The organism is Frankia sp. AiPa1, from assembly GCF_023243075.1.
Taxonomy (GTDB): Bacteria; Actinomycetota; Actinomycetes; order Frankiales; family Frankiaceae; genus Frankia.
Genome location: NZ_JALKFZ020000175.1, coordinates 1 through 57671, shown reverse-complemented (window position 1 = coordinate 57671; position 57671 = coordinate 1). Strand labels below are relative to the sequence as shown.

The following is a 57671-nucleotide window of genomic DNA, read 5'->3' as shown; positions in this document are numbered from 1 at the left end:
CGCCAGCTGAAGGGGCGATGGCTGATGTGGTGTCGGCCGGGGACGACGCGTCCGCAGCGATGCTCTCCGCAGCAGCGGCATTTTCCGGTGCGGATAATGAGCCGGCCTTTTCGAGGGTCGTGACAGCCGAATCCGGTTCGGTGGATTCCAGGTCGGCAGCAGGTCTCGCTTTGGGAATATCGGTGGCCGTGACGTCGGACACGAGAGCTGCTTTCCGGCGGGGCGCGTGTGGGCGACGCCCCTTGGACGTGGTCATTTCGGTTCTCTCGGTAAGTCGCCACCGGGATGGGGCGGTCAGGTGCCGCTGGCGGAGTGGCAGCCCGCCGTGGCGAAGCGTGAGCCTACGCGAGCTTCGAATGCACGCACATGGCAACTTCCGGAACGCGCCAACGCAGGCGGGCTGAAGAGAACCAGGACTTTCGCCCGTGGGATGTGGTAGGGCCACACCAGGTATCCGGTGCGCATTCGGATTCGCGCAGCCGGCGGACCGGGGGATTCTTGCGGATCAGCCCATCGGATTCGTCGGGCCGCCCGGCTCGGACTGCTCGGCGAGGAAACGCTCGAGGGCCTCGCCGAGTTCGTCCGCGGTTGGCAGCTTCTGCTCACCGTCGACGGTGGGGAGGCTGGGCCCGCGCCGCCCCCGCTGGTAGGCGTCGTACTGCTCCTCCAGCGCACGCACGAGTGCTGAGGCCTCGCCGCCCTCGGCGATCTGGCTGTTGACCTCGTCGTTCACCGCGACCGCCGCCGAACGCAGCCCATCCAGGGGCAGCATCAGACCGGTAGCCTTCGACACGGACGTGAGCAATACCTCGGTGGCCGCCGGATAGGTCGACTGCGCCAGATAGTGCGGAACGTGGACGGCGAACCCCATCGCATCCCGCCCATCCCGGCCGAGCTCGTATTCGAGCAGGTGGCCCGCGCTACCTGGAATCTGCAACCGACGCAGCCAGGGCTCATTACCGGCGATGAGCTCGGTACGGCTCGCGTGTGCCGTCACGGAGGCCGGGCGGGTGTGCGGCACGGCCATCGGCACCGCGTTCAGCCCGACGCTCAGCCGGACCCCGAGCTGCTCGATGATCTGACGGACGGCGGCGATGAAACGCTTCCACTGCAGGTCCGGTTCGGGCCCGGTGAGCAGGAGGAACGGCACGTCTGACTCGTCGCGCAGCTGGTAGATCGCCAGCACGGGGTCGGCATAGCTCTCCCAGTGATCCTCGGAGAAGATCATGGAGGGGCGCCGCGAGCGGTAGTCGAGGAGCTGGTCGATGTCGAAGGTGGCGACAATCCTGTGCTCCAGCGCCGTCAGCAGGTGTTCCCCGGCCAGACTGACCGCGTTCCCGGCGTCGACAACGCCGGTCATCGCCTCGAGCAGGATCGGCCGGTGCGGTTCGCCGGCCTGCTCCTCGGACCCGTCCTCGGTGAGACTGTAGAGCTCTCGCGGATCAAGCACGATCGACGTCCTCCTCTACACCACCGCTCGCTTCCGTCACCTGGAAAGAAGCGCGACCGGCCCCGGTGGCATTCCGCCGGCCCGGATCTGCCCGGACCGAGCGGCGCCCGCCATGGCCGCGGATCGGCAGGCGCCCTTCGCCTCCCGTCCGATTTTACCGGCTTGCAAGCGTCAGGCGTGGCTGCGTGCCGTGGTGAGCGCGCCGCGTGGCCCGTTCTCGTCGCCTTCCAGGGCCGGTGTGTGCTGTTTCTCGTTGGCTCCAGTGCATCCGGGATCGCGCAATCCCCTCGATCCCGGCAACTCGCCAGTTCAGGCCGGCGTGATCGCGCGCGAAGAGGTCGGCTGGGAGCCGACCTCGCTCGAGAGGGGCTTCGGTGCACCCTCGCGGCGCCTTCCAGCGCCGGATTCGGTTCCTGATCTGTTCTCCAGGACGAGCCTGGTATCGGTACTCCAGCTGGCTTGGTCCCGTGCTCCGTCCGGAGCCGCGCACCGAGCCAAATGATCGATTGGGAAATTCCCAACCGGCGGGTATGATGGCCTCATGCGCAGCATCGGTGAGCGTGTGCTGGAGCAGATCAGGCAGGCTCGCCCGGCCGAGCATCGGCAGGACATCGCGCGCGAGATCGGGATGACACCCGACGCGTTCTCGCGGGCGCTGAACGGCCGGCGGGCCTTCTCCTCGATCGAGCTGGCCCACCTCGCCGACCTCCTCGACGCCGACCTGCACTGGATGATCACTGGTCGCCCCGATCCCTACCGGCTGGTGGTGGCGGCCCGTCACACGTTCGACCACGCGACCGGTCGTCGCGAGGTGCCGGCGCGGGATGCCGACCAGGCGGTTCTCGAGGACATCGCGCTCGCCTACCGGCAGGCCTTCCCCGAGCGGCGGCGTCTGGGCACGGCCGCGTCCGCCTCGTCGCCGCTGCCGTCGAATCCCGGGGAGGTCCGTGCGGCCCTGGGGGCCGATTTCGTTCGGCCCTTTGCGGAGCGGCTCGAGGCCCGGCTTGGCGTGGGCGTCGTTCGTTTCCCGGGTCTGTCCACCGCGTACTCGCTCGCCATCGGCGGGCATCGCGTGATCGTGCTTCCCGGCACCGGTAACTGGTTCCGGGAGAACTGGTCGCTGGCGCACGAGCTCGGCCACCTTGCCCTGCGTCATCATGAGGACGGCGTCACCGAGGCCGAGCGGAATCGGCGTGAGGCCGCCGCGAATGCCTTCGCGGCCGATCTGCTACTGCCGCACGACGAGCTTGCCGCGGTCGAGTGGGCCAGCGTGGATGCCGCCGGGCTTGCCGCTCTGGTCTGGCGGTGGGGGGTGTCCACCGACGCCCTGGCCCGTCGGCTGAGCGCGATCCACGAGGGACCTCCGCCACCGCTGGTGGTCGAATGGGCCGGTCAGAAAACGCAGCGCCTGTTGCGGCGGCACTGGCGATCCCGCACGGGCGAGGACGAGATCACGCCGCGGATGCAGGCAGCCGCCCGACGCCGCTTCCCCCTCGAACTGACCGAGGCACATCTGGCGGGAATCGCCTCCGGTGCGCTCGGCAAGGAGACACTTGCCTGGATGCTGGGCGTCAACCCGGACGCGGTGGAAGTCGACATGCCCTCGGTGCCCGACGTGAGCATCGACGATCTGGCCGGGGTGCTGGGTATCTGAACCGTGACCGTCCTGCTGTTTCCCGACAACACGGTGCTCGTCAACTTCGCGATCATCGATCGAATGGACCTGCTTGAACGGCTGGTGAACGGAAACGGCTGCTGGTGCGCGTCCGTGGAGGCGGAGTGTCGACGCTCCGCGCGGCAACCCGGTCTCGAGGTGCTCTCCGCCGCCTGGCGCATCTTCGGCTCGGCCTGGCTACCCGACCCCGCCGAGCTGCAGGATGCGATGATTCTCCGAGATGGGCTCACCGGTCCCGGCGACCGACGTCATCAGCACCTCGGCGAAGCCGAGACTCTCGCGATCATGATCCGGCGCGGCGTGAAAGGCCTCTTCGTGACCGACGACCGGGGCGCTATCCGGCTCGCTGCCCGAAGTGGGATCACCGCCATCACGACCTGGCATCTACTCAAGGCTGCCGTACGCGCCAGCATGATCAAGGCCGATGTCCTCTGGGGCCACACCCAGGCCCTGCGCGACTATCCGCGGGCGATCCCTCCCGGCGTGGCCGACGACCGGTCCTCGTTCGACACCTGGCTGTCCGCCTGAGCGCTTCCCGATCGGTCGGGTACGGCGCAGGGTGGGGGAGGGCTGTCGGTCCGGACTGGGTGGGTGCCGTCCAGTGGTCACGGCACTTCTGTGAGTGCGCATTTCCCCAGGTCATCGCGGTCGTTGTCACAAAGTGCGGGCTGGCTCCGCGTCTCGCCGATGATTCTGCCTATCGTGGTAGACCTATCGGGCTAATCGGCGTCATCGGGTGGAAGAGGCGACAGGTGAACCAGATCGTCCCGCCTCGCCGGCCTCGCCGTGCCGTTTTTAGGTCGATATGTCCGATCCCTAGGCCTGGGCGGTGAGTCCGGAACATCCGGGCGCGCCGGGGGGGCCGCGCGGGTCGGCCACCGGCCGTGAGCCGGCGGCCCGCCCGAAGCCGACTGCCCCGCACGAGTCGGCCACACCGGGCGCCGAGGACCGGCAGGTACCACCAGGCCCGGCCACGGCGGTCAGCCCGGAACCCGGGAGCGGACGGGATGCCACGGACTCGGCGGGCATCGCGGGCCCTACGGCGTCACCTGATGCCACAGGTTCTGCGCAGGGCGCGAGCACCGCTCGTGCCGTGGACGCCGCTGGCAGCGATGAGGCTGGTAGCGATGCGGCTGGTACTCGCGCCGCCGGCACCGACACCACGCTCATCCGTCGGCGGACGGCCCAGAGGGCAGCGCACGCAGGATCCGGGAGCGCACCGACCTCGACGAGCTCCGTGGCCGCGAGGACGCCGGGGACCTCGGCGGTCCCAACGACCACGGGCTCAGAGCCGACCAGGCAGTCCTCGTCACCGTCCGCGGCGAGGACCGAGCTGCCAACGATGGAGTTGCCGACGCGGTCGACGGTGCCGCAGGCGCCAGGGGCGTTGCCCGCGGACGCGCTGCCCGCGGGCGGTCTGTCCGTCGTGGCGATGACGAAGGCCGGTCAGGCGGCGGCCGCCCAGTCCGGATCTGTCCACCCGGGATCCGGTCCGGTGGCCTGCGTGCGGACGTCGGCTGGTACCTCGGGGGTCGCGACGGCGGAGGCTGGCAGGACGGCGGTGAGCCCGGTGGGTGCGCCGCCGGACGTGGCTGATCCCGATGTGCCGGATCCGGACGTTCCTCCGCCGCCGCGCCGTCGCGGACTGCGCGCGCGGTTCCTGCTGGGCCTGGCCGGGCTGCTGAGCTTCGCGGTCCTCGTCACCTCGGTGGGTGGCTGGGTGGTCCTCACGGCCTATGACCACCGGATCGACCGGGCCGACATCGCGTTGCCGCACGCGGACGTCACCCGCCCGCCGGCTGTTCCCGTGGGCACGGAGAACTGGCTGCTCGTCGGGTCGGACGTGCGGACGGGCAGCGACGCCGCGAAAGTGGGCGGCGCCCGTTCGGACACGATGATGATCGCGCACCTGGACTCGGACGGCACCACCTCGATCGTGTCCATCCCCCGGGACCTGTACGTGCCTATCCCGTCGTACACCGACGCCGAGGGCAAGCGGCACCGCGCCCGCCACGACCGGGTGAACAGCGCGTTCAACAGTGGTGGTCCGGCACTGTTGGTCGCCACGCTCGAGCAGCTCACCGGCATCCGCATCGACCACTATGCCGAGATCGACTTCGGCGGCTTCCAGAAGATGACGACCGCGATCGGCGGCGTGGACGTCTGCCTGGTCGCCTCGACCTACGTCGAGCCCTTGACGCTCGACAACGGCCGGCGTGTCCACGCGACGAACCTGAACGACCCGAGCTCCGGCTTCGTCGGCCACCCCGGGACCAACCATATCGAGGGCGCGCAGGCGCTCGCCTTCGTCCGCCAGCGCCACGGCTTCCAGGATGGCGACCTTTCCCGTATTCACCGCCAGCAGGCATTCCTCGCGGCTGTCTTCCGCACGGTGTCCTCGTCCGGTGTGCTGCTGAACCCAGGAAAGCTGGCCTCCTTCCTGGGCGCACTCACCGACTCGACCCTCCTCGACGACGGCACCAACTTCTCCGACCTGCGCCTGCTCGCCGAGCGGATGCGGGGCATGACCACCGGATCGGTCACCTTCGCCACGGTCCCGACCACCGGCCAGGTCGCCTCCCCCGCCTTCTACTTCTATTACGACCCGACCGCGGTCCGCGCGTTCTTCGCCGAGAAGATGGGCAGCGGCGACCAGGCCACCGCCACCCCGAACCCGACGCTCGAGCCCGATCCCACGGCCACCTCGAGCCCGGACGCATCCGGGACGACCGGCCCCACGTCCGCGTCGTCCTTGTCCGTCAACGGTTCGAGGTCGGCCTCGGACCCCTCGGGCGCGGCGACCGCATCCGACACCGCCCCGGTCGTCGCCCCGGTCGTCGCCGCAGGCACCGCCCTCCCCGGCGCCGCCCAGTCCAGCCAGTTCACCTCCGTGACTCCCGCGGCCGCCGGTTCGGTTGGGCGGCCCACTGGCGTCACTGGTTCGGAACCGGCCACCTCGGCCGCGGTCCCGGCTGCCACCGCGGCCGCCTCCTGCATCAACTGAGGTTTTTCCCGCGGATCATGATGGTCCATCACAGCAGACCGGCCGATTCCCGCCCGATCCCCGGTCGGGCTCGGACCACCTCCGACGTCCTCGGCGGCACGCGCACCGTCCGGCGTACCGCGCGGCCGATGGCCGATGGCCGATGGCCGATGGTGCACGGTGCCCCTGCCGTCACGGTCAGCTCCGGTCGTCACCGTCAGCGAGCCCTCTCCCCACCGCCGACCCGCCACCGCCCTGCTCGCCGCTGCGCGTGACGACGGATCGGCCCCGGAAAACCTTCCGTGTCGCTTCTACCGGGCTACAAAGGTACAAATCGAACAAGTTACCCGGTAGACGTGACACCCCCGCCCATCAGCACCGCCACCGCCCTCATCACGGACAGTGAGATTCGCCAGGTGAACCTGGCCGCGAGCCGGAGATCCACGAGAGGCAACCTGGGCGAGTGGACCGGCCGAGGACCAGCCGGGCAGCAGACGGCGAATCCCCTGGGGAGCCGTCAGAACCCGGTGGTTGGTGGATACGGGGTGTCCTCGTCGGGATTCACCACCGTCGGCCAGAAAGAGCAACCGTCAGCCGCGCAGGAGCTGGCGAGACATGACGACGCGCTGGATCTGGTTGGTGCCCTCGTAGATCTGGGTGATCTTGGCGTCGCGCATCATGCGCTCGACCGGGAAGTCGCGGGTGTAGCCGGCGCCGCCGAACAGCTGGACGGCGTCGGTGGTGACCGCCATCGCGACGTCGGAGGCGAAGCACTTGGCAGCGGCGGAGACGAAACCGAGACCCTGCTCGCCACGCTCGGCGCGCGCCGCCGAGACGTACACCAGATGCCGGGCGGCCTCGATCTTCATGCCCATGTCGGCAAGCATGAACTGCACGCCCTGGTTGTCGGCGATGACCCGGCCGAACTGGCGGCGTTCGCGCACGTAGGCGAGTGCGGCGTCGAGCGCACCCTGGGCGATGCCGACGGCCTGGGCGCCGATCGTCGGGCGGGTGTGGTCAAGGGTGGCGAGTGCCGTGCGCAGGCCGGTCCCGGGCTCGCCGATGATCCGATTCGCCGGGATCGTGCAGCTGTTGAAGTGGATCTCGGCGGTGGGGGAGCCCTTGATGCCGAGCTTGCGCTCCTTGGTTCCCACCTCGAATCCCGGATCGTCCCGGTGCACGACGAACGCCGAGATGCCGTCGACCCGGCGCGTGGCGTTCGGATCCGTCACGGCCATGACCGTGTACCAGGTCGACTCACCGGCGCCGGTGATCCATGCCTTGGTCCCGTCGAGGATCCATTCGTCGCCGCTGAGGCGGGCCCGGGCACGCATCGAGGCGGTGTCCGAACCGGCCTCCCGCTCGGACAGCGCGTAGGAGATCATCGCCTCGCCGCTGGCCACGGACGGCAGCACCAGCTGCTTGAGCTCCTCGGACCCGGAGAGGATGACCGGCATGCTGCCGAGCTTGTTCACCGCCGGGATCAGCGAGCTCGCCGCGCAGGCCCGGGCGACCTCCTCGATGACGATGCAGGTGGCCACCGAGTCCGCGCCCTGCCCGCCGTACTGCTCGGGGATGTGCACGGCGGCGAAGCCGGAGCGGGTGAGTGCCTCACGCGCCTCGACGGTGAAACGCTCGCGCTCGTCGGCGTCCGCGGCGTGGGGAGCGATTTCCTTCTCGGCGAGCGCCCGTACCGCCTCCCGCAGTGCGTGGTGTTCCTCGGGTAGCTGGTAAAGATCGAAGCCTGGATTCACGGCGCGCCTCCGTTCAGCCCTGGACTATGCCGCGCAGTGGGTTACTTCGCGTAGTCGTGGAAGCCGCGACCGCTCTTACGGCCGAGCAGGCCGGCATCGACCATCCGCAGCAGCAGCGGCGGTGCGGCGTACGTCGGCTCCTTGAACTCGGCGTACATCGAGTCGGCCACGCCCTTGATCGTATCCAGCCCGATCAGGTCGCACAGCCGCAATGGGCCCATCGGATGCGCGCAGCCCAGCACCAGGCCGTTGTCGATGTCGTCCGCGGAGGCGAAGCCCGACTCGAACATCCGGATCGCGGCGAGCAGAAACGGCACGAGCAGCGCGTTGACGACGAAGCCCGCGCGGTCGGTCGCGCGGATCGTCTGCTTGCCGAGCGCCCGCGCGGCGAATCCCTCGGCGACGGTGATCGTCTGCTCCGACGTCAACAGGGACGGGACGATCTCGACGAGCTTCTGGACCGGCACCGGGTTGAAGAAGTGAATGCCGACGACCTGCTCGGGCCGGGCCGTCGCCACGCCCAGCCTGATGATCGGAATCGACGAGGTGTTGGACGCGAAGATCGCGTCCGGCCGGGTGACGACCTTGTCCAGGGTGGCGAAGATCTCGCTCTTGAGCTGCTCGTTCTCCGCGATGGCCTCGACGACGACGTCCCGGTCGGCCAACGCCTCCAGCTCGGTGGTGAACGTCAGGCGACCGAGCGCCGCGTCCCGGTCCGCCTCGCTGAGCTTGCCGCGGCGCACGGCGTGGTCGAACGAGGAGGTCAGCCGCTTGCGGCCCGCATCGAGCGCACCATCGTTGATCTCGCGGACGGCCACGTCCAGACCGGCGCGGGCCGCCACCTCGGCGATTCCCGACCCCATCAGGCCGCATCCGATGACGCCCAGGCGGGCATAGCTCGCCGCATCGGTCGTCGTGGCCGCGGTCGCACCGTCCGCCAGCGCCACTGTCTGCACCGCACTCACCGCACACTCCACTTCGCTCGGACGTCGGCTATCGGACGTCGGCTATCGGACGTCGGCTATCGGATGTCGGCGCCCAGGAACCGGGTACGCCGACGACGCCGACATCAGGCGTTCGCCGACGATCGTCCTGTCATCCACCCTAGACGGTGGACCTGTCCGGCTCATCAGATTCGTCCGGCCACGATCATCAGAGGATGAGGGTCCACAACGGGAGGGTGAGCAGGCTCAGCGGGACTCCCACCCCTACCAGCAGGCTGGGCAGCGGGGTGGCCAGATCGTGCCGGGCGGCGAGGAGAGCGCCGGTGACCATCGGTGGCATCGCGGTCTCGAACAGCGCAATCGTCACGCTGTGATCGCCGAGCCCACCGGCGAGCGCGTACAGGCCGACGACCAGCGCCGGGGCGACCACGAGCTTCACGGCAAGGCCCAGGCCGAGCTCCCGCCAGTACCGCCGGGCCGCCGGAACCTCCAGTTGCATGCCGATCGAGAACAGCGCCAGTGGTGTGAGCGTGCCACCGAGCGAGACGAGCGCGTCGTCCAACCACTGCGGAAAGGTCACCGGCCGCAGCACGAGTGCACTCACGAGGGCCAGCAGCGCCGGTGCGGTCAGGACCCGGCGGGCGAGCTCGGCCCGCGGCAGGGCCGCCCCGGCGACGACGGTCACCATCATGAGCACCACCGTGTTCACCAGCAGGAATGACCCGAGCTGGTCGACGAGAACGGCGGTGGGTACGTCGTCAGCGCCATAGAAGGCGGTGACCATCGGAAAGCCGACGAAGCTGGTGTTCGCCACGGCGGTCGCGGCGATCAGCGCCCCGACCGTCTGCCGGGGCAGGTGCATCACCCGCGCCGCGAGTAGATAGAGCGCACTGGAGACCGCGAACAGCAGGTAGGGCGCGGCCACGACGAGGGCGAGATGATCCGGAAAGTGGATCCCGTGCACCGCGTGCAGCACCAGAGCGGGCAGCGCGATGTCCAGCAGCCAGGTGTTCACCACCGCCGTGGCCGCGGGTGGCGGGTGGATCCGGCGACGCACCACGATGCCGGCGGCCAGGCCCACCAGCAGGACGACCAGCGCGGACATCCGGCCATCGTGGCAGGTCGTCCCGTCGGAGTGGCCCCACCGTGGCATGTCCCACTACGGCGGACTTCCCGTGCCTGCGGGCGCTTGCCGGCGACGGCGCGGCGCGGCTCAGCGGGGACGAGCGGCCCGGCGGCGCAGCGCTCGGCGGATGCGGCGGACGCGGCGCAGCAGGCGGGGCAGCAGGATGTTCAGGGCGAACAGTGCCCCGGCGAGCACATAGTTGCCGTCGCCGAGGCGTTCCTGGCCAGGCAGCGGCACCAGCGTGTAGGTGATCAGGGTCAGCATGGGCAGGAACAGGGTGGCGGCCATCACCGCGCCGATCCATGGCGGCGAATCGGTCATGGACCGCGAACGGCGCCGCGTGGCCGGCCCGCCGCCGCCTCCTTCGAGTGACACCCGGGTGCCATGTGGGGGAGCTCCTGTTGTCGTCACCCGGGCCGGGCTGGCAGATTGACCGATCGGTTCCGGCGTCGTGTCGGAAGCCAGTTCCCGCGGCCGAATCGGCGCGATCGGCGTCTCGCCGCCCTGCCCGGTGAGCTCGCCTGTGCGCCCGGTGAATCGGAGGTCCCGATGGCCGCCCCCGTGATCGTCGTCCCCGGCCATCCCGCCTGGCGCGACGGCAAGCGTTACATGTGGCTCACCGCCACTGTCGTCCCCCTGACGGCCATCGTCGGGTACGGGCTGTGGCACCGCACCGGTGTCGGACTGCACTGGTGGATCACCCCGCTCTTCGTCTTCGTCCTTGTTCCGCTGCTCGATCTCACCTCGCCGCCAGACCCGGTCAACCCGCCGGAGCAGGCCCGGGCTGCCCTCGAGGCGGACCGGTACTACCGCCACTGCACCTATCTCTACCTGCCGCTGGCCGGCATCGCCCTGGTGCTTGGCACCATCGCCTGGGCCGGCGGGAACCTGTCGGTCCTCGCCCGCCTCGGTGCGGTGATCTCCGTGGGGACTGCCACCGGCGTGGGCATCACCACCGCCCACGAGCTCGGCCACCGGCGGGGACGGCTCGAACGCGGCCTGGCCCGGCTGATGCTGGCCGCCAGCGGCTACGGTCACTTTCTCGTCGAGCACAACCGTGGCCATCATGTCCGAGTCGCGACCCCCGAGGATCCGGCCAGCGCCCGGCTCGGGGAAGGCTTCTGGCGATTCTGGCCGCGGACGGTGTTCGGCGGCCTGCGCTCGGCCTGGGCCCTGGAGGCGGGACGGCTGCGCCGGCACGGTCGGCGGGTCGTCTCGGCGCGCAACGAGGTGCTGCGGGGCTGGCTGCTCACCGCCGCGCTGTTCGGGACGCTCGCCGGGGTGCTCGGCGTCGGTGTGCTGGTCTTTCTGGCCGCCCAGGCCCTGGTGGGCGTGACCCTGCTCGAGGGCGTCAACTACATCGAGCACTACGGGCTCGCCCGCGCCCGCACCCCGACCGGACGTTACGAGCCGGTCACCCCGGCGCACAGCTGGAACAGCGACGCGGTGATCAGCAATCTGGCGCTCTACCAGTTGCAGCGGCACAGCGACCATCACGCCCATCCCACTCGGCGCTATCAGACGCTGCGCTCGTTCGCCGAGTCGCCGCAGCTTCCCGGCGGCTACGCCACCCTGCTGATCGTCGCGTTCCTGCCGCCGTGGTGGTTCCGCCTGATGGACGGCCGGGTGCTCGCCCACTACGGCGGCGACCTCGCGCGGGCACATGGCGATCCGGCACGGACGCGGAAGCTGACCGACCGCTACCGAGCCTGACCGGCCCGGTGGCCCTCGCCGGTGATTCCCCGCGAGGCAGGGCCCGCGAGGCGGTCGAACAGCTCGCGGAAGTGGACGAACGCCCGGCGCAGGTCCTCGGTGTCGACTCGCTCATTCCCGCCGGTGCCGCCATTCCTGCCGCCGGGACCGCTCTTGCCGTCGGCGTTGCCGGGGCCGGTGGCGGACCGGGCGCTGATATGCGCCTGGCGATAGGCCACGGCAAGCTCCGGATGGTCCACCGACAGCAGTTCGGCACGCTGGCGGACGTCGCCGTCTGGATAGCCACGGGCGGACATCACCTCGCCTACCAGCGTGCCCGCCTTACGGGTCGCGTCGAGCGGGTCGTCCACGAACCGGCTCTGCACGGCCTGCCAGCGTCGGGCGAAGGCCGTGCGGTCCGCCTCGGTGAGCGGCGCGAGCGTGAGCGCGTCGCGCCGTTCGGCGACGGCCAGCAGATGCCGATGCGCCGCGCCACGACTGCCGAACTCGGCGACGGCGCGGTCGTACTCCGGACCGAACCTACGGCGAAGCGCAGGCCCCCCACCTCCCCGGCGGTCGACGAGCGCGGCGGTGACGATCAGCACCGCGGCGGCGATCGCCAGCAGAGTCCAGCCCGCGACGGACACCCCCGACCACCTCCACCAGTCCACCGTGTAAGGCGATCAACGTGGCGGACGATACTCCCGCGGACCGCCGTCGCACGGACCGTCCGGCACCAGTGGGGGAGCTGATGAGGGGAGCCGAGCGAAGGCCTTCAGCGGGCGTCGTCGTCGGCCGGCCCGCTCGGCGCGGGCGGGGCCGACCCGCCGAGGTGGGCGGGCTGCCACCAGTCGGGCGCATCGGGGGCAGGCCGCGGGTAGCGTCGCTGGGCGGTGTCGAGCAGATCGACCATGACCTTGTGGAGTACGTCCGTCCCGGCCTGCCAGTCGGCAAGATCCGCGGGTGGCACCGGTGCACCCACGGTGATCGTGATGGGGGTGCCGATCGCTTCCCGCAGGCGTAGCGGGTGCCCCTTGGTCAGGACCCGCTGGCTACCCCAGATGATCAGCGGAATCACCGGCACCTTCGTGCCCGTCGCCATCCGCGCCGCGCCGGATTTGAACGGGGCGAGGCAGTAGCTCGGACTGATCGTCGCTTCCGGGAAGATGCCTACCAGTTCCCCGGCGCGCAGTGCCGTCAACGCCTCCCGCAGCGAGGCGGCACCCGCCTTGCGGTCCACCGGGATGTGGTGCATCCCGCGCATCAGGGGGCCGCCGACGCGGTGGCTGAACACCTCCTTCTTCGCCAGGAAGCGCACCGGCCGGCGCCCGGCCTGCCAGAACGGCAATCCGGCAAGCGCGAAGTCGAGGTAGGACACGTGATTGATCAGGACGATCGCGCCGCCGGATCTCGGCACGTGCTCGATCCCCTGGATGTCGATGCGCAGCCGCAGGCCCGCGAAAAGTCCCTTTGCCACGCCGACAACCGGCTGGTAGACGTAGTCCGCCACGGACAGGTCACTCCTCGGATAGTCCCTGTCAGGTATCGCCCCCCGGGCGTCGATGGCCCAGCTGTGACCCTACCGCCGGGTCCGGCCACGGCCGCTCGGTCGCGTCCACGTCGCGACCCGGTCGCCGTACTGCCGCCGAGTCACCGTCGCGTTTGGTCCGGGTCGGGTCTTGACGCATGCGTGTCGCCTCCTTCGAGGCGGTGGCCGCGTCGCCTGCGGCAGGGCCCCCGGCACACACCGGTCGATCCACCAGCGATGATGGCCAGGTCGGGGTCGATCGGGCGCAACGGTGTCGGGCCGGACCGCGCCTCGTCACACGTGGTTCCGAGAAACGAGCTCCCGGCGAACATCATTTCATTGTGTGAGTCGGAGGGGGCGGGCCAGATGGACATCCTGCGGCGCAGCCTGGAAGCGCAGCCCGATCCACCGAGCTGGGTGCTGATTCTTGCCGCCGTGCTCGCGGCCGTGACGGTGCTCAGCGACCAGGTGTGGCCGGTGGCGCGGCATGTGATCACCATTGCGCACGAGGGCGGACATGCGCTGATCGCGGTACTCAGCGGACGGCGTCTCGCCGGCGTCCGGCTGCATTCCGACACTTCAGGGGTGACGGTCTCCTCGGGCCGGCCGACCGGGCCCGGCGTGGTCGCCACGGTTGCTGCCGGCTATCCCGCGCCGTCCCTGCTGGGTCTGGGCGCGACCGGGCTGCTGGCGACCGGACGCTCCAGCCTGCTGCTCCAGCTGTGCGTGGCGCTGTTGCTGGCGATGCTCGTGGTGATCCGGAACGGATTCGGCGTGCTGTCGCTGGCTGTCAGCATGGGCGTGATTCTGGTGATCTCGTGGTTCGCGCCCCCGACCGCGCGGGCCGGCTTCGCCGCCTATATCGCCTGCTTCCTGCTGCTCGGCGCGTTGCGTCCGGTCGTCGAGGTGCAACGCCAGCGCAGGCGTCGGCGGGCACGCGACTCCGACCCCGACCAACTGGCCCGGTTGACCAGGGTGCCTGGGGCCTTCTGGGTGGGGGCGTTCGGCCTGTGCGGGCTGGGATGCGTCGCCGGCGGAGCGGACCTGCTGTTCGGCTGGCCCTCCTGAGGGGTGCGTCGGCCGGGTTGGCCGGGTTGGCCGTTGGAATGGGTGCCGGCTGTGATGCGGGAACTGTCGGATCCGGGTGGGAGACTCGGATGGCATGTGCGGTCGTTACACGCAGAAGCTGAAGTCCGATGACCTGGTCGCGGCGATGTCCGCGCGGGACGACACCGGCGGCGCGGTCCGGGAGAACTACAACGTCGCCCCCACCTCGACCATGCCGATCGTGGTAGCCGAGCCGCCGGCAGGCGGTTCGGCCGGCGGCCCCGACGGAGCCAGCACCACAGACGGAGCCGGCGGGCGGGGCGGGGTCGCCTCGCCTGGTGGCAGGGTGTTGCGACTGGCTACCTGGGGGCTGGTTCCGTCCTGGGCCAAGGACCGTGCCATCGGTTCTCGGATGATTAACGCCCGCTCGGAGACGGTCGCCTCGAAACCGGCATTTCGCTCGGCCTATGCGTCGCGGCGCTGCCTCGTGCCCGCCACCGGGTTCTACGAGTGGTTCCGCCCCGGGGCAGGTGCGCGCCGCGGCCAGCCGTTCTACCTGTATCCGGCCGGGCATCCGGCGACCGGTGGCATTCTTGCGTTCGCCGGGCTGTACGAGTTCTGGCGCAAGGGCGATGCCCCCCTGGTCACGTTCACGATCCTCACCACCACCGCCGCAGACGGGCTGGCGTTCCTGCACGACCGCTCCCCGGTGATCCTTCCGGTCGCGGCCTGGGACCGCTGGATCGATCCCGCCACCAACCCGGCCGATCTCACCGCGCTGCTGCGCCCCGCGCCCGCCGGGGTGCTCGCGGCCCATCCAGTGGACGCCGCCGTCGGGAACGTCCGCAACAAGGGATCGGAGCTCACGGACCCGGTCGATCTGGACGCCGGGGTGGCCGAGGTGATCGAGCAGACTGGCGGCCCGGCCGCCACGGCCTTGGCGGCCGCAGCCGGCCACTGAGATCGCTGACGCTCCCGGAGCGCCGGCCCACACTCTCACTGATGCTGTTACGTGGGAGACCGTGTGGCATCTGTGCGGCCCACGGCCTGAGGGCCGTATCCGCCGGGCTCATCCGGACGGATACGGCTCCGCGTCATGCCGCAGGCGTACCAACCTGCCGAGGATCAGCTCTCACTGATGCTGATGGCCTCGGTCGGGCAGCATTCGACCGCCTCCTGAAGGTCATCCAGCCGGGACTCGTCTGGCTCCTCGTTCAGCAGGTAGAGGTAGCCGTCGTCGCGGATCTCGAAGATGTCGGGAACGAGCCGGACACACGTGCCACTGCTCGCACAGCGGTCGAAATCGACGTTCACCTTCATCGGCGAACCTCCCGGTATTGCTTCCAGAATGTCGTGGTCGTGTGGACCTTACCGCCGAGGTTCGCCAGGCAACAGCGACGTCCCGAGTCAGGCCACACCAGCCTGGCGGCGGGACCGTCGCTCGGGTCAGGAAGTCTTGATCGCGGAGATGTCCAGTTCGATCTTGATCTTGTCGCCGAGCAGCACGCCGCCGGTCTCCAACGCGGCGTTGAAGGAGATGCCGAACTCCTTGCGGCTGATCGCCGTGGTTGCGGTGAAGCCAGCGCGGGTGTTGCCGTACGGGTCCTTCGAGCTGCCCTCGAACGTGACCTCAAGGTCAACCGTCTTGCTGACTCCGTGCACCGTGAGCTCGCCGGTCAGGACGTACTCGTCCTCGCCCTTGCCGGCCGCCGCGCCGGTGCTGAGGAAGGTGATGGTCGGGTACGTGGCCACGTCCAGGAAGTCCGCGGACTTCACGTGACCGTCCCGGTCCGCAACGCCAGTGTCGAACGAGTCGGTCTGGATCGTGACGGACGCGCTCGAGGCCACCGGGTCGGCGCCGTCAAGCTGCAGGGTGCCCTCGACGTCCTTGAACTGCCCGCGCACGGTGGTGACCATCGCGTGGCGCGCGGAGAACCCGATGCGCGAGTGGACCGGATCGATCGTCCAGGTGCCCGTCAGGTCGGTCAGGGCGGGGGCTGGGGCTGTCATCGTGTCCTCCTGGGTGCGTCGGGCCGTCCACATTGGGGGTGTAAGGACGGTTATCTGATGGTTGCACGGTGTGAAAGATGGTTGTGCGTGCAACCTACAGGCTGGGACAACGCCTGCCCTCGGCGCATATTCCATCGGCAAGGTGAACACTTCAACGCGATCGAGTACCCCTGTGGACAACGTCGGTCCGTCCACAGATCAAGATCAGATGGCTTCGTGCGGATCGTGGGCGACCTACCGTTTGACCATGGTCATCTCCACCCCCGGACCCGGGTACCCGTCCTCGCGGCGTCTGCCGGCGCGATCCCGGCGTCCCCCCGACCCCCATCCCGTGCTCGGGCAGCCCGGCGTGCCGGCCGGCACGGCACTGCCTGCGCCGCCCCCACCGCCCGGGTCGCCCGCGCCTGATACCTCACTGCCACCGTCGCCGGCCACGTTGGCCGCGCCGCCGGTCGCCACCCCGCCCGGAACGTGGGCGCCATCGCCATCGCGGCGCAGCCGTGTGCGGGCAGGGGAGTTCAACACCGAACCACACCCCGGAGCGAGCCGGACCGCTCAGCCTGGTCACCCCGGCGGGATGCCATCCCGGCCGAGCGATGCATCGGACCCCGGCGAGGGCGCATGGGCCGGCGACGACGTGCTCATTGACTGGCTGGCTCCGCAGGACGGTCGTGCGGCCAAGGGCGATGGCGGCTATGGCGCCTGGGGCGAGGTGGGCGACGGTGAACCCCCCGGCATCGACGACGGCGAGTGGGGCTCCGGTGACATAACCGCCGATGACCGCGCCGATCGTGACGCTGCCGATGGTGACTTCGCCGATGAAGATGCTGCCGATCCAGACGCCGGCTTCGCGGATGAGGGCCGCGCCGGCACGCGACTTCGCGGGGGCCGGGGCGGGAGGGCGCAGGCTGAGGGCAGCAGATGGCGGCTGCTGCGGGGGCGGCTCGCTGACCGGCTGCCGATCACCCTGCGATCGGCGCTGGTGGCACCGGCGGCGAGCGCCGCACTGGTGCTTGCCCTGGTCGCGCTCGGGGCCGCGGTTCTGTCGGCCTGGTTTGCCTGGCGGCACCGCCCGGTGCCGCTGAGTTCTGCTCCCGGTGTCACCTCGACGATCGTCGCGGGGCCCTCGGCCGGCGTGGGTGCCGCGGGACCCGCGGACTCGGGTGGCGCGTCCGCCGCGTCGTCCAGTGCTGGGGCGCGTTCCGGCGGGCCCGCGGCGGAAGTGGTGGTCGACGTTGCGGGCCGGGTGAGCCATCCGGGGGTGGTCCGGCTGCCGGCCGGGGCGAGGGTCGTCGACGCGCTGGACCGGGCCGGCGGAGTGCTGCCAGGCACGGACACCACCGCCGTCGCCCTCGCTCGGGTGCTGGTCGACGGCGAACAGATCCTTGTGGACGGCCGGCCCGGCGCGCCTACGGCCGCATCGGCGGCAGTCGGTGCATCGGCGGGCGGTACCGTGGCGGCAGGGGGCAGTGGGGCAGCCGCCAGTGGGGCAGGCGGCGGCGCGGCTGGCGTGGGGAACCCGCTGGATCTCAACAGCGCCACCGCGGAGCAACTGGACGCGCTGCCCGGGGTCGGTCCGGTGCTCGCCCAGCGCATCGTGCAGTGGCGCACCGAACATGGGCCCTTCCGCTCGCCCCAGCAGCTGGGTGAGGTCACCGGGGTCGGCGACAAGCGCCTCACCGACCTGCTGCCGCTGATCCGGATCTGACCCGATGGTCGCCGTCGGCCTGGAAACCGGGCTCGCCCTGGCCGAGCGTCCAGCGACCGAGCCGGAGCCGCTGGACGCCCGACTCGTCCTGCCGGCCGCGACCGCCTGGGGCGGCGCCGCGACCTCGGTGACCTGGACCATGCCGGACGGGGCGCTCGCGCTCGCCGGGGCCGTCCTGCTCGCCGTGCCGATCATGCTCGGCGTGCCGTATCTGAGCCGTCGTGGCCGCCGCCGGATGGCCCCGGCCGGCTCCGTGGCCTCGGTGACGCGGTCCGCGCGCTCGGGCTTGGGCGCCGTGGGTGTGGCGTTCCTGGCCGCCGGGCTCCTCGCCGGTGCTCTCACGACCCGAGCTGGCCACCGCGGACCGTTTGCCGACCTGGTGGGCCAAGGTTCGCCGGTCACCGCCCGGGCCGTCGTCCTCGACGACCCGCGGATCATCGCCACCGCGGCGGCCCCGGGCGTGGGCGGCCGGGGCGGGCCCTCGTTCGCCGTGCCGGCCCGCCTCGAGCGGGTCAGCGCCAGGACCATCACCCTGCGCACGCGCGTCCGCGTCGTTCTGCTCGTCCATGGTGAAGCCTGGCGTGGCCTCCTGCCGAGCCAGCATCTGGAGGTGGCCGGCCGACTCGCCCGGCCGCAGCATGATCCCACCGTTGCCGGGTCGATGCTGGTGCGGGACGCCTCCCCGCGTCCGCGGGGTCGGCCCAGTTTGGTCCAGCGGTTCGCCGGTCGGCTGCGGACGGGTCTTCGAATCGCCGCCGACGGCCTGCCCGAGCCGCGTCGAGGCCTGCTGCCCGCTCTGGTCGACGGGGACGTCTCGAATCTGGACGACTCTCTGCGCGAGGATTTCCGCGCGGCCGGCATGACGCATCTGACCGCCGTTTCCGGCGGCAACGTCGCGATCGTGACCGCCTGTGTGTTGCTGGTGGCCGCGTGGACCCGGCGAGGGCTTCGCGGGCGGGCGGTGCTCGGCGTCTGTGCGCTACTCGCCTTCGTGGTGCTGGCCCGACCGTCGCCGAGCGTGCTCCGTGCCGGGGTGATGGGGGTGATCGGGCTTACCGCGTTCGCCACCGGACGGCCGCGGGCCGTGCTGGCGGCGCTGGCGGCGAGCGTGACCCTGCTCGTGCTCGCGCAGCCGACTCTGTCCGTCTCCGTCGGGTTCACGCTGTCCGTCCAGGCGACCGTTGGAATGATCATCCTTGCGCCCGGATGGCACCTCCGATTCGCCCGGTACCTGCCCGATCGCCTCGCCGAGCCGCTCGCTGTGGCCGCCGCCGCGCAGGTCGCGTGCATGCCCGTACTCGCCTGGATCGGCAGCGGAGTCAGCCTGATCGCCATACCGGCGAATCTCGCGGCCGCTCCGGCCGTGCCTGCGGCGACCGTCCTCGGTGTGCTCACGCTGCTCGTCGCGGCGGTGGCCCCGGCGTGGGCGCACTGGTGCGCGCACGCCGCGGACCTGCCCTGCTGGTGGCTCGTGACAGTGGCACACACCGCCGCGGGACTGCCGTCGGCCACCGTCGGCTGGCCGCAAGGCCTCTTCGGCGCGATCGCCGTCATCGTCGCCGTCGTGGCCGGGCCGGCTCTGCTGCGCCGACGGGTCACCCGCCGGATCGCCGCAGCGGCGCTGGCGGGAGCGCTGGCTGCCCGGTGCGCGGTGGTCAGCCAGGTTGTCGTCTGGCCGCCGCGTGGCTGGCGGATCGTGGCCTGCGACGTCGGGCAGGGCGACGCGCTGGTACTTCGCGCCGGCCCCGGACAGGCGGTGCTGGTCGATGCGGGCCCCGACCCCGCGCTGCTCGTCCGATGCCTCGACGATCTTGATGTGCGGGAGATTCCTGCGATCATTCTCAGTCATCTGCACGCCGATCATGTGAACGGTCTGCCGGGTGTGCTCGGTCGGCGTCGGGTGGGGCAGGTGCTGGTCGGACCCCTGCACGAGCCCGCCGGCCAGTGGCGGCTGGTCCAGCGGTGGGCAGTGCGGGCAGGGGTGCCCCTACGCGCCCTCACGGCCGGCAGCAGCGGGCGGGTCGGCGCGGTCGGCTGGACGGTGCTGGCCCCGCGGGTGCTGCTGCACGGCACCGACAGCGACCCGAACAACGACAGCCTTCTCGTCACCGCGCAGGTGGACGGAGTCCGGGCACTGCTCACCGGAGACGTCGAGGCCCTTGCCCAGCAGGCTTTCCTTGCCGAGCCGGGTGCCGAGACGGCGCTGCGGGCAGACGTGCTCAAGGTTCCGCACCATGGCTCGGCAAACCAGGATCCGGCCTTCCTGCGGGCGGTCCAGGCACGATACGCCCTGGTCAGCGTCGGCGCCGGCAACGACTATGGGCATCCCGCGCCGGCCACCCTGCGCATCCTGCGGCAGGCCGGGGTCGCCGTGGGCCGTACCGACATCGACGGCGCCCTCGCCGTCACGGCGCCCTCGACGCCGGGTTCCGCGGGTGCCTCCGTACGCCGCGACGCGATCGCGGTGGTGCGCCGTGGCCGGCGGGACGGATCGTGACATGCTCACCGAGTGCCCCGATCCGCATCCGCCGCACCCGCCGGATCCGTGCTGAGCCCGGCACCGCTCGTTCTGGTCAGCGGAGACGAGGACCTGCTCGTCGGTCGCGCTGTCCACGAGGTGATCGATGCCGCCAGAGTGCGTGATCCGGAGGTGGAGATCGTCGACCGGAGCAGCGGCGAGCTCACCGAGGCCGACCTGGTCGACCTGGGCGCCACGTCGATGTTCGGCGGCGGGCGGGTGGTGGTTGTCCGGGGGGCGCAGGACCTGAGCGAGGAGCTGCGCGACGGCCTGCTCACCTACATCGACCGCCCGTTGCCTGACCTCGTGCTCGTTCTGGTGCATTCGGGTGCGGTGAAAAACCGCAAGCTCGCCGACGCGATGAAGGCCGCAGGCGCCCGGGTGATGCCGGCGGCGAAGATCACGCGGCCGCGGGACCGGCACGACTTCGTCGTCGCGGAGGTACGCCGGCTCGGCGGGCGGATCAGCGACGGTGCGGGGCGGGCCCTGCTCGACGCGGTCGGCGGCGACCTGCGTGAGCTCGCCGCGGTGTGCGACCAGCTCGTGGCCGACACCGACGGCGGTCTGCTCGACGAGGCGGCGGTCGCCCGCTTCCACCGGGGCCGGGCCGAGGCCAGCGGTTTCGCGGTAGCGGACGCGATCATCGGCGGAGATCTGCCGCAGGCGTTGACGCTGCTGCGCCAGGCGATCGAGGGAGGAACAGCGCCCGTGCTGATCTCCAGCGCGATCGCCGGCGGCCTGCGGGAGCTGGCGCGGGTCTCCGCGGCCGGGGCCGGGAACTCCACGGCAGGCGGCAGGGCTGAGCTGGCCAGGGTCCTGAGGATGCCGGACTGGAAGGTGGAGAAGGCCCAGCGGGCGGCGCGAGCCTGGTCGGATCCCGGGCTCGGGCAGGCGCTGCGGGCGGCGGCGGTAGCCGATGCTGGAGTCAAGGGTGCATCCGTCGACGCGGGATACGCGCTCGAGAAGCTGCTGCGCGAGGTGGCCCAGGCCCGCGCCTTCCCGCGCGACCGGGCGCACCGCGGCGTCCGGAGATGACGGGCGGCCTTCGGGTTCTCCCCGCCGGCTGGGTCCGGGGAACGCTGATCACCGTCACCGGGCTGGTCACCGTGGTCGTCGCGCTCGGGGATCTGGCGAGCGCGTGGGTCGTGCTGGCGCTGCCCCTGACCGTCGCTGTCATCGTCGGATACCACGAGATGCTCGAACGGCTGGCCCAGCCGCGGGACCCGGCGAACCCGCCGCGGCCGGCTCACGTCGACCCGGACTCCGACGCCCACCCGGACCCGGCGGGCCGATCAGACCCCTCCCTCTGACGGAGGCGGGCCTAGGAGGCGCCGAGCCACCAAGCTGCCGAGCCCACGCAGAAAAGCCGGGGGGCCGATGGGCACCCCGGCTTCGCGCGCGACGGGTCAGCTGGTAGTCAGCTTGGCGTGGGCCTGAGCCAGCGCCGACTTGCGGTTCGCGGCCTGGTTGATGTGGATGACACCCTTGCTTGCCGCCTTGTCAAGCTTGCGGTTCGCCACGCGAAGCGTCTCGCCAGCGCGCTCGACATCGCCCGCCTCGACGGCGTCCCGGAACCGGCGGACGTGCGTCTTGAGCTCGGACTTGACCGCCTTGTTGCGCAGCCGCCGCTTCTCGTTGGTGAGGTTGCGCTTGATCTGCGACTTGATGTTGGCCACGCGGAGGAACCTCTAATGTCGAGTCGGGATGGTGCAGACAGGTCATCGTACGGCGACCGGCCGCGCGGAGCGGCCTGGGGTACCGATGCCCGGGACGGCGCCGCCAACCGCATGCCCGGCCGGCGCCGAACGGACCGCGCGCAGCGGACCGACGGACGGCGGGGGCGCAGGGCGGCGAGGCCCACCAGAGCGTAGCCAGATTATCAAACGTGGCGCCCGCCGGTGCGCCGCCGTCGGGCGGCGGCGGCTCCTGGCGCGATGCAGGCCGTCGGCTCCTGGCACGATGAAGGGTGGCGCCGACCAGATCCCCGGTATGGGAGGCGCTCCCGTGACCGCCGCGAGCGAAACGAGAACCCTCCGCGTGTCCGCAGCCCCGCACCTGGCGCCCGGCGCCGACCCGGCGATGATCCGTAACTTCTGCATCATCGCCCATATCGACCACGGCAAGTCGACCCTCGCCGACCGGATGCTCGGCGTGACGGGCGTCGTGGAGGCGCGCAACATGCGTGCCCAGTACCTCGACCGGATGGACATCGAGCGCGAGCGCGGCATCACGATCAAGGCGCAGAACGTTCGCCTGCCCTGGCAGGCCGACGATGGCCGCGACTACATCCTGCACCTCATCGACACGCCCGGGCACGTGGACTTCAGCTACGAGGTGAGCCGCTCGCTCGCCGCCTGCGAGGGCGCGGTGCTGCTGGTCGACGCCGCGCAGGGCATCGAGGCGCAGACCCTGGCCAACCTGTACCTGGCGATCGAGAACGACCTGACGATCATCCCCGTCCTGAACAAGATTGACCTGCCGGCGGCGCAACCGGAGAAGTACGCGGAGGAGATCGCGTCGATCATCGGCTGCGACCCGGCGGAGGTGCTGCGGGTCTCCGGCAAGACCGGCCAGGGCGTGACGGAGCTGCTCAACGAGATCGTTCGTCAGGTTCCGGCTCCCGTCGGCAACCCGGATGGCCCCGCCCGCGCCATGATCTTCGACAGCGTGTACGACATCTACCGTGGCGTGATCACTTACGTCCGGGTCGTCGACGGCACGCTGACCACGCGCGATCGCTGCCTGATGATGTCGACCGGGACGAGCCACGAGACGCTCGAGGTCGGCGTGATCTCCCCGGATCCGCACGCCACCGGCTCCCTCTCGGTCGGCGAGGTGGGCTATGTCATCCCCGGTGTGAAGGACGTCCGCCAGGCCCGGGTCGGCGACACCATCACGACCAGCCGTCGGCCGGCGACCGAGATGCTCGGGGGATACCGGGACCCGCTTCCCATGGTGTACTCCGGCCTGTACCCGATCGATGGCAGTGAGTATCCGGCGCTGCGGGAGGCTCTCGACAAACTGCAGCTCAACGACGCCGCTCTTACCTATGAGCCCGAGACGTCGGCGGCTCTCGGCTTCGGTTTCCGCTGCGGCTTCCTCGGCCTGCTGCACCTGGAGATCGTTCGGGAGCGCCTGGAGCGGGAGTTCAATCTCACCCTCATCTCGACCGCGCCCAACGTCGTCTACCGCGTCGTCATGGAGGACCTCTCGGAGGTCACGGTGACCAATCCGAGCGACTGGCCGGGCGGCAAGATCGCGGAGGTCCACGAGCCGATCGTGCAGGCGATGCTGCTGCTACCCACCGACTTCGTCGGCGCCGTCATGGAACTGTGCCAGAACCGGCGCGGGGTGCTGCAGGGTATGGACTACCTGTCCACCGACCGGGTGGAACTCAAGTACACCCTCCCGCTCGGAGAGATCATCTTTGACTTCTTTGACTCGTTGAAGTCCCGCACCCGTGGGTATGCGAGCCTCGACTACGAACCGGCCGGAGAGCAACTCGCAGATCTGGTCAAGGTGGACATTCTGCTGCAGGGCGAGACCGTCGACGCCTTCTCCGCGATCGTGCACCGGGAGAAGGCCTACGCCTACGGCGTGTCCATGACCTCGCGGCTGCGCGAGCTGATCCCCCGCCAGCAGTTCGAGGTCCCGATCCAGGCGGCGATCGGCAGCCGGATCATCGCCCGGGAGAACATCCGGGCGATCCGCAAGGACGTGTTGGCCAAGTGCTACGGCGGCGACATCACCCGCAAACGCAAACTGCTGGAGAAGCAGAAGGAGGGCAAGAAGCGGATGAAGACCATCGGGCGGGTCGAGGTGCCGCAGGAGGCCTTCATCGCCGCGCTCTCGACCGATGTGGGGAAGACCTCACAGACCGCGAAGTGACCGGCGTGCCGGCGCGCCGGGTTGCGCGCCCGGCGCGGGTCAGCTGGACGGCAACGCGGTGGCGGGCAGTGCCGGAGTCGGCAGTGTGAGTGGCTCGGTGGTCGGCTCGACGAAGGGAGTGAGTGAGGTGAGCGGCGCGAGGGGCTGGCCTGCGGCGTTCGCGGCCGCGCTGGACCGATACACGGTGGTGCGGGGTGGAAGCAGTGCTGAGATCTCTGACAGCAGGGACCTGGCGTCGTCGTCCATGACTCGATCTTTTCGTATCGGGCGCCACCGATCCACGACGCATCGCCCATAATCCTCCGTTCTGCTCACAACAACGGCAAAACCGACTGCATGGCGTGAGCGTGTGTGGGTACGCGTTCTCGGTCATCCACACGTGGTCCCCCTGTAGCTCTCCCGGGCTGGCCCACGCGCCAGGCGAACATTGCGTTGCCGTAAACCCATCTGTTGGGGGCACACTGGGGGCATGCCACAAAAGCCTCCCGACGGGGCAGCTCCCCCCGACGACGGCATGCTGCCCGCGTCTGCGCTGGCCGAGCTGGCCGAGCGCCCGTTCGGGGTCTACCTGCATGTGCCGTACTGCGCGGCCCGCTGCGGCTATTGTGACTTCAACACCTACACGGCGGCTGATCTCGGCGGCGCCCTGGTTTCCTCGGTCGGGCTGACGACCTTCGCCGACATCGCGGGCTCCGAGATCCGGCTGGCCCGCCAGGTGCTCGCCGCGCTGGACCGGCCGGTGTCCACGGTTTTCGTGGGCGGTGGTACGCCGACCCTGCTGCCGCCCAGCGATCTTGGGCGCCTGCTGCGGCTGGTGGCCGACGAGTTCGGGCTGGCGCCGGACGTGGAGGTCACGACCGAGGCCAACCCGGAGTCGGTGGACCCCGCCCAGCTCGAGCAGCTGCGGGCCGCCGGCTACACCCGGATCTCCTTCGGCATGCAGAGCGACCGCCCGCACGTGCTGGCCGCGCTCGACCGCCGGCACACGCCAGGGCGGGTGTCCGAGGTGATGCGCTGGGCCCGCAAGGCCGGTTTCGATCAGGTCAGTCTTGATCTGATCTACGGTGCGCCGGGCGAGTCGGACGCCGACTGGCTGGCGAGTCTGCGGGCTGCCGTCGAACTCGGCCCGGATCACGTCAGCGCCTATGCGCTCACTGTCGAGGAGGGCACAAAGCTCTCCCGGCGGGTGCGCCGTGGTGAGCTGCTCGAGCCCGACGACGATCTGCTGGCTGATCGTTATCTGACGGCGGATGACCTGCTCGCTGCGGCCGGTCTGGTCAACTACGAGATCAGCAACTGGGCGCGGGGCCCGGCCGCTCGCTGTCGGCACAACCTCGGCTACTGGCGCGGCGACAACTGGTGGGGCATCGGCCCCGGTGCGCACAGTCACATCGGCGGCGTGCGCTGGTGGAATGTGCGTCATCCCGCGGAATACGCGGCGCGGCTGGGTGCGGGGCGCAGTCCGGCGGCCGCCCGCGAGGAGCTCGACGCCGCCACGCGCCGGGTGGAACGGGTCATGCTTGGTGTGCGCCTGGCCGACGGGCTCGCCGTGGACGATCTGGACGATGCCGGGCGGGTCGCTATGGGGGAGCTTGCCCGCTCCGGTCTCGTCGAGCCCGGCGGACTGGAGTCCGGTGTCGTGCGACTGACTCTTCGCGGTCGCCTGCTCACCGACACGGTGGTGCGGGCCCTGCTGCCGGACTGACCCGGCATCGGACGGCGGCCGCGGAGTCCGCGACGCGACGCTGCGCGGGAACCCAAAGCGGGTCGTGGTCGTTCAGTGGGAAGATCGTGTCTGTCGGGTGGGAAGGATGTCGCCGGAACCTCACCGGCTCGTGGCGTGACGGCTTATGTTGTGTGCCTCGGGTCGGGGCGGCGGGCTACACTTGGCACTCGCAGCAGCCGAGTGCCAAGCCCGGTGTCGATCGGTGCACGCACCGTCATCCGGCCACGTCCCGCCTGCCGAAGGGGGTGCGACCGCGTGCTGGAGGATCGGCGCCTGGAAGTGCTTCGCGCCATCGTGGAGGACTTCGTCCTGAGTAATGAGCCGGTCGGCTCCAAGGCGCTGGCGGAGCGGCACAACCTCGGCGTCTCGCCGGCAACCGTGCGTAATGACATGTCGGCGCTGGAGGAGGAGGGCTACATCACGCAGCCCCACACCAGCGCCGGGCGGATCCCCACCGACAAGGGTTACCGCCTGTTCGTCGACCGGTTGTCCGGCGTCAAGCCGTTGTCACGGGCGGAGCGGCGTGCGATCCAGAGCTTCCTCGAGGGGGCAGTCGATCTTGATGATGTGGTGAACCGCTCGGTGCGGCTGCTCGCCCAGCTCACCCGGCAGGTCGCCGTGGTGCAGTATCCGACCATGTCGGCCAGTAGCGTGCGCCACATCGAGGTGGTGCTACTGAGCCCGCGCCGGCTCCTCATGGTGATCATCACTGACACCGGACGGGTCGAGCAGCGGATCATCGAGAGCCTCGCCCCGGTGGACGAGGAGACCGTCGGTGAGCTGCGTGCGACGCTCAACTGCGCGCTGACCGGGCAGCGGCTGGCCGACGCGCCCGGGACGGTCGCCGCACTGCCGGCCCAGATCCGTCCGGAACTGCGGCCGTGCGTGGCGACGATGGCCGGTGCGGTGCTGGAGACCATGGTGGAGCCCCAGGAGGAGCGGATCGCCATGGCCGGTACGGCCAACCTCACCCGGGCCACGGTCGACTTCGCCGACTCGCTGCGCTTGATTCTCGAGGCGCTCGAGGAACAGGTCGTGCTGATGAAGCTCATCGGCTCGGCGCGGGAGACCGGTACTGTAACCGTACGCATCGGCCGAGAAACGGACGTGGATGCCCTGCGGTCGACTGCGGTCGTGGCCACCGGCTACGGTCGCGGGCCCTTCGCCCTGGGCGGCATGGGCGTGGTCGGGCCGATGCGGATGGACTATCCCTGGACGATGGCGGCCGTGCGGGCCGTCGCCAAATACGTGGGTGAACTCTTGGGTGCCGACTGATGGCCGTGGACTACTACGCCGTTCTCGGCGTGCGTCGAGACGCGTCGAACGACGAGATCAAGCGTGCATATCGCAAACTGGCCAGGGAGCTGCATCCCGACGTCAACCCCGATCCGGAGGCGCAGCAACGCTTCCGGAGCGTGACGGCCGCGTACGAGGTGCTCTCCGATCCGGAGAAGCGCCAGATCGTCGACCTCGGCGGTGACCCACTTGCGCCGGGCGGAGGCGGTGGGGGCGGCTCGCCGTTCGGCGCCGGCTTCGGCGGTCTCGGCGACATCATGGATGCCTTCTTCGGGGGCGGTGCCAACCGCGGCCCGCGTTCGCGGGTCCGCCGCGGCAACGACGCACTGCTGCGCATCGAGCTCGACCTGGCCGAGACGGCCTTCGGTGCCACCCGCGAGATCACCGTGGACACCGCGGCGGTGTGCTCGACGTGCGCCGGGGCCGGCGCGGCACCTGGCACCCATTCGTCGACCTGTGGCACCTGCGCCGGTCGGGGCGAGGTCCAACAGGTCACCCGGTCGTTCCTCGGCCAGATGGTCACCTCTCGCCCGTGCCCGCGCTGCTCGGGTACCGGCACGGTGATCGAGCATCCCTGCCGCGACTGCGGCGGGGACGGGCGGGTTCGTAAGCGCCGCACCCTCACCGTCAAGATTCCCTCGGGAGTCGAGGACGGCATGCGGATCCGGCTGTCCGGCGAGGGCGAAGTCGGCCCGGGCGGTGGGCCGGCCGGTGACCTGTACGTCGAGGTGTCCGAGCGCCAGCACCCGGTGTTCACGCGGGAGGGCGACGACCTCCACTGCGAACTTCCGCTGCCGATGACCTCGGCCGCGCTGGGTACCTCCGCCACCCTCGAGACCCTCGACGGCACCGAGACGATCGCCGTCAAACCCGGCACCCAGCCCGGTGAGGTCATCCGGCTCGCGGGGCGGGGGGTGCCTCACCTGCGCGCGGCCGGGCGTGGCCACCTGCACATCCACGTCAACGTCGAGACGCCGACCAAACTCGACGCCGAGCAGGAACGGGTGCTGCGGGAGCTGGCCAAGCTGCGCGATGAGGAAGCGCCGGCAGTCGTCGGCGGTGCCACCGGTGGCGGTGCCAGCGGCCTGTTCCGCCGCCGCGGTTCGCGGCGAGGGCGCTAGCCGGCGCACGCCAGCGGGTCCCCCGGTTCCAGCGCCATGCGGGCACGGTGGTGGTGCCACGGGCTCACCACCTCCGAGCGGCTATGCCGGGGCCTGCGGCACGACCGGCGCACAGGCCGCTGCCAGGTCGGCCAGGCGGTCCGTAGGCCCCCAGGTAGCGGGAGGATTCGTCCTGACCAGCGCGTTGTTTCATCTCTCGCCGCTCCCATCGGCGGATGAGGGAGAGGTGGTCACTCTGGCCGGCCCCGAGGGCCGGCACGCGGCGACGGTGCGTCGGTTGCGGCCCGGCGAGCCGGTGGATCTCACCGACGGCGGCGGGCGGGCGCTGGCGTGCGAGGTCGTCGCCGTTCGGCGAGACGAGATCGACTGCGTGGTGCGGCGCCGGGTCGAGGCGGCCACGGCCCGGCCTCGCCTGATCGTCGCCCAGGCGCTGGCCAAGGGCGATCGCGGCGAACGCGCGGTTGAGATGCTGACCGAGGTCGGCGTCGACGAGATCGTGCCCTGGTCGGCGGCCCGTTCGGTGGTGCGCTGGGAGGGCGAGCGCGGCGCCCGGGCGCGGGAACGCTGGACGCGGACCGCGGCCGAGGCGGCCAAACAGTCCCACCGCTGGCACTGGCCAGTCCTCGGCGCACTGGTCGGCGTGGGCGAGCTGGCCCGACGGGTCGCCACGCCGTCCACGCTGGCTGTTGCCCTGCATGAACAGGCCGCCGGTCCGATGGTCGGCCTGGCACGCGCGCGGCTTGCTGCCGGTTCGGGCCGGGCGACGGAACCGACGAGACAGGGACAGAGCGGTGGAGGGCTGGCGGAGATTCTGCTCGTCGTCGGGCCCGAAGGCGGGTTGACCGACTCCGAGGTGGACACACTGCGCGCAGCCGGCGCCGAGGTGGCCCGGCTCGGGTCGACCGTGCTGCGCACGTCCACCGCGGGCGTGGTCGCCGCGTCGATCGTGCTGGCTGAGATCGGTCGCTGGGACGGCCCGGCCTGAGGATGGCTAGACTGGATATCCGTCACGGTCATCAGGTCCGACGGTCATCAGGTCCGACGGTCAATCAAGTCCGAGAGGTGCCGCGGCCGTAGCAGGCCGCTCTTTATGCCCGAATCCGCCACACCTTCCGTCGCGTCGCCCGCTGCGGTCACGACGCGCATCGTCGTTCCCGGCCCGCACAACATGGTGAGCCTGCTCGGCCATCAGGACGAGTTGCTGCGCACCATCGAGCGGGCCTTCGCCGCCGACATCCATGTCCGGGGCAACGAGATCACCATCACCGGCTCGCCGGCCGAGAACGAGCTCGCCGGAAAGCTGTTCGCCGAGCTCATCGCGCTGCTCGACGCCGGAGCGGAACTCAGCCCACAGCATGTCGATCACTCGCTGGCGATGCTGCGCAGCGGTGCGCAGGAGCGCCCTGCCGAGGTGCTCACGCTCAACATCCTGTCGAACCGTGGTCGCACCATCCGGCCCAAGACGCTCAACCAGAAGCGTTACGTCGACGCGATCGACGTGCACACCATCGTGTTCGGGATCGGCCCTGCGGGCACCGGCAAGACCTACCTGGCGATGGCGAAGGCCGTGCAGGCCCTGCAGGCGAAGAAGGTCAACCGGATCATCCTGACCCGGCCGGCGGTCGAGGCGGGGGAGCGGCTGGGCTTCCTGCCCGGCACCCTGTACGAGAAGATCGACCCGTATCTGCGGCCGTTGTACGACGCGCTGCACGACATGATCGATCCCGATTCGATCCCGCGGTTGATGCAGGCGGGCACGATCGAGGTCGCGCCGCTGGCCTACATGCGCGGCCGTACGCTCAACGATGCCTTCATCATTCTGGACGAGGCGCAGAACACCTCGCCCGAGCAGATGAAGATGTTCCTGACCCGGCTCGGCTTCGGCTCCAAGATCGTCGTCACCGGCGACGTCACCCAGGTCGATCTGCCCAGCGGCACCCGTAGTGGCCTGCGGGTGGTGCGCGAGATCCTCGACGGTGTGGACGACGTGCACTTCACCACCCTTACCAGCTCCGACGTGGTTCGCCACCGGCTGGTCAGCGACATTGTCGACGCCTACGCCCGTTGGGACGCCGCCGAGGACGGCAGCGGCGCCGCGGCGGCACCGCCGCCATCCAGGCCGAGTCGTCGGGACCGACGGTGACCGTCCTGGCGGTCGGAGAGGACCGCTGATGGCTGTGTTCGTTGCCAACGAGTCGAGTGCCAGCGACGTTGATGAGGTGCGGTTGACCGCACTGGCCCGGTTCGTCCTGGACGCGATGAAGGTGAGCCCGCTCGCCGAGCTGTCGGTGCTACTCGTCGAGGAAAAGGCCATGACCGATCTGCACGTGCGGTACATGGGCGAGGAAGGCCCCACCGACGTGCTCTCCTTCGCGCAGGACGAGGCGTTCGACGCGTCCTGGTCGGAATCCGGCGACGACGACCCGACGCTGCTACTCGGCGACGTGGTGCTCTGCCCGTCGGTGGCGCGTCGCCAGGCCGAGCAGGCCGGGCATGCGTTCGAGCGCGAACTGCACCTGCTGTGCGCCCACGGCATCCTGCACCTGCTCGGGTTCGATCACGCCGAGCCGGACGAGGAACGTGAGATGTGGAAGATCCAGAACCGGCTGCTCTCGTCCTGGGACACGGCCGCGCGGGCCGGCTCGGGGACGCGTTCCGCAGCGGGGGGCGTGGCTGTCGCCGGCGGTGGTGGCTCGACGGCCGAGGACGGTGCGGGCAACGCGGAGTCTGCTGGTGGGGCTGGGCCTGCCGGTGGAGCGGCGTCCGCCGGTGAGGTGGCCGCCGACGGCGGCGCGGACGGCGCCGGTCTGTCAGATGGTGCTGGTCTGTCGGGTGGTGCGGACGACGCCGGCGAGGCCGGGCCGGCCGTCGCACGCTGACCGGAGACCGCGGGCGACGATGAGTTCCGGCGATCTTCTGCTGCTCTTCCTCACGGCGGTCGGAGCCTTGGCCGCCGCGGGCTTCGGCTGCGTGGACGCGGCGCTCACCCGGGTCTCGCGCGTCGCCGTCGACGCGTTCGTGCGGGCGGGCCGCGGTGGTTCGGCGAGTCTCGCGGCGGTCGTCGCGGACCCGGGCCGCTATCTCGCGCCGCTGCTGCTGCTGCGCATCGGCGCCGAGATGCTCGCCGCCGCCTGTCTCACGGTGCTGTTCGTCCACGCCTACGGCGCCGGCTTTGCCGCGGTCGGGCTGGGGGCACTCGCGGCGACCCTGATCGCCTATGTCCTCGTCGGCGTGATGTTCCGGACCCTGGGCCGCCAGCACGCCCCGGGTGTGGCACTCGCGACTGCCGGGCTCACCCTGCGACTGGCGCGCGTCCTCGGGCCGCTGCCGCGGCTGCTCATCGCGTTCGGTAACGCGGTCACCCCCGGCCCCGGCTACCGCGACGGGCCGTTCGCCTCCGAGGCGGAACTGCGCGACCTCGTCGATCTCGCGGAGGAGAACGAGGTCATCGAACCCGAGGAACGCGACATGATCGCGTCCGTGTTCGAACTCGGCGACACCGTCGTGCGCGAGGTGATGGTGCCCCGGCCCGACATGCTGTTCATCGAGTCGACGAAGACCGTCGGCCAGGCCCTCTCCCTCGCGCTGCGCAGTGGATTCTCCCGGATTCCGGTCATCGGTGACAGCGTCGATGACGTGGTCGGCATCGCCTTCCTCAAGGACATGGTCCGCCACGAACGAGTCGGAGAACCGAGCGATCCCGCTCCGAGCGATCCCGCTCCGAGCGATCCCGCTCCGAGCGGTGCCGCCCCGAACGACGCGGACGCTCCCATCGTCGAGATCATGCGGGCGCCGGCTCTGGTGCCCGAAAGCAAGCCCGCCGGTGATCTGCTGCGCGAGATGCAGGCGTCCCGCACGCACATGGCCATCGTCATCGACGAGTACGGTGGTACGGCCGGGCTGGTGACCATCGAGGACATCCTCGAGGAGATCGTCGGCGAGATCACCGACGAGTATGACAACGAGGTACCCCCGGTGGAATGGCTCGACGCCGACACCGCCCGGGTCACCGCGCGCCTGGACGTCGACGACCTTGGCGAGTTGTTCGCACTGGACGTCGATGACCTGCCCGGCGCGGACGACTCAGTGACGGTCGGCGGCCTTCTGGCCACCGCGCTTGGCCGAGTGCCGATCCCGGGCGCGACCGCCACCGTCGCCGGCCTGCGCCTGACCGCAGAGCGGGCGGCTGGCCGGCGCAACCAGATTGGCACCATCGTCGTCGCCCGCCGGTCGGCTCGAGCGTCCGGCGCCGGGCCGCCCGGTGCCGGGTCGTCCGAGCGGGGTTCGTCCAGACGGGATGTGACCGGGCCGGATATGACTGGGCCAGGGTGGCCCGACCCAGACCGAGCTTGGTCGGCCTCAACGAGGCATGCCTCGTCCGAGGACGGCGTGGCATCGGGGCAGGCGGCGCCCTCGCGGCAGACGGCCGCGGCGGGTGGCCCGACGGCAGGCAGCGGTGCGCAGGCGAAGCACCGTGGGAAAGGGCACCGTGGGGCAGGGCACGGCGCGGCAGGGCACGGCGCGGCAGAGCGTGGTGGGGCAGAGCGTGGTGGGACAGAGCGTGGTGGGCCCGAATATGGTGCGGCAGAGCAGAAAAGGTGACCTCGTGACGACTGATCCGTCCGCCTCCACGTCGGCGTCGGCCGCTTCCGGTCCGGCCCCGGAGCTCGCGGCCGAGGACTCGAAGCTGCTCGTTCTGGCCCGCTCCGCCCGACTGCGCGCCTACGTGCCCGACGGCCGGCCGGCCCAGGGCGCGGCCCTGCGCGACACCACCGGCCGTACCTACGCCGCGGCCACCGTCGGCCACACCCGCGGCGACCTCGCCCTGTCCGCGCTGCGTGCGGCGGTGGCCGCGGCGGTGTCCAGCGGCGCGCGCAGCTTCGAGGCGGCGGCAGTCGTCACCGGGGATCCCCAGCAGTCGGCGCTCAGCATCGCCGCGGACGACCCCACGGTGGCGGACCCCACCGTGGGCGCGGGCGGCGTCGCCGGGATTACCGCCGACGATCTGGCGATGTTGGCCGAGTTCGGTACGGGGGTCCCCGTCTTCGTCGCCGGACCTGACGGAGCCCTTCGTGCCCGGACGACCAGCTGACGTGGCGACCAGGAACCGCTCCGCCGCCCCGTCCGGCGCATCTCCCGATGCGGGCTCGGTCACCTATCGGTCGGGATTCGCCTGCCTGGTCGGCCGGCCCAACGCTGGGAAGTCCACCCTGACCAACGCGCTCGTCGGAACCAAGGTGGCCATCACCAGTGGTCGTCCGCAGACCACCCGGCACGCGATCCGGGGCATTGTGCACCGTGCCGATGCCCAGCTCGTTCTCGTCGACACTCCCGGCCTGCACCGGCCGCGCACGCTGCTCGGCCAGCGGCTCAACGACGTTGTGCGCGCCACCCTCTCCGAGGTGGACGTGGTCGGGTTCTGTATGCCGGCCGACGAGCCGCTTGGCCGCGGAGACCGGTTCATCGCCGAGGAACTGTCGCGTCTGCCGAAACGGACGCCGGTCGTCGCGATCCTCACCAAGACCGACAAGGTCGCCGACCCCGACCGCATCGGTGCCCGCCTGCTCGAGGTCTCCCAGCTCGGGGAGTTCACCGACATCGTCCCGGTGAGCGCCGTACGTGCCTTCCAGGTCGACGTCGTCGCCGATGTGCTGGTGACCCGTCTGCCCACCGGCCCCGCGCTTTACCCGGACGGGGAGCTCACCGACGAGCCGGAGCAGGTCATGGTCGCCGAGCTCGTCCGGGAGGCGGCGCTGGAGGGCGTCCGGGACGAGCTGCCTCACTCGCTGGCCGTCGTCGTCGAGGAGATGGTGCCCCGCGAGGACCGACCCGAGGACCGCCCGCTGCTCGATGTCCGGGTCAACGTCTTCGTCGAGCGCCCGAGCCAGAAGGCGATCGTCATCGGCGCCGGCGGTGCTCGGCTCAAGGACGTCGGCTCCCGCGCCCGCACACAGATCGAGGCCCTGCTCGGTACCCCCGTCTACCTGGATCTTCACGTCAAGGTCGCGAAGGACTGGCAGCGCGACCCGCGCCAGCTGCGCCGCCTCGGCTTCTGAACCCGCTTCGGGCCGGCCACGGAAACGTGCCGAAGGTTATGTGCGGATCGAGGGACCGAATCCTTCACCAACCTTCGGCAAGATTTGATCATTAGGCGTTTTTGGGCTGGGTGGCTGGGTGGACGGGCGGGGCGGGGGGATCTGTGGTCATGTGCGGTCAGAGCCGCGGCGCCACCACCGTCGCCGGGCCGTCGCTGCCGTGCGTGGGGTGCCCTCGCCGACCGGTGCGGTTCCGTGCTTGACGGTCTCGCCGTCGACGATCTCCAGCATGGGTGCCGGCACCGCTCGGCGCCGCGGGGAGGGCTCGGAGCCGGGAGCGGAGGCGGCACGGGATCCGGGAGCGGCAGATGTCGGAGCGGCAGGTTTGGGAGCGGCAGTGGGTCCGGCGGATCCGGGACCTGTACTGACACCGACGCCTGGCGGCGTTGCTGGGGCGGGGGCGGGCGCTCTCGGGACGCGCGGCCGGTCGGACGGCGCGGTGCGATGTCCGGTGGGCTCGGATGGTGGCGTGCGGGGCGAGGTCCGCTCGGATGGCGGTGCCTGGGATGTGCCCGGTGTGTGGCAAGCACCGGAACTTTTGGCGTCGCCGCTGACGGTGCCGGGTCCGGCGGTGGCCGACTTGGCGGTGGGTGGTTCAGCGAGGGCTGGTTCGGTGGTGGCCGGTTCGGCGGTGGCCGGTTCGGTGGTGGTGGTGGTGAGATCGAGCGGGGACGTGGGGTGATCGTCGGCGGGTTGCCCCGCGTCGGTCGGGGCCTCGGCAGAGGTGACGGTCGAGGGGAACGCCGGGGTGTCGTCCGCCGCGGCGATGGTGATCAGGGGCGGGGCGGCGTCGTCGAGCGCGGCGAGCAGGAGCGCCTGGCGGTTGGCCAGGATGAACGTCTTGATCTCGGCTGGCTGGAGGTCATATCGGCTCAGCCGCTTGCCGCGCAGGTCGATGCGCTCGACGTCGTAGCGGCCCTTGGCCGGGTTGCTGAACTCCTCCCCGGTGCGCTGGGAGAGGTTCATCGAGACGAGCCGGCAGACGAAGAAGTGGGACACGGCGATGCCGGCGCCGCGGGGCGGGCTGGTGAGGAACACCGGCTGGACCCGGTCCACAACCGCCCCGAGCTCCTCGGCGAGCTCGCGATGCAGGGCGGCCTCCACCGAGGCGTCCTCGTCGTCGACGCCTCCGCCGGGAGTCGACCAGTACGGTTTGCGTTTCGGCAGTGTCCGCCGGAAGAGGATCAGCCGGCCGTTGCCGTCGATGAGGATCGCCCGCGCCGCCCGTCGCACCACCTGCACCGGGCTATCATCCGCAATGGATGCCGCTGGCGCGGGCGTGCCCCGTTCGCGCGCAGGCATCGGCACGATGCGTGCTGTCCTCTGCACCAGCGGTTTCTGGCTGCGCCGGGCCGTGTGCGCAGGGCACCGGACCACCTCCCTTTACCCCGTCGAGGGGGGCTCGTGCAACCATGGGCGGGTGCCGGTGTATCGCGACGAAGGGGTGGTCCTGCGAACGACGCCTCTCGCCGAGGCCGATCGCATCATCACAGTGCTCACTCGGCGCACTGGGCGGGTGCGGGCTGTCGCCAAAGGTGTGCGCCGGACGTCTTCTCGGTTCGGCTCCCGGCTGGAGCCGGGGACGTACGTCGACCTGCTGCTGCATGAGGGTCGGGCGCTGGACACAGTCACCCAGGCCGACATCATCGCACCCTACGGGACGACGATTGCGACCGATTATGCCCGGCACACCGCGGCCGCGGTGATGCTGGAGACCGCCGAGCGGCTCACCGGCGAGGAGCGTCAGCCTGCGTTGCGCCTGTTCCTGCTGCTCGTCGGCGGCCTGCGGACCCTGGCTGCGGGGGAGCGGCCCCCGACCCTGGTGCTGGATGCCTTTCTGCTGCGCGCTCTGGCGGTCTCCGGGTACGGGATGGCTCTCGACGACTGCGCACGGTGCGGGGAGCCAGGCCAGCACCTGTCGCTGTCGGTCGCGGGTGGCGGCATAGTGTGCGCCCGGTGCCGTCCGCATGGTGCGGCGTCGGTATCCGCGGGCGCGGTGGCGCTGCTGACCGATCTGCTTCGCGGCGAGTGGGACGAGGCGCTGCGCAGTGATGTCCGGGCGCGGCGGGAGGCCGGCGGCATCGTCGCGGCCTACCTGCAGTGGCATCTCGAGCGGGGACTGCGTGCGCTGCCGCATCTGGAACGGGCGTGAACCGTGGCCGGCGGGCGGCGGCCACGAGGACGACCACCTGTACGCGGTCCCCGGCCGTGCCGGCCCCGCACCGGCGATTGCTGCCGGCTTCACGTCGTCTGTCCGTGGGGGGTCTGTCGGACCGCGTCCGGTTGGTCTGGGGTGGAGACGGTGACGTGCGAGATCCGCGGTGGGCGGTCGGCACCGGTTGCGTGGGCGGCCGGACAATCGTGAGGTCGGGGGACTTGAGGTGGCGGGCGCTGGCGGCTGCCGGCCGTCGTGGGGGATGCGCTGCAAGGGGGCGAGGACGGACATGGTGAGGTGGACGGCGACGGCGATCGTGGGAATGACGGTCGCGGGAGTCGGCGGGACGCGTGTCGGCGGGGGCATGTGTCGGTGGGGGCAGGCGTCGGCGGCCGGACGACGCCGGCCTGGGGAGCGGTGTGGTAATGGCAGGTGACGGCGTGACCGAAGTCGGCGTGATCGAAGTCGGCGTGACCGAGAACGGCGTGACGGAAGGCGGCGTGACGGATGACGGCTCGGCGCTGCCTCGGCCGAATCGCGGGAGGTAGGCAGTGACTGTACGTAATGATCTCGCGACTCGATTCCGGGAACCGCATCCGCATCCTTCGGGGGCCCGGCCCCCGGCGCTGCCGTCGAGCCTGGTCCCGAACCATGTGGGCATCGTGATGGATGGCAACGGCCGGTGGGCCAAGCTGCGCGGGCTGGCCCGGACCAAGGGGCACGAAGCCGGTGAGGACGCGCTGTTCGACTGTGTCGAGGGCGCGATCGAGCTTGGCGTGCGCTGGCTGTCGGTGTACGCCTTCTCGACGGAGAACTGGAAACGTTCTCCCGAGGAGGTCGCGTTCCTGATGCGCTTCACCGACAAGGTGTTCGGTCGTCGCATCGACGACATGGACGCGCTCGGTGTCCGTGTTCGCTGGGCGGGGCGCCGTCCCAGGCTGTGGGGCAACGTGATCCGCCGCCTGGAAGCCTCCGAGGAACTCACCCGGGACAACGACCGTCTCACCCTGGTGATGTGTGTCAACTACGGTGGACGCGCCGAGATCGCCGACGCCGTCGCCGCGATCGCCCGCGACGTCCGCGAGGGCCGCCTGCGCCCCGACCGCATCGACGAGGCGACCGTCGGCCGTTACCTCGACGAGCCCGACATGCCCGACCTTGACCTGGTCATCCGCACGTCCGGGGAGAAGCGGCTGAGCAACTTCCTGCTCTGGCAGGCGGCCTACGCCGAACTGTCCTTCGTCGACACCCTGTGGCCCGACTTCGACCGCCGTCACCTGTGGTCCGCCTGCGAGGAGTTCGCCCGCCGCGACCGCCGCTACGGCGGCACCGTGGCCCGCCGTGCCTGACCTCGCGCTGCCCGGACGTGTCCGCCCCGGCGTCGGCGCCGGGGCGCCGATGCTCGCACAGATCGTCTTCGAGCTCCCGCCGGAGCCGGATTCCGCCGTGGCGGCGAGCGGCCCGCCGGTGTCTGACCCCGCATTCGAACCTGGCGCCGTGCCGGGCACCGGCGCTACGGCGGGGTCTGCCGCGGGGTCGGCGGCTGATGCCGCGGGAGGAGGATTTTCGGCCGCCGCTCAGGCAGCCCTGGAAGCGCTCGCCCACTGCGCTGGTTTCCGGGCCGGGCGACTGGCCCGAGCGCTCGACGCACCGCGGACCTGGCTGCTCACCACCGAATGGGACGGTCCCGGACCGTGGCGACGGGCGCTGTCCGCCTTCGACGTGCGTTGCACGCTGACCCCGCTGCTCGTGCATGCCGTGGACGTGCCCGGCTCGTTCGAGGTGCTCGCCGCCGTCGACGCCGCGACGCCTGCGGCCTCGATCTCTCCCCGCCTGGCTTCTGCCCCGGCGTCTACCGCCGCGACGTCCTCCTCGTCGGTACGAGCCCCGTCGGTTGACGCCCCGTCGGCACCCCCTGCCTCGGCTCGCCGTCCCGATCGCCGCGTCGACCCGGACGCGGACGCCGGGGCTGGCGGCACCACGACCCACACCTACCGTTCCGACCGGGCCGTCGACGCGGATACCGCGGCACCCGGCCTCGGCCGTTCCCAGTAGGCGGTGCGGGCACTCCCTCGTTGATGATCGTTACACCTGTGGGTCCCGCCCCGAACGCGGCGCCTGGCTGTGTGGCCTGACGTCGCGGTGACGGTGCCGACCGGTAGCCTCAAGGCGATCGTGGACGTCCGTGACCGCGCTGGTCCACGTATCCGCGTGTGGTGACCGTGAAGAGCCGAGGAGCCGAGGCCAGACCGATGTTGAGTATGCAGGACGCGTTGCTGGCGCTGACCCGTTACTGGACCGATCGGGGCTGCATGATCATGCAGCCGTTCAACACCGAGGTCGGCGCCGGTACGCTCAACCCGGCGACGGTGCTGCGGGTGCTTGGTCCCGAGCCGTGGCGGGTGGCGTATGTGGAACCGTCGGTGCGACCGGACGACGCGCGCTACGGCCAGAACCCCAACCGGCTGCAGACGCACACCCAGTTCCAGGTGATCCTCAAGCCGGACCCGGGCAATGCGCAGGAGCTCTACCTGGGAAGTCTTGAGGCGATCGGGGTCGACACCGCTGCCCACGACGTCCGGTTCGTCGAGGACAACTGGGCGTCGCCGGCCCTGGGCGCCTGGGGTCTGGGCTGGGAGGTCTGGCTCGACGGGCTGGAGATCACCCAGTTCACCTACTTCCAGCAGGCCGGCGGGCAGGGCCTGGACGCGATCAGTGTCGAGATCACCTACGGCATGGAGCGCATCCTCATGGCGCTGCAGGGGGTGCACCATTTCAGCGAGCTCACCTATGCCCCGGGGGTGTCCTACGGGGAGGTTTTCGGGCAGTCCGAGTACGAGATGTCGCGGTACTACCTCGACGACGCCGACATCGACACCGTCCGGCGGATGTACGCGGACTACGCCGCGGAGGCGCGCCGGCTGATCGACGCGCGGCTGTCCGTCCCCGCGCACACGTATGTGCTGAAGTGCTCGCACGCGTTCAACATCCTCGACTCGCGCGGCGCGGTGTCGACCACCGAGCGGGCGACGTCGTTCGCGCAGATGCGCGGCCTGTCGCGTGAGGTCGCCGCACTGTGGCGAGCGCGCCGGGAGGAGCTCGGTCATCCCCTCGGCGTGGCCCAGCCACCGCCGGCGGCCACCGCGGTCGCGGACGGGCCGCCGGTGACGACCCCGTCGGCGCTGCTGTTCGAGATCGGCACCGAGGAGCTGCCAGCCGCCGAGGTGACCCGCACCGTCGCTGCGGTGCGTGACGGCCTGCGCGAGCGCCTGGGCGCGACCAGGCTCACCCACGGCGAGGTGCGGGTGGCCGGGACGCCGCGGCGGATCGTCGCCATCGTCGCTGATGTCGCGCCGCGCGAGCCGGACGTCGAGCGGGTCGTGCGCGGCCCGCGGGTCTCCGCCGCCTACGGCGCCGACGGGGCGCCGACGAAGGCCGCGCTCGGGTTCGTCCGCGGTCAGGGCGCCGACCCGGCGGACCTGAGGGTGGTCGACCATCGCGGGGTGGAGCACGTCGCGCTGGTCCGCCTCGATGCCGGCCGGGATGCCCTCGACGTTCTCGCCGGGCTGCTCGGCGACGTGGTGACGGGCCTGCGTGGCGAGCGGAACATGCGCTGGAGTGACCCGGCGCTGGCCTTCAGCCGGCCGGTGCGCTGGCTGGTCGCCCTGCTCGGCGCGACCGTGGTGCCGGTGGCGGTGTCGAGCCTCGCCGCCGGGCGCACCACTCGCGGGCATCGGCGGGCCGGCTCCCCGCCGATCGAGGTGGCCACCGCCACCGGCTATCCCGAGCTGCTCGCCGCGCACGGCATCCTGCTCGACCCGGGTGCGCGGCGCGAGGTGATCGTGGAGGAGGCGGCGAAACTCACCGCCGACCAGGGCGGGCACATCGACCCCGTAGCCGACGCCGGCACCCTGGATGAGGTGACGAACCTGGTCGAATACCCGGCGCCGCTGCTCGGCGCCTTCGAGGCTCGGTTCCTCGAGCTTCCGGCCGAGATCCTCACCACCGTGATGCGCAAGCACCAGCGTTACCTGCCGGTGCGCGACGCCGCCGGCAGGTTGCTGCCCGCCTTTCTCGCGATACCCGACGGGCGGGTCGACGTCGGCCTCGTGCGCGCCGGTAACGAGGACGTGATCCGCGCCCGGTTCGCCGACGCCGCGTTCTTCTACGACGCCGACGTCAAGGTGCCGCTGGAGACGTTCCGGGCGAATCTCGCGAAACTCACCTTCGAGCACCGCCTCGGCTCGGTCGCCGACCGCGCCGACCGGATCGGCACGCTTGCCCGGGCGCTCGCGGACGAGATCGGCCTTGCCGGCGACGAGCGGTCGACGTTGGAACGGGCGGCGGGGCTGGCGAAGTTCGACCTGGCCACGCAGATGGTCATCGAGCTGTCCAGCCTCGCCGGCACCATGGCCCGCGAGTACGCGCGGCGCGCCGGCGAGACCGAGGCCGTGGCCACCGCGCTGTACGAGATGGAGCTGCCGCGCCGCGCCGGTGACACGCTGCCCGCGACGGTGGCGGGGGCCCTGCTGGCCGTCGCCGACCGGCTCGACCTGCTCGTCGGCCTGTTTGCCCTGGAGGCGGCGCCGACCGGCAGCTCCGACCCGTTCGGCCTGCGTCGGGCCGCGCTCGGGGTGGCGGCCATCCTCGCCGGCCAGCCGAGGCTGGCCGACCTGAGGCTCGGTGAGCTGCTCGCGCGGGCTGCCACGCTCACCCCCGTGCCGGTCAGCGCCGACGCGCTGCGGGCCGCCGAGGCGTTCGTCCGCGGCCGGTACACCCAGCAGCTGCTCGAGCGTGGCCTTGACCATCGGCTCGTTGCCGCCGTCGGACCGCTCACCGGCACTCCGGCCCGGGCCGCGCACACCCTGGAGACCCTGCGCACCCTGATCGAGCCGGCCAGTTCGTCCGCCGCGCCGGATGGTGCCGCCGGGTTCGCCGCGCTCGCGGCGGCGCTGCAGCGGGTACGCCGGATCGTCCCCGCCGACACCGTCGCTGTCCTCGATGCGGCCCGGCTCCCTGAACCGCCGGCTGCCCGGCTGCTCGCCGCGGTCGACGGTCTGAGCGATCGACTGGATGCTGGGGGACCCGCGGTCCGTGCCGGCGGCGCCGACGTCCCGCTCGGTGCGCTGGTCGCCGCCGCGGGAGAGGTGGGGCTGCCGGCGGCCATCGACGGCTTCTTCGACGGGCTCATGGTGATGGACCCCGACCTGACCGTGCGCGCGGCCCGCCTCGGTCTGCTGGCCCGGATCCGTGACCTGACCGCCGGCATCCTCGACTGGGAGGCGCTTGGCTCGCTCTCGGCGGCCACCTCGGCGTAGCGGTCTCGGCCGGGCGCCCACCAGGTTGTCCTGGCGGGCCCGTTTGGGCGGGGGCGCGGGAGGCTAACGTCCTTGGCGTGGGTCTGTCCAGTCCTGGTCGTGTCGTCCGTCCGCCCCGTCCACTCCGTCCGTTCGGTCTGTTCCGATCCTTTCGCCCGTTCAGTGCGGAGTGGTACCGCGTCCGCTGGTGGCGATGGGCGATCCGGGTCGCGGTGGCGTTGACCGCGAGTGTGATCGTCGTCGGTGCGGTCACGGTCGTCCAGGTGTGGTGGGTGGGTCGAGAAGATCATCATCCTCGGGTGGAGGCGCTGGTCGTGCTCGGGGCATCCCAGTACGACGGGCGTCCGTCGGCGGTGTTCGCGGCCCGGCTCGACCATGCGGCGGCGCTGTATCGCGAGGGTGTCGCCCCGGTGGTGATCACCATCGGTGGCAAGCAGCCCGGCGACCGGTACACGGAGGCGGAGGCCGGTGCCGCCTATCTGCGTCGGCGCGGCGTCCCGGCGGAAAAGGTGATCGTCATACCCGAGGGGTCCGACACCCTCGGGTCACTGACCGCGGTCGCCGGGGTCATGAACACCCGGCACTGGCGCTCCACGGTCATCGTCACCGACCCGTGGCACAGTCTGCGTTCGCGGACGATGGCACACGACCTGGGACTGGAAGCGCACACGTCGCCGGTCACCACCGGACCGACTGTTCACGGAATCGACACGAGGATCCACTACATCGTGCGTGAGGGGATTGGCTACCGTTGGTATCAGCTGTTCCACCGCGCCTCGCCACCTGAGGCCACCACCAGCGCGGTCTGACCGCGGCCGGATCGCGATCCGATCACGGTCCGGTGGGCCGCGGGTCTGGCTCTGGCCTCGCGTCGGCTCGCCGGGCGGTGCGGGCCTGTCGCCACCTTTCGGGCGCTCGGGAGTGGCCCGTCCGGGCACCGGTGGGCCCAGCGGCCGCGGCCGGGCCGCTGCGCCCCGCGTGGGCGGCGACGGGCTGCGCGGGAAGAAACCGGCCGTGCTCCCATCGGGGGCGAACTGACCTTCCGTCGATGTGACCTACCAGCGGCTCGCGCGGCACCCTTCGGTGGTCACCCGCGCTGGTACGGTTCGGATCGCCGGGCGAAAGGGTAGTGCGACAAACGGTAGTGGCGCAATGCGGCAAAGCGGGCCACGCGGCGTGTGCGACACCTGAGGATCACCATAGAGGATCACAATAAGGAGACTGGTGTGGCATCTCCCGTAACCGAGAGCACGGTCGGTACGGCCGATCTGAAGACGGTCCGGGAACTCGCGCAGCAGCTGCGGGTCGACTCGGTGCGCTCGAGCACCTCGGCTGGCTCCGGGCACCCCACCTCGTCGATGTCCGCGGCGGATGTGCTGGCCGTGCTGGTCGCCCGGCACCTGCGCTATGACTGGGACAACCCCGAGGACCCGGCCAACGACCATCTCATCTTCTCGAAGGGGCACGCGTCACCGCTGCTCTACTCGGTCTACAAGGCCGTTGGCGTGGTCAGCGACCACGAACTGATGAACGGCTACCGCCGTTTCGGTGAGCGGTTGCAGGGCCACCCCACCCCGATCCTGCCCTGGGTCGACGTGGCCACCGGCTCGCTCGGCCAGGGTCTGCCGGACGCGGTCGGTGTCGCGATCGCCGGCAAGTACCTCGACAAGTCCCCCTTCCGGGTCTGGGTGCTGTGCGGCGACAGCGAGATGGCCGAGGGCTCGATCTGGGAGGCGCTGGACAAGGCCGCCTACTACCAGCTGTCGAACCTGGTGGCGATCGTCGACGTCAACCGGCTCGGTCAGCGTGGCCCGACGGAGATCGGCTGGGATCTCGACCGCTACGCGAAGCGGGTCGAGGCCTTCGGCGCCCGCGCCATCGTCATCGACGGGCACGACGTCGAGGCGATCGACGCCGCGTTCGCGGACGCCGAGGACGCAAGCCGGCCCACCGTCGTGCTCGCCCGCACCCGCAAGGGTGAAGGCTTCTCCGAGGTGGCGGACAAGGAGAACTGGCACGGTAAGCCGCTGCCCGCCGACATGGCGGCCCGGGCGATCGTCGAGCTCGGCGGCGAGCGTGACCTGCGGGTGCGCGGCCCGGTGCCGGGGCCGGACCTGCCCCGGCCGGCAGCCGTGCAGCGTCCGTCGATCACGCTGCCGACCTTCGAACTCGGCGCCAAGGTCGCGAGCCGCAAGGCCTACGGCCAGGCGCTGGCGGCCATCGGCGTCCGCACCGATGTCGTGGCGCTCGACGCCGAGGTCAGCAACTCGACCCACGCCGAGGACTTCGGCAAGGTCCATCCCGACCGCTTCTTCGAGATGTTCATCGCCGAGCAGCAGCTCGTTGCCACGGCGGTCGGCCTGTCAGTGCGCGGTTACGTGCCGTTCGCCTCGACGTTCGCGGCCTTCTTCTCCCGCGCCTACGACTTCATCCGGATGGCGGCGATCTCCCAGGCCGACATCCGGCTCGCCGGCAGCCACGCCGGCGTGGAGATCGGCGCCGACGGCCCGTCGCAGATGGCGCTCGAGGACCTGGCGATGCTGCGGGCGGTACACGGCTCGACGGTGCTCTACCCGAGCGACGCGACGTCCACGGCGAAGCTCGTCGAGGCGATGGCGGACCTGTCCGGGATCAGCTATCTGCGTACCACCCGAGGCGCCTACCCGGTGCTCTATGGCCCGGACGAGCCGTTCGCCCCCGGCGGCTCGAAGGTGTTGCGCCGAACGGAGGCCGACACCGTCACGCTCATCGGTGCCGGTGTGACCCTGCACGAGTCGCTCGCCGCCGCCGACGCGCTCGCCGCGGAAGGCGTCAGCGCGCGGGTGATCGACCTGTACTCGGTGAAGCCGGTCGACGCCGCGACCCTGCTCGAGGCGGCTCGGGCCACGGGCGGGCGCATCGTCGTCACCGAGGACCACTACCCCGAGGGCGGGCTCGCCAGCGCCGTGCTGGCGGCACTGGACGACAGTGGCCTGCCCCTGTCGGTCCGTCATCTCGCCGTGCGCTCGTTGCCCGGCTCCGGCACTCCGAGCGAGCTGCTGGACGCCGCGGGCATCTCGGCGCCGCATATCGTCGACGCGGCCCGCGACCTGCTGCGCTGAGCGATCGCGAGCCGCGCTGAGCGGGGACCGGCCGCCCGGAACCGGGCCGCAGGTCCCCGCTCCGGCCGGACGGGGTGGCCGTGGGGTGGGGCAGGCCGACCCGCATGACCTGATCCGAACGACGAGCGGGGCCGGGGATCGATCTCCCCGGCCCCGCTCGTTGACAGCTACGTGCATCGGTTGTCGGCTTACGACCGCGGTGGCCGTGCTGGGCTCTGCGCCCAGCCGATGCCGCGTGCCTTCCGTCGTCCCCCGGCGGCACACTGCGGTGGGTGTTGGTTGCCTGCCCGGTGTCGCTGCCCAACCGGCTTCGTCGCCGGACCTGTCAGTGCCAGCCTCGCCGGCTTCGTCGCCGGCTGTGCCAGTGCCAGCTGCGCCAGTGCCAGCTCAGCCAGTGCCAGCTCAGTCGTCGCCGGCAGGCGAGGGGGCCCCACCGAAGGTCATGTCGACCAGGGTGAGGTAGAGCCGGTCTGGGCGGGGCAGGAACTTGATGTTCGACAGCGCCTGGTCCTGCCCGGCGGACTCGACCACGAACTCGCCGTAGCCGAGCAGCCGACCCATCGGATCCCGGTTGTAGGTCAGATCAGTGATCTTGGAAAGGGGCATCGTCTGGACCTTGCGGAAGAAGATCCCGGACACCTTGAGCAGGCGTTTATCGGTGATCATCAGGTGGTCGAACTGCCAGTCCGCGACCTTCCAGAGCATCCGGAGGATCATGAACAGGGCAAAGTACCAGAGCAGCGTGGTGATGATGCCCGCGTCCACGTCCTGCGAGGCGAACACGATGTTGGCGACCAGAGCGAGCAGCACCGCCCCTGCCGTCTGCAGGAAGACGGGAAGCAGGATCGCCCAGTGCTGGCGCACCATCATGACCAGGCGCTCCTGCGATGCCAGGTACTTGGTGTCGCGCTGGGCCGGGTCGGGCAGTTGAAGTCTCACCACGTCAGCAGTGTCCCAGACATCCAGGCTGGCTGGACAGAGATCGACACACGGGCGCGCCGGGCGGGGCCCAACCTCCGGGTGCGCTGTGACGGGATCGCCGGCCCGACCGGCCGGACCGAGGTCACAGCGCCGTATCGGTGACGAATTGGGAGACCCCGTCGGCCCACGACTGCAGCCATCCGAACACGCGGTCGATGATGCTGGCGGCGCTGTTTGGCGCGGTCACCACGAAGAAGATGAGGAACGCGATCGCAGCGTACTTGACGAGTTTGTCCACGGCGGGCCTCCGGGCCGATTTGGTGAGGGGTGCGCACAAAGTATCGTCGCTGCGATCGGCCGAGGTCCCCAAATCGCGCCGATACTCTCAACCTCGTGGTCGCTGAGTGGTATGACGGGTTGGACACAGTACGTCGGGTCGCGGAGCGTCCGAAGGCTACACCGCAGCCGCGTAGCCCCTTCGCCCGGGATCGTGCCCGGGTGCTGCACTCCAGCGCATTGCGCCGGCTGGCTGGGAAGACGCAGGTGGTGGGCCCGCTTGACGACGACTTCCCGCGCACCCGGTTGACGCACTCGCTGGAGACGGCGCAGGTGGGCCGCGAGCTCGCCGAGCAGCTCGGGGCCGATCCCGATCTCGTGGACACCGCCTGCCTGGCGCACGACCTGGGTCACCCCCCTTTTGGGCATAACGGCGAGCGGGCGCTCGACGTGGTGGCAGCGTCGTGCGGCGGATTCGAGGGCAACGCGCAGAGCCTGCGCGAGCTGACCCGCCTGGAGACCAAGATCGTCGATGCGGACGGATGCAGCGCCGGGCTGAACCTGACCCGGGCAAGCCTGGACGCGGCGACGAAATATCCCTGGTCCCGCGGGCAGGGCCCGGATCCGCACACGGCCAAGTTCGGCGCCTACGAGGACGACCTCGACGTGCTCGCCTGGATCCGCCACGGTGCGCCGCCAGGCCGGCGGCCCGTGGAGGCGCAGATCATGGACTGGGCGGACGACGTCGCCTACTCCGTGCACGACCTCGAGGACGGTGTCGTCGCCGGGCACATCGAACTCGCCGCCCTCGACGATCCCGGCCATCGCGCGGATCTCGCCGCCGCCACCGCGCGGCGTTACCCCGAGGTCTCGGCCGCGGCGGTCGCCTCGGGACTGGACACGCTGCGCTCGCAGCCGTGGTGGCCGCGCTCGGAGATCACATCAGCCCGCGGGCAGGCGGCGTTGCGCGCGATGACGAGCGAGCTCATCGCCCGCTTCTCGGGGGCGGCCGTACGGGCGACCCGGGCGCGTCATCCCGAGGGGCGCCTGGTGCGCCACCGCGCGGATCTTGCCGTCGACGCGGCGACCGTCGCCGAGTGCGTCGCCCTCAAGGGGGTCACCGCCTGGTACGTGATGGAGCGTCCCGGAGTGCATGCCCGCCGGGCGCGGCAGCGGGAGCTCGTCGTCGAACTCGTCGAACTGCTGCGGGCCGGTGCGCCCCGCACGCTCGACCCGGGGCTGCGTCCTGCCTTCGAGGCCGCGCTGGACGATGCCGGTCGACTGCGGGTGATCATCGACCAGGTCGCGCGGCTGACCGACGCCAGTGCCGTACGGCGTCACGCCGCCCTGCGTGGCCGGCCCGAGCGTCGCGTCCTGTGAGGCCCTCGGAGTCGACGCGACCTCTCGGGCAACGTGAAGCGGGTGCGGCGCGTCCTGTCAGGCATGTCCTGTGAGCCGCGGCCAGTCACCGGCGGGTGGCCGGTGACCCACCCCCGTCGATGGTTGGATGAGCGTTGTGTCGTTCCTGGTGATGCGATGGGGTCGGGATGCCGGAAATCCCGTACCTCGCGCGGGGGGAATGGTCCCCGTCCGAGGGGGAGGTTCCAGGCCGGCCGTCACGCAGCCAGACCGGTCGACTGCGGTGCAGGTGAGGGGCGTCATCTCCAACATTCACGTGGCATGATCGGTACTGTCGTGCCTACGACACGTACCATCGCACCGGTAGGGCCGATGTGTGGTGCGTCGGACAGGGTGATCGTCGGCCTCGGCCGGGGGGCCACCCTCCGTGCTCGGAAGATCGGTCCGTCGGGTACGACAGGGCACAGGCCTGGTGGGGGGTCTGCCCCGGGCGGGGTTCCCTGCCCGGTAGGGATGAGGGGAGGCGCGGATGGCCGGACGAATCCGTGACTCCGACGTCGCCCTCGTCCGGGAGCGCTCGCCGATCGCGGACGTCGTCTCCGAATATGTCCAGTTGCGGCCGGCGGGGCGCAACGAGCTGGTCGGCCTGTGCCCGTTCCACGAGGAGAAGTCGCCCTCCTTTTACGTCAACGTAGCGACGGGGCTGTTTCACTGCTTCGGCTGCCAGCAGGGCGGCGACGTGTACTCGTTCGTCCGGGAGATCGACGGGCTGAGTTTCCGCGAGGCCTCCGAGCGGCTGGCCCGCCGCGCCGGGGTGACGCTGACCTTCGAGGGCGGAGGCACGACCAGCCGATCGGTCTCCAGCCAGCGTCAGCGTCTGCTCGAGGCGCACCGGGCCGCGGCCGAGTTCTACGCCGAGCAGCTCTCCGCGCATCCCGCGGCCCGCGCGGGCCAGGAGTTCCTTGTCGCCCGCGGGTTCGACGCCGAGGCCGCGGGCCGTTTCGGTGTCGGCTACGCGCCCACCGGGTGGGACACGCTGACCCGCCATCTGCTGGCCCGCCGGTTCACCGGCGAGGAACTCGTGCTCGGTGGGCTGTCCAAACCGGGCTCTCGCGGTGGGCTCATCGACCGTTTTCACCACCGGCTCATGTGGCCGATCCGCGATCTCGCCGGGGACGTCGTCGGCTTCGGCGGACGGCTGCTGGACGCCGACGGCGCCGCGAACAGCGGCAAGGTGAACGCCGGACCCAAATACCTCAACACGCCCGAGACCCCGCTCTTTCGCAAGGCAAGCCTGCTCTACGGGGCCGAGCTCGCCCGGCGCGACATCGCCCGGCGCTATCAGGTTGTCGTGGTGGAAGGCTACACCGATGTCATGGCCTGTCATATGGCCGGGGTCACGACCGCGGTGGCGACCTGTGGCACAGCCTTCGGCGGGGAGCACGTCGGCGTCGTGCGGCGGCTGCTGATGGACTCCGACGAACGTCGCGGCGAGGTCATCTTCACCTTCGACGGCGACGCCGCGGGCCAGAAGGCGGCGCTGAAGGCCTTCGAGCACGAGGAGCGATTCGCCACGCAGACGTTCGTCGCGGTCGAGCCGGACGGGCTCGACCCGTGCGAACTGTGGATGCGCGGGGGCGACGCGGCGGTGCGCGAGCTCGTCGCCCGGCGCGTGCCGCTGGTCGAGTTCGCCATCCGGGGCGTGCTCGGCCGGTACGACCTCAACTCCACCGAGGGCCGTCTCGCCGCGCTGGACGCCGCTGCCCCGCTGGTCGGGCGGATCAAGGACGCCGGCCTGCGGCACCGGTACGCGGTCAACCTCGACCGTTGGCTCGGATTCCTCGACGAGCGGTTCGTCGCCGCCCGGGTCGCCGAGCACCGCGACCGGGCGGCGGCCGGAGCCGGGCGTCCGGGCACCGTCGGCGGGTCGCGGACGGGATCGGCCGCGCAGGCACGGGCCGAGGCGGTCGTCGGCACGCCCGCGGGCACGTCGCCCGGAGCCTTCACCGGCCGCCGCACGCCGCCCGGCACGGGTGCGCCGGCCGGATCCGCCGCCGTCGCCTCCGCGGTGGACGCCGGTCGGGCAGGTACGGTCGACCCCGTCAACCCTGCCGCGGTCGTGGAGCGGGAGGCACTCAAGCTCGCCATCCAGTTTCCGGGCTTCGCCGGAGCGATGTTCGACCCGCTCCCCCCGGAGATGTTCACCGTTCCCGCGCATCGCGCCGTCCGCGAGCTCATCGGGCGGCTCGGCGGGGTGTGCGGGGGACTGGCGAGGGCCGGTGACGTCGGCGGGTGGGTCGCCGAGCTGTCCGCGGCCGCAGCGGAGGAGGACCTGCGTCGCGTTGTCACCGCACTGGCAGTGGAGAGGCTGCTGTGGGACCGCGATGTCGATGATCGTTATGTCGACGAGCAGATGTCACGCGTACAGGAGCTGCACGTGACACGTCGGATCGCCGAGCTGAAGTCCCGTGTACAGCGGCTCAACCCGGCGACTGACACCGACACCTTCAACCGTACCTACGGTGAGCTGATCGCTTTGGAGCAGCACAAGCGTCAACTCCGGGAGCGGGGCGTAGGTGCCGCGTAACCTGGGTCGATCCCGAGAAGGAAGTGACGAGATTCCGCCCATGAGTCCTACCGTCCTACCCCGCGAAGCCCAGGTGGACGAGGTCAAGGACCTCATTACCCGGGGCAAGGAGATCGGTTTCCTCACCACCGAGGACGTCTCGGTTGCCATCCAGGCCGCCGAGCTGCCACCGGAGCAGGCCGAGACGGTGCTGCAGGTGCTCAACGACGAGGGCATCGAGGTCCTGGAGGCGGGGGGCGAGAATCCCGACGAAGCGGACCTGCTCGCCCGGCGCCGCCGGGAGGAGGAGGAGCTTGCCCTCAAGGCGCCGACCTCCGACCCGGTCCGCATGTACCTCAAGGAGATCGGCAAGGTCCCGCTGCTCACGGCGGAGGAGGAGGTCGACCTCGCCAAGCGGATCGAGGCGGGCCTGTTCGCCTCCGAGAAGCTCGCGGTGGCGACCAAGAAGACCTCTCCACAGATGCGTCGGGATCTCGAGGCCATCGAGCGCGACGGCCAGATCGCCAAGCGCAAGCTGGTTGAGGCGAACCTGCGCCTCGTCGTCTCGATCGCCAAGCGGTACGTCGGACGCGGGATGCTGTTCCTGGACCTCATCCAGGAGGGCAACCTCGGCCTGATCCGTGCGGTCGAGAAGTTCGACTACACCAAGGGCTACAAGTTCTCGACCTACGCCACCTGGTGGATCCGGCAGGCGATCACCCGCGCCATCGCCGACCAGGCCCGCACCATCCGCATCCCGGTGCACATGGTCGAGACGATCAACAAGCTGATCCGCATCCAGCGACAGCTCCTGCAGGACCTCGGCCGTGAGCCGAGCCCGGAGGAGATCGCCAAGGAGATGGATCTGACCCCGGAAAAGGTCCGCGAAATCCTCAAGGTCTCCCAGGAGCCGGTGTCGCTGGAGACGCCGATCGGTGAGGAGGAGGACTCCCACCTCGGTGACTTCATCGAGGATTGTGACGCGGTCGTCCCGGTCGACGCGGCCAGCTTCATCCTGCTGCAGGAGCAGCTCGACTCGGTGCTGCACACCCTCTCCGACCGGGAGAAGAAGGTCATCCAGCTGCGGTTCGGGCTGACGGACGGTCACCCGCGGACGCTGGAGGAGGTCGGACGCGAGTTCGGCGTCACCCGCGAGCGGATCCGGCAGATCGAGTCCAAGACGCTGTCCAAGCTGCGTCATCCCTCTCGCTCGCAGAAGCTGCGCGACTACCTGGAATAGCAGCTGGCGGCTCGGGGTCGAGCAGGACCGCCCCGCCCGCAATGTGGCTGGTCGGGAACGTCCGCCGACGGACGGGACGTACGCACGACGGTCGTTGACCGTCGGTGTTCGCATCAATACTCTTGGCAACAAGCGGGCTTTCCGATCTTCGATGGCCGTGGTGGGTCGCCGTCGATGCTCGGCAGTCCGGCGCTCGGTGGCGCGTCCGGTGTCATCGGTGGCCGAGAGGACGGCGAGCATGCCCGGCAGGGATTCCACGGTCGCTGGTCAGCTCCGCTCCCTGGCGGGGTACGCGCTCGCGACGGCCGGCGCACAGAACTTTCTGGGTGCCTGGTGGGTGCCGGTGGTGATGGCGACGACGCCAGCCCGGTACCGCCGGACCGTGGCCCTGCGACTGCTGGCGTGCAGCCCCCACTACTTCCAGCCGGGTGAGCATGACCGCGAGACGGCGGCCGAGCGTAACCGGCGCACTCGACAGAGCCTTGCCGATGATCTTCTGGGTCGTTACCTGGAGCCGGAGGACGACGTCCTCGACGTCGGCTGCGGGCCGGGCTACCTTGCCGTCGCCGTGGCCTCCCACGTGCACGCCGTCACCGCGGTGGATGTCTCCCGTGGCGTGCTGGCCTGCGCGCGGGTGCTGAACCCGGCGCAGAACCTGGAGTACCTCACCGCCGAGGAGTTCCACCGCAGCGGGCGCGACGTCGATGTCGTGTACTGCATCGCCGTCGTCCAGCACCTCACGGACGAGGTCGTCGCTGCAGCGCTGCGTGACTGGCATGCCGCCCTGCGTCCGGGCGGGCGGTTGCTGTTGCACGTGGTGATCGATGATCCGGCCTGGCGGACCGAGGCGCAGTGGCGCGCCGAACGGGGCCTGGCCGCGCGGATGAAGCTGCGGTTCGCGCTCAACTGCTTCGGCCGCTCCGCCGAGCAGGTGCGCCGGCTCGTCACCGAGGCCGGATTCGGCGAGCTTGAGCTGATTCCCGTATCCGCGCTGGCGGACGTCGATGATGATGTCGCCGGCCAGCATCTGGTGGTCGCCCGCCGCCTCGACGTGGCCCCGCCCTGGCCGCCCACCCCGTCGCGCGGGCTTGCCGTGGAGATCCCGGCGCCCCGTCTTGCGAGCCCTGAGCATCTCGACCTTGAACGGCTGGACCGCTGACGGGTCATCACGGTGTCCTCGGCCAACGCACGTGGCCAACGCACGTGGCGGATGGGGCTGGCCGGATGCGGGCCGAGGAGCCGGTCGAAGTACGGTCTGCGGTCGAAGCGGCCGTCATGGCGCCGACCGGCCGGACGGCGCGGGCCGGCTCGACGATGCCGACCGGCTCGACGTTGCCGACGGGCCGGACGATGTGGAGGACATGAGTGAGGCCGACCGCACAGCGGCGCCGGCCGGCTGGACGGGCAGGTCCGGGCGGTCGGCGGCGGTGCTGGCGGGGCGTCCGGTCAGGGCGGTGAAGACGAGCCGGGCGTAGTGGTCGGGGCGGGTGGCGGCCTCGGCCCACTCGGCGGCGCGCCGTCCGGTGCGGGCCAGGCGGGCCCGGTCGGCCAGCATGGCCCGCAGGACCTCGGTGAGCGCGCCGGCCGACTCGTCGACCGGTGTCTGCCCGGTGACGCCGTCCTGGTAGGCATCGTGGCTGCCACCGGAGGCGGGCCCGACCACCGCGCATCCGGCCAGCTGCGCCTCCAGCAGCACGATGCCGTAGCCCTCGCCGCTGGCGGACCGTCCCCGGGCGGGGGTGTGTGTGCGGGTGGCCAGGACGAACAGGTCCGCCGTCGCGTAGAGCCGGGCAAGCTCGGCGTCGCCGGGGGACTCGACGACCTCGGTGTCCGGATGGGCGGATACCAGCTCGTGCAGCGCGCCCGGGGCCGGTCCCTGCCCGGCGAGCACGAGGCGCACCGGCCCGAGCTGGGCGCGGACGTTCGCGACCGCGTCCACCAGCACCGCGGCGCCCTTGCCGGCCCAGTCCGCCAGCCGGAAGACGCTCAGCGTCGTGGGCACGGGCGGCAGCGGACGGCGCCGGCTGGACTCGCCGAGCAGGGTGGCCCGCCAGTCCGGGGAGATGCCCGGGGGCAGGATCGGGGCGAGCCCGACGGTGGACAGGGCACCGGCGCTGTACGAACTGATCGTCACGGGGTGCAGCAACGGGTCGGCCCGCAGGATCGCCCGGTCGGTGGTCCGCATGCTCCAGATGTCGGTACCGTAGAACAGCACCGGTCCGAACCGGGCGCGGGTCAGGCGCAGCGCCGCCGCGCCCACCGGGATGAGGTTGGCGTGCCCGACCACGACGCTGTCGGCCGGGCCGAAACGTCGTGCCGTCGCCAGGGCGTGGCGGACGAATCGGGCTCGACTGCCGGGGGTCGTCTCCTCGCCCGGTTCGAGCAGGTCGACCCTGGCCAGCTTCGCCCCGCCCGCGCGCAGCGTCTCCTCGACCGTGGTGAGGTATCGCTCGATGCCGCCGCCGAGCCCGCGGGAGAGGGTCAGGAGCAGAACGCGGGCGGCTCGGTCGAGGTCGGCGTCCGGGGCGGGGCGAGTGGTCCGTCGAGGTAGATGCACGGATGGTGATGCTATTCAATCCTCTGGTAGCCGTCGCGCCTTCGAACTCGTGTCATGGATTCGGTTCGTGTCCATCTGGACGCGAACTGATGACAGCCGCGTGGCCTCGGGGTCTTGCGGCGCAGCGCCGGAGCCTCGATAGGTAGGACGCGCAACGCCCGATTCCGCACGAAGCGTTGCCACGTCAAGCATCGTGCACTGTATGTGACCAGTAGGCCGCTGATCGCGAAGAAGCCGTCGAGGGCCTGGGAGAGGTTCTCCCGGCCGGTGCCACCTCGTCGACCCCGGGCCCGCTGGTCGCCGAGGCCCGCCGCGTACTGGCACCCGGCGGACGGATCCTCGTCGCCCTGCCGAACGTGCTGTACTACCAGCAGCGGATGCGGTTCCTGCTCGGGCGCTTCGAGTACACCGAGACCGGCCTGATGGACGCCACGCACCTGCGCTTTTTCACCAGGGCCGGTGTTGCCGACTCCTGGAACGTCGCCACGGGGGACCCTTCGTCCGCGGGGCGGCGTCAGGACCACGAGGTCCATCGGGCGGCGCGAGGCTCGTCAGCGAGCGGCTCGCCGAGCGGGGGCATCGAGCCGAGGCCGTCGAGCAGACCGTGGTAGACCAGCGCACCGGTGGCGAGCCCGCGTCCGCGCAGCAGATCCAGCGCCAGGGACCGGGGCAGAACGAGAGCCGCCGCGCTGGCCGCGACCAGCGCGGTACGCATCCGCCAGCCGCGCAGCCGGGTGAACCAGAGTCGGTTGCGCACGACATAGTAGGCATAACTGCTGCGGGTGATCGTTGCGCTGCCCGTGTGCCAGGCCCGGTGCGGACTGAGGACGACGCTCCAGCCGGCCTCCCGCACCCGGTAGCAGAAGTCGACGTCCTCGAACCCCAGGAAGTACCGGCCGTCGAACGGAACCCGGCGCAGGACGTCGGCCTTGATGAACATGACCGCCCCGGTGACCCAGTCCGCCTCGCAGGGCCGATCCTGTGGGGGTCGTCGTGCCCGTGGCGCGACGAGGACGGGACTGAGCCGCGCGGCGCCGGACTGCAGGCCGTCCCCGTTGACCAGGGTCGGCGCGACGATGCCGATGTTCGTCCCGGCCAGCAGCCGCAGGCAGCCGTCGATCGTGGTCTCATCGATCCGGATGTCGTTGTTCACCAGCAGATATGCCTCGGCCGCCGGGTGGTCCCGGCAGGCGAGGGCGAAGCCGGCACCGAACCCGAGGTTGCGTGGCGGAACCAGCCACGCACAGGGGGCGGGCAGATTCGGCGGACGCCCGCTGCCGTCGTTGGCGACGACGGCGACCTGGGAGATGGACGGGCAGGCCTCGAGCCGCTCGGCGACGTCCACCGTGGGTGCGCTCGGACCCCAGTGGACGATGACGGCCACTGTCTTCATCGGCCCCCCTGGTCTTCGTCGCACCCCTGGCGTGCGCGCGGACGGAACGGGTGCGCGGCAACCCCGCTACGCGCCTATGTGAATACAGAGAGTAGCAGTGCGTGGCGGTGTCGGGAGTCACGCCGGCGGTGTCGCCGCGTCCTGGGGGTGCAGGGCGACCCCCGCGCGCGGGTGTGTACGTAGAGTAGTTATCAAGTGGCATAGTGTGCGGATGGCTGACGCGTCATCGGTCCCCTCGAACGAGGTTGAGCGGGCGAAGGACGTCTCCCCCGGTGGTGCTGACGTCGCTGGCACCGGCACTGATGGTGGTGGCGTGACCGGAGCGGCGCGGTCGGGCGCGCCGGCGCAGCGCCGTCCGCTTCCGGAGGGAGCCGGGCTGCCCGCGAGGGGCGGCGCCGGTCCCGACGGCGCTGGTCCCGGCGGGTTCGGTCCGCGGCATCGCCGGACGCTGGGAGCGGGGCGGGTCTGGATCGGCCGGCTGGCTCGCGGCGGTGGCGAGCTGCTGATCACCGCCGGCGTCGTCGTGGCGCTGTTCCTCGGTTACCAGCTGTGGGCCACCAACCTGCTTGCCGGACGGACCCAGGACCGGCTACATCACCAGCTCGAACAGACCTGGAGCCGGCCGGCGCCCGCCCCGCCCGGGTCCGGCGCGCCCAGGATGGCCGTACCCCCGCTGCCGGCGGTGCCGCTGGGGGATGGCGTGGCGATCCTCCGGGTGCCTCGTCTTGGCCGGGACTACGCGCCCGTCGTCGTCGAGGGAGTCTCGGCCGCGGATCTGCGTCGCGGTCCTGGGCATATTCCCGGCACGGCGATGCCCGGTCAGATCGGGAACTTTGTGGTCTCCGGACATCGGACCACGTATGGAAAACCTTTTAATCGGCTTGATGAGTTGAAGGTAGGCGACGCTCTGGTCGTTGAGGTTCGGGACCGGTACTACACGTACCGGGTCACTGGCTCGGAGGTTGTGACACCAAATCGGCTGGATGTCACGTATCCGGTACCAAAACGACCTGGTGTGGCGCCAACGAAGAGTCTCCTTACCTTGACAACCTGTCATCCTAAATACTCGGCCAGTCATCGGCTGGTCGTGTACGGGGGGCTGGTTGGCGTCACGGAGAAGTCCGCTGGCCTGCCGCCGGCGCTGGCCGCCGGGTGAATCCGCAAGGAGGGACCGAACGTGTATGCCTGGCTCTACCGCCATCTCCCGGGTCCGCATCGACTGCGCCCCCTGGTCGCCGCCGCTCTGCTACTCATTGTGGTTTCCTTGCTGACTTTTCTGGTCTTTCCTGCGGTGGAGGCTGCGCTTCCGAATGGAAAGGTAACTATGGGTAGTTGAGCGATATCGATATTGCGACCATGGAGGTAGCTCCGGTGGTCGCTGCCGATGTCGGTTCTGGCGATTCGCGGAAATGGACACGCTGTGGTCCCGTCGCATCCGCGGGAAAGCCCGCATCGTTCCTTTGCGCGATGGCTGCCAGTAGTGGCAAGTCAGGCCCCGAGGCGCGTTGCCTGGTGTCGGTCCGACGGCGGCGGAAAGTCGGGCATCGGATATCCTGCGCACTGGGCGGCGTTACGCTCGCAAAGTGTGGGCATCGGCGCCCGTGGTGCCGCGGCTGCCGCCCCCGGTGGAGGTGGTGGTGCACAAGCCCAGGCCCTGCCGGTCGACGTGTGTGGTGCGGGTCCACAGCGGGATCGTCTTCGGGGGAATACCATGAAATGGCGGTATCGAAATGGGCGCTGGTCGGCGGTTCGCTTCGACGGCGCGCGGCAGGTGCCGCATCGCCTGCGATCTTCTCGGCACACGGCCGCCCACCTGCGGCGCAGCGGCCTGACGGCTCCGGACCCGGACCCGGACGGCCGGAGCACTGCGGAACCTGCCGCGGGCGAGCCGGGTCCGGCCCGCGCGGGCTTCGGTGGCCGCGGGCCGAACCCTTCCGACCCCGGCCCGGACAGCCCGACCCGGGCGGGCCGGATTCCCCTGGGGCAAGGCGCGCAGCGGGCGCTGCGGGCCGCCGTCGGGCCGGTCGACACCTGCGGGTCGGCGCTGGACGCCGAGCCGGTGGTGGAGACCGGGCCGACCAGCGGGACCAAGCCCGGGCGCGGCAAAGAGTCCCGGGGGGGGGGGGGCCCCCCCCCCCCGCCGCCCCCCCGCCCGCGACGGACACGACGTCGACCGTGATGCCGGCGGCGGTGAACACCGCCCAGGGCTCGGCCGCCTCGCCGG

47 protein-coding genes and 1 pseudogene are annotated in these 57671 nt (G+C 70.9%); 32 read left to right on the top strand and 16 right to left on the bottom strand.

Annotation, left to right across the window (positions count from 1 at the left end):
* Positions 1–505: 505 nt before the first annotated feature.
* On the bottom strand, positions 506–1450 hold the full coding sequence (locus tag MXD95_RS21420) for a PAC2 family protein (protein WP_250642473.1): 945 nt from the start codon (positions 1448–1450) through the stop codon (positions 506–508).
* Positions 1451–1991: 541 nt separating this feature from the next.
* Here MXD95_RS21420 and MXD95_RS21415 point away from each other — a divergent pair.
* From MXD95_RS21415 to MXD95_RS21405, 3 genes are all read left to right on the top strand, one after another.
* Positions 1992–3104 (top strand): ImmA/IrrE family metallo-endopeptidase, encoded by a 1113-nt coding sequence (locus tag MXD95_RS21415; RefSeq protein ID WP_250642472.1) that lies wholly within the window; start codon positions 1992–1994, stop codon positions 3102–3104.
* Between the two features lie 3 nt (positions 3105–3107).
* On the top strand, positions 3108–3653 hold the full coding sequence (locus MXD95_RS21410; RefSeq protein ID WP_250642471.1) for a hypothetical protein: 546 nt from the start codon (positions 3108–3110) through the stop codon (positions 3651–3653).
* An 814-nt stretch (positions 3654–4467) separates the two neighbouring features.
* Complete coding sequence (locus tag MXD95_RS21405; protein ID WP_250642470.1) at positions 4468–6129, top strand: LCP family glycopolymer transferase; 1662 nt, start codon at positions 4468–4470, stop codon at positions 6127–6129.
* Positions 6130–6698: 569 nt separating this feature from the next.
* On the opposite strand, the gene MXD95_RS21400 is transcribed toward MXD95_RS21405, so the two are convergent.
* From MXD95_RS21400 to MXD95_RS21385, 4 genes are all read right to left on the bottom strand, one after another.
* Positions 6699–7862 carry an acyl-CoA dehydrogenase family protein gene (locus tag MXD95_RS21400; RefSeq protein WP_250642469.1) on the bottom strand — a complete coding sequence of 388 codons (1164 nt, stop codon included), beginning with the start codon at positions 7860–7862 and terminating at the stop codon, positions 6699–6701.
* A 41-nt stretch (positions 7863–7903) separates the two neighbouring features.
* Positions 7904–8803 (bottom strand): 3-hydroxybutyryl-CoA dehydrogenase, encoded by a 900-nt coding sequence (locus MXD95_RS21395; RefSeq protein ID WP_285223709.1) that lies wholly within the window; start codon positions 8801–8803, stop codon positions 7904–7906.
* Between the two features lie 211 nt (positions 8804–9014).
* Positions 9015–9911, bottom strand: coding sequence for an AEC family transporter (locus tag MXD95_RS21390; RefSeq protein ID WP_250642468.1), 897 nt, complete (start codon positions 9909–9911; stop codon positions 9015–9017).
* A gap of 108 nt (positions 9912–10019) precedes the next feature.
* Positions 10020–10253, bottom strand: coding sequence for a hypothetical protein (locus MXD95_RS21385; RefSeq protein WP_250642467.1), 234 nt, complete (start codon positions 10251–10253; stop codon positions 10020–10022).
* A gap of 228 nt (positions 10254–10481) precedes the next feature.
* Here MXD95_RS21385 and MXD95_RS21380 point away from each other — a divergent pair, with 228 nt between their 5' ends.
* Complete coding sequence (locus tag MXD95_RS21380) at positions 10482–11645, top strand: alkane 1-monooxygenase (RefSeq protein WP_250642466.1); 1164 nt, start codon at positions 10482–10484, stop codon at positions 11643–11645.
* Here the strand turns inward: MXD95_RS21380 and MXD95_RS21375 are convergent.
* Positions 11633–12271: a hypothetical protein gene (locus tag MXD95_RS21375; protein WP_250642465.1), complete on the bottom strand. Its 639-nt coding sequence runs from the start codon at positions 12269–12271 to the stop codon at positions 11633–11635. The genes MXD95_RS21380 and MXD95_RS21375 overlap by 13 nt on opposite strands.
* Before the next feature lie 128 nt (positions 12272–12399).
* Entirely contained in the window at positions 12400–13134 is a 735-nt protein-coding gene (locus MXD95_RS21370) for a lysophospholipid acyltransferase family protein (protein ID WP_250642464.1), read from the bottom strand.
* A gap of 384 nt (positions 13135–13518) precedes the next feature.
* Here MXD95_RS21370 and MXD95_RS21365 point away from each other — a divergent pair, with 384 nt between their 5' ends.
* Positions 13519–14220: a M50 family metallopeptidase gene (locus MXD95_RS21365; protein ID WP_250642463.1), complete on the top strand. Its 702-nt coding sequence runs from the start codon at positions 13519–13521 to the stop codon at positions 14218–14220.
* Positions 14221–14314: 94 nt separating this feature from the next.
* A complete protein-coding gene (locus tag MXD95_RS21360) occupies positions 14315–15160 on the top strand; it encodes an SOS response-associated peptidase (RefSeq protein WP_250642533.1) in 846 nt (281 codons plus the stop codon).
* 164 nt (positions 15161–15324) lie between these two features.
* Here MXD95_RS21360 and MXD95_RS21355 read toward each other — a convergent pair whose 3' ends face one another.
* A complete protein-coding gene (locus tag MXD95_RS21355) occupies positions 15325–15519 on the bottom strand; it encodes a ferredoxin (protein ID WP_250642462.1) in 195 nt (64 codons plus the stop codon).
* Positions 15520–15645: 126 nt separating this feature from the next.
* A complete protein-coding gene (locus MXD95_RS21350; RefSeq protein WP_250642461.1) occupies positions 15646–16209 on the bottom strand; it encodes a YceI family protein in 564 nt (187 codons plus the stop codon).
* Between the two features lie 637 nt (positions 16210–16846).
* Here MXD95_RS21350 and MXD95_RS21345 point away from each other — a divergent pair.
* The 4 genes from MXD95_RS21345 to MXD95_RS21330 are packed head-to-tail and all read left to right on the top strand — an operon-like array spanning position 16847 to position 21745.
* Entirely contained in the window at positions 16847–17917 is a 1071-nt protein-coding gene (locus MXD95_RS21345) for a ComEA family DNA-binding protein (protein WP_250642532.1), read from the top strand.
* Positions 17918–17921: 4 nt separating this feature from the next.
* A complete protein-coding gene (locus tag MXD95_RS21340) occupies positions 17922–20414 on the top strand; it encodes a ComEC/Rec2 family competence protein (protein ID WP_250642460.1) in 2493 nt (830 codons plus the stop codon).
* A gap of 12 nt (positions 20415–20426) precedes the next feature.
* On the top strand, positions 20427–21470 hold the full coding sequence (gene holA, locus MXD95_RS21335; RefSeq protein ID WP_250642459.1) for a DNA polymerase III subunit delta: 1044 nt from the start codon (positions 20427–20429) through the stop codon (positions 21468–21470).
* On the top strand, positions 21467–21745 hold the full coding sequence (locus MXD95_RS21330) for a hypothetical protein (protein ID WP_250642458.1): 279 nt from the start codon (positions 21467–21469) through the stop codon (positions 21743–21745). Before holA ends, MXD95_RS21330 begins: the two co-directional genes overlap by 4 nt.
* A 96-nt stretch (positions 21746–21841) precedes the next feature.
* Here MXD95_RS21330 and rpsT read toward each other — a convergent pair whose 3' ends face one another.
* Complete coding sequence (gene rpsT / locus MXD95_RS21325; protein ID WP_250642457.1) at positions 21842–22111, bottom strand: 30S ribosomal protein S20; 270 nt, start codon at positions 22109–22111, stop codon at positions 21842–21844.
* 361 nt (positions 22112–22472) lie between these two features.
* On the opposite strand from rpsT, the gene lepA reads away from it, so the two are divergent.
* A complete protein-coding gene (gene lepA / locus MXD95_RS21320) occupies positions 22473–24323 on the top strand; it encodes a translation elongation factor 4 (protein ID WP_308301545.1) in 1851 nt (616 codons plus the stop codon).
* A 39-nt stretch (positions 24324–24362) separates the two neighbouring features.
* Here lepA and MXD95_RS21315 read toward each other — a convergent pair whose 3' ends face one another.
* Positions 24363–24569, bottom strand: coding sequence for a hypothetical protein (locus MXD95_RS21315; RefSeq protein ID WP_250642456.1), 207 nt, complete (start codon positions 24567–24569; stop codon positions 24363–24365).
* A 223-nt stretch (positions 24570–24792) separates the two neighbouring features.
* Between MXD95_RS21315 and hemW the strand changes: the two genes are divergently transcribed.
* The 9 genes and pseudogenes from hemW to era all read left to right on the top strand — a co-directional run bounded on the left by hemW (position 24793) and on the right by era (position 34522).
* Positions 24793–26028 carry a radical SAM family heme chaperone HemW gene (hemW, locus tag MXD95_RS21310; protein WP_250642455.1) on the top strand — a complete coding sequence of 412 codons (1236 nt, stop codon included), beginning with the start codon at positions 24793–24795 and terminating at the stop codon, positions 26026–26028.
* A gap of 276 nt (positions 26029–26304) precedes the next feature.
* Positions 26305–27324 (top strand): heat-inducible transcriptional repressor HrcA, encoded by a 1020-nt coding sequence (gene hrcA / locus MXD95_RS21305; RefSeq protein WP_250642454.1) that lies wholly within the window; start codon positions 26305–26307, stop codon positions 27322–27324.
* Positions 27324–28466: a molecular chaperone DnaJ gene (gene dnaJ / locus MXD95_RS21300; protein WP_250642453.1), complete on the top strand. Its 1143-nt coding sequence runs from the start codon at positions 27324–27326 to the stop codon at positions 28464–28466. The genes hrcA and dnaJ overlap by 1 nt, the downstream gene beginning before the upstream one ends.
* Positions 28467–28650: 184 nt before the next feature.
* Complete coding sequence (locus tag MXD95_RS21295; RefSeq protein ID WP_285223704.1) at positions 28651–29451, top strand: 16S rRNA (uracil(1498)-N(3))-methyltransferase; 801 nt, start codon at positions 28651–28653, stop codon at positions 29449–29451.
* A 105-nt stretch (positions 29452–29556) separates the two neighbouring features.
* Positions 29557–30609, top strand: a complete 1053-nt coding sequence (locus tag MXD95_RS21290) for a PhoH family protein (RefSeq protein WP_250642451.1) — start codon at positions 29557–29559, stop codon at positions 30607–30609.
* 28 nt (positions 30610–30637) lie between these two features.
* Positions 30638–31168 (top strand): annotated as a pseudogene (gene ybeY / locus MXD95_RS21285) (rRNA maturation RNase YbeY); the annotation flags it as partial.
* 196 nt (positions 31169–31364) lie between these two features.
* Entirely contained in the window at positions 31365–33068 is a 1704-nt protein-coding gene (locus MXD95_RS21280; RefSeq protein ID WP_250642450.1) for a hemolysin family protein, read from the top strand.
* 4 nt (positions 33069–33072) lie between these two features.
* Positions 33073–33558: a cytidine deaminase-like protein gene (locus MXD95_RS21275; protein ID WP_250642449.1), complete on the top strand. Its 486-nt coding sequence runs from the start codon at positions 33073–33075 to the stop codon at positions 33556–33558.
* 1 nt (position 33559) lies between these two features.
* A complete protein-coding gene (era, locus tag MXD95_RS21270; protein WP_308301544.1) occupies positions 33560–34522 on the top strand; it encodes a GTPase Era in 963 nt (320 codons plus the stop codon).
* 147 nt (positions 34523–34669) lie between these two features.
* Here the strand turns inward: era and MXD95_RS28650 are convergent, their stop codons facing one another.
* On the bottom strand, positions 34670–35803 hold the full coding sequence (locus tag MXD95_RS28650) for an NUDIX domain-containing protein (RefSeq protein WP_308301543.1): 1134 nt from the start codon (positions 35801–35803) through the stop codon (positions 34670–34672).
* Between the two features lie 178 nt (positions 35804–35981).
* Between MXD95_RS28650 and recO the strand changes: the two genes are divergently transcribed.
* The 6 genes from recO (at position 35982) to MXD95_RS21230 (ending at position 45135) form a co-directional block, all read left to right on the top strand.
* Positions 35982–36713: a DNA repair protein RecO gene (gene recO, locus MXD95_RS21255; protein ID WP_250642448.1), complete on the top strand. Its 732-nt coding sequence runs from the start codon at positions 35982–35984 to the stop codon at positions 36711–36713.
* A gap of 554 nt (positions 36714–37267) precedes the next feature.
* Positions 37268–38065, top strand: a complete 798-nt coding sequence (locus MXD95_RS21250) for an isoprenyl transferase (RefSeq protein WP_250642447.1) — start codon at positions 37268–37270, stop codon at positions 38063–38065.
* Positions 38058–38771, top strand: coding sequence for a peptidoglycan-binding protein (locus MXD95_RS21245; RefSeq protein ID WP_250642446.1), 714 nt, complete (start codon positions 38058–38060; stop codon positions 38769–38771). Before MXD95_RS21250 ends, MXD95_RS21245 begins: the two co-directional genes overlap by 8 nt.
* Positions 38772–38968: 197 nt before the next feature.
* The gene (locus tag MXD95_RS21240; protein WP_250642445.1) at positions 38969–42034 is read left to right on the top strand and encodes a glycine--tRNA ligase; all 3066 of its coding nucleotides are present in this window, start codon (positions 38969–38971) and stop codon (positions 42032–42034) included.
* Positions 42035–42246: 212 nt separating this feature from the next.
* A complete protein-coding gene (locus MXD95_RS21235; RefSeq protein ID WP_374122100.1) occupies positions 42247–42843 on the top strand; it encodes a YdcF family protein in 597 nt (198 codons plus the stop codon).
* A 417-nt stretch (positions 42844–43260) separates the two neighbouring features.
* The gene (locus MXD95_RS21230) at positions 43261–45135 is read left to right on the top strand and encodes a transketolase (protein ID WP_250642444.1); all 1875 of its coding nucleotides are present in this window, start codon (positions 43261–43263) and stop codon (positions 45133–45135) included.
* Positions 45136–45537: 402 nt separating this feature from the next.
* Here the strand turns inward: MXD95_RS21230 and MXD95_RS21225 are convergent, their stop codons facing one another.
* Both MXD95_RS21225 and MXD95_RS21220 read right to left on the bottom strand, forming a co-directional pair.
* On the bottom strand, positions 45538–46077 hold the full coding sequence (locus MXD95_RS21225) for a PH domain-containing protein (RefSeq protein WP_250642443.1): 540 nt from the start codon (positions 46075–46077) through the stop codon (positions 45538–45540).
* A 121-nt stretch (positions 46078–46198) separates the two neighbouring features.
* Positions 46199–46354: a hypothetical protein gene (locus MXD95_RS21220; RefSeq protein WP_250642442.1), complete on the bottom strand. Its 156-nt coding sequence runs from the start codon at positions 46352–46354 to the stop codon at positions 46199–46201.
* Between the two features lie 95 nt (positions 46355–46449).
* Between MXD95_RS21220 and MXD95_RS21215 the strand changes: the two genes are divergently transcribed.
* From MXD95_RS21215 to MXD95_RS21200, 4 genes are all read left to right on the top strand, one after another.
* On the top strand, positions 46450–47712 hold the full coding sequence (locus MXD95_RS21215; RefSeq protein WP_250642441.1) for a deoxyguanosinetriphosphate triphosphohydrolase: 1263 nt from the start codon (positions 46450–46452) through the stop codon (positions 47710–47712).
* 508 nt (positions 47713–48220) lie between these two features.
* A complete protein-coding gene (gene dnaG / locus MXD95_RS21210; protein ID WP_250642440.1) occupies positions 48221–50278 on the top strand; it encodes a DNA primase in 2058 nt (685 codons plus the stop codon).
* A gap of 40 nt (positions 50279–50318) precedes the next feature.
* Positions 50319–51497 (top strand): RNA polymerase sigma factor, encoded by a 1179-nt coding sequence (locus tag MXD95_RS21205; protein ID WP_250642439.1) that lies wholly within the window; start codon positions 50319–50321, stop codon positions 51495–51497.
* 238 nt (positions 51498–51735) lie between these two features.
* Positions 51736–52656: a class I SAM-dependent methyltransferase gene (locus MXD95_RS21200; RefSeq protein ID WP_250642438.1), complete on the top strand. Its 921-nt coding sequence runs from the start codon at positions 51736–51738 to the stop codon at positions 52654–52656.
* A 114-nt stretch (positions 52657–52770) separates the two neighbouring features.
* On the opposite strand, the gene MXD95_RS21195 is transcribed toward MXD95_RS21200, so the two are convergent.
* Together MXD95_RS21195 and MXD95_RS21190 are read right to left on the bottom strand one after the other, a co-directional pair.
* Complete coding sequence (locus MXD95_RS21195) at positions 52771–54054, bottom strand: glycosyltransferase family 4 protein (RefSeq protein ID WP_250642437.1); 1284 nt, start codon at positions 54052–54054, stop codon at positions 52771–52773.
* A 514-nt stretch (positions 54055–54568) separates the two neighbouring features.
* Complete coding sequence (locus MXD95_RS21190) at positions 54569–55447, bottom strand: glycosyltransferase family 2 protein (protein ID WP_250642436.1); 879 nt, start codon at positions 55445–55447, stop codon at positions 54569–54571.
* A 211-nt stretch (positions 55448–55658) separates the two neighbouring features.
* Here MXD95_RS21190 and MXD95_RS21185 point away from each other — a divergent pair, with 211 nt between their 5' ends.
* Both MXD95_RS21185 and MXD95_RS21180 read left to right on the top strand, forming a co-directional pair.
* Complete coding sequence (locus tag MXD95_RS21185; protein ID WP_250642435.1) at positions 55659–56603, top strand: class E sortase; 945 nt, start codon at positions 55659–55661, stop codon at positions 56601–56603.
* 615 nt (positions 56604–57218) lie between these two features.
* Positions 57219–57626 (top strand): hypothetical protein, encoded by a 408-nt coding sequence (locus MXD95_RS21180; RefSeq protein WP_250642434.1) that lies wholly within the window; start codon positions 57219–57221, stop codon positions 57624–57626.
* The last annotated feature ends 45 nt before the right edge of the window (positions 57627–57671 follow it).

What these genes read in the sequence shown, in the direction of transcription:
- MXD95_RS21415 (WP_250642472.1), top strand. Translation starts at nt 1,992, where the DNA reads ATGCGCAGCATCGGTGAGCGTGTGCTGGAGCAGATCAGGCAGGCTCGC.
- MXD95_RS21405 (WP_250642470.1), top strand. Translation starts at nt 4,468, where the DNA reads ATGGAGTTGCCGACGCGGTCGACGGTGCCGCAGGCGCCAGGGGCGTTG.
- MXD95_RS21390 (WP_250642468.1), bottom strand. Translation starts at nt 9,911, where the DNA reads ATGTCCGCGCTGGTCGTCCTGCTGGTGGGCCTGGCCGCCGGCATCGTG.
- MXD95_RS21385 (WP_250642467.1), bottom strand. Translation starts at nt 10,253, where the DNA reads ATGACCGATTCGCCGCCATGGATCGGCGCGGTGATGGCCGCCACCCTG.
- MXD95_RS21380 (WP_250642466.1), top strand. Translation starts at nt 10,482, where the DNA reads ATGGCCGCCCCCGTGATCGTCGTCCCCGGCCATCCCGCCTGGCGCGAC.
- MXD95_RS21365 (WP_250642463.1), top strand. Translation starts at nt 13,519, where the DNA reads ATGGACATCCTGCGGCGCAGCCTGGAAGCGCAGCCCGATCCACCGAGC.
- MXD95_RS21360 (WP_250642533.1), top strand. Translation starts at nt 14,315, where the DNA reads ATGTGCGGTCGTTACACGCAGAAGCTGAAGTCCGATGACCTGGTCGCG.
- MXD95_RS21355 (WP_250642462.1), bottom strand. Translation starts at nt 15,519, where the DNA reads ATGAAGGTGAACGTCGATTTCGACCGCTGTGCGAGCAGTGGCACGTGT.
- MXD95_RS21350 (WP_250642461.1), bottom strand. Translation starts at nt 16,209, where the DNA reads ATGACAGCCCCAGCCCCCGCCCTGACCGACCTGACGGGCACCTGGACG.
- MXD95_RS21340 (WP_250642460.1), top strand. Translation starts at nt 17,922, where the DNA reads ATGGTCGCCGTCGGCCTGGAAACCGGGCTCGCCCTGGCCGAGCGTCCA.
- MXD95_RS21330 (WP_250642458.1), top strand. Translation starts at nt 21,467, where the DNA reads ATGACGGGCGGCCTTCGGGTTCTCCCCGCCGGCTGGGTCCGGGGAACG.
- MXD95_RS21315 (WP_250642456.1), bottom strand. Translation starts at nt 24,569, where the DNA reads ATGGACGACGACGCCAGGTCCCTGCTGTCAGAGATCTCAGCACTGCTT.
- hemW (WP_250642455.1), top strand. Translation starts at nt 24,793, where the DNA reads ATGCCACAAAAGCCTCCCGACGGGGCAGCTCCCCCCGACGACGGCATG.
- dnaJ (WP_250642453.1), top strand. Translation starts at nt 27,324, where the DNA reads ATGGCCGTGGACTACTACGCCGTTCTCGGCGTGCGTCGAGACGCGTCG.
- MXD95_RS21290 (WP_250642451.1), top strand. Translation starts at nt 29,557, where the DNA reads ATGCCCGAATCCGCCACACCTTCCGTCGCGTCGCCCGCTGCGGTCACG.
- MXD95_RS21280 (WP_250642450.1), top strand. Translation starts at nt 31,365, where the DNA reads ATGAGTTCCGGCGATCTTCTGCTGCTCTTCCTCACGGCGGTCGGAGCC.
- MXD95_RS21240 (WP_250642445.1), top strand. Translation starts at nt 38,969, where the DNA reads ATGTTGAGTATGCAGGACGCGTTGCTGGCGCTGACCCGTTACTGGACC.
- dnaG (WP_250642440.1), top strand. Translation starts at nt 48,221, where the DNA reads ATGGCCGGACGAATCCGTGACTCCGACGTCGCCCTCGTCCGGGAGCGC.
- MXD95_RS21205 (WP_250642439.1), top strand. Translation starts at nt 50,319, where the DNA reads ATGAGTCCTACCGTCCTACCCCGCGAAGCCCAGGTGGACGAGGTCAAG.
- MXD95_RS21200 (WP_250642438.1), top strand. Translation starts at nt 51,736, where the DNA reads ATGCCCGGCAGGGATTCCACGGTCGCTGGTCAGCTCCGCTCCCTGGCG.
- MXD95_RS21190 (WP_250642436.1), bottom strand. Translation starts at nt 55,447, where the DNA reads ATGAAGACAGTGGCCGTCATCGTCCACTGGGGTCCGAGCGCACCCACG.
- MXD95_RS21185 (WP_250642435.1), top strand. Translation starts at nt 55,659, where the DNA reads ATGGCTGACGCGTCATCGGTCCCCTCGAACGAGGTTGAGCGGGCGAAG.